General features: G+C 59.3%; 44 protein-coding genes (1 of these 44 only partly in view). 23 read left to right on the plus strand and 21 right to left on the minus strand.

Features of this window, described 5'->3' with window-relative positions; translation table 11 throughout:
- Positions 1–168 precede the first annotated feature (168 nt).
- From smc to ligA, 3 genes are all read left to right on the plus strand, one after another.
- Positions 169–3657 carry a chromosome segregation protein SMC gene (smc, locus tag ACSSNI_RS05680; protein ID WP_200636956.1) on the plus strand — a complete coding sequence of 1163 codons (3489 nt, stop codon included), beginning with the start codon at positions 169–171 and terminating at the stop codon, positions 3655–3657.
- A 180-nt stretch (positions 3658–3837) separates the two neighbouring features.
- Entirely contained in the window at positions 3838–4659 is an 822-nt protein-coding gene (gene zipA, locus ACSSNI_RS05685; protein WP_102835390.1) for a cell division protein ZipA, read from the plus strand.
- A 342-nt stretch (positions 4660–5001) separates the two neighbouring features.
- Positions 5002–7368, plus strand: a complete 2367-nt coding sequence (gene ligA, locus ACSSNI_RS05690; protein WP_200636953.1) for an NAD-dependent DNA ligase LigA — start codon at positions 5002–5004, stop codon at positions 7366–7368.
- A 154-nt stretch (positions 7369–7522) separates the two neighbouring features.
- On the opposite strand, the gene queD is transcribed toward ligA, so the two are convergent.
- Complete coding sequence (gene queD / locus ACSSNI_RS05695; RefSeq protein WP_148924079.1) at positions 7523–7879, minus strand: 6-carboxytetrahydropterin synthase QueD; 357 nt, start codon at positions 7877–7879, stop codon at positions 7523–7525.
- A gap of 179 nt (positions 7880–8058) precedes the next feature.
- Between queD and ACSSNI_RS05700 the strand changes: the two genes are divergently transcribed.
- On the plus strand, positions 8059–9375 hold the full coding sequence (locus ACSSNI_RS05700) for a Na+/H+ antiporter family protein (protein WP_102835387.1): 1317 nt from the start codon (positions 8059–8061) through the stop codon (positions 9373–9375).
- A 135-nt stretch (positions 9376–9510) separates the two neighbouring features.
- Positions 9511–10569 (plus strand): AI-2E family transporter, encoded by a 1059-nt coding sequence (locus ACSSNI_RS05705; RefSeq protein ID WP_200636951.1) that lies wholly within the window; start codon positions 9511–9513, stop codon positions 10567–10569.
- A 30-nt stretch (positions 10570–10599) separates the two neighbouring features.
- Here the strand turns inward: ACSSNI_RS05705 and ACSSNI_RS05710 are convergent, their stop codons facing one another.
- Positions 10600–12588, minus strand: coding sequence for a PhoX family protein (locus ACSSNI_RS05710; RefSeq protein ID WP_200636949.1), 1989 nt, complete (start codon positions 12586–12588; stop codon positions 10600–10602).
- A 156-nt stretch (positions 12589–12744) separates the two neighbouring features.
- On the opposite strand from ACSSNI_RS05710, the gene zapE reads away from it, so the two are divergent.
- Positions 12745–13872, plus strand: coding sequence for a cell division protein ZapE (zapE, locus tag ACSSNI_RS05715; protein WP_200636947.1), 1128 nt, complete (start codon positions 12745–12747; stop codon positions 13870–13872).
- 4 nt (positions 13873–13876) lie between these two features.
- On the opposite strand, the gene ACSSNI_RS05720 is transcribed toward zapE, so the two are convergent.
- Positions 13877–14155, minus strand: coding sequence for a peptidylprolyl isomerase (locus ACSSNI_RS05720; protein WP_014852742.1), 279 nt, complete (start codon positions 14153–14155; stop codon positions 13877–13879).
- A gap of 242 nt (positions 14156–14397) precedes the next feature.
- Here ACSSNI_RS05720 and ACSSNI_RS05725 point away from each other — a divergent pair, with 242 nt between their 5' ends.
- From ACSSNI_RS05725 to gntR, 4 genes are all read left to right on the plus strand, one after another.
- On the plus strand, positions 14398–15537 hold the full coding sequence (locus ACSSNI_RS05725; protein ID WP_200637155.1) for a gluconokinase, GntK/IdnK-type: 1140 nt from the start codon (positions 14398–14400) through the stop codon (positions 15535–15537).
- A gap of 43 nt (positions 15538–15580) precedes the next feature.
- Positions 15581–16858 (plus strand): TRAP transporter large permease, encoded by a 1278-nt coding sequence (locus ACSSNI_RS05730; protein ID WP_102835383.1) that lies wholly within the window; start codon positions 15581–15583, stop codon positions 16856–16858.
- A gap of 51 nt (positions 16859–16909) precedes the next feature.
- Entirely contained in the window at positions 16910–17926 is a 1017-nt protein-coding gene (locus tag ACSSNI_RS05735) for a TRAP transporter substrate-binding protein (protein WP_200636945.1), read from the plus strand.
- Between the two features lie 114 nt (positions 17927–18040).
- Positions 18041–19060 (plus strand): HTH-type transcriptional regulator GntR, encoded by a 1020-nt coding sequence (gntR, locus tag ACSSNI_RS05740; RefSeq protein WP_102835381.1) that lies wholly within the window; start codon positions 18041–18043, stop codon positions 19058–19060.
- Positions 19061–19114: 54 nt separating this feature from the next.
- Here the strand turns inward: gntR and ACSSNI_RS05745 are convergent, their stop codons facing one another.
- Positions 19115–20029: a LysR family transcriptional regulator gene (locus ACSSNI_RS05745; RefSeq protein WP_019339258.1), complete on the minus strand. Its 915-nt coding sequence runs from the start codon at positions 20027–20029 to the stop codon at positions 19115–19117.
- Positions 20030–20175: 146 nt separating this feature from the next.
- Between ACSSNI_RS05745 and ACSSNI_RS05750 the strand changes: the two genes are divergently transcribed.
- Positions 20176–21402 carry an acyl-CoA dehydrogenase gene (locus tag ACSSNI_RS05750; protein WP_148924086.1) on the plus strand — a complete coding sequence of 409 codons (1227 nt, stop codon included), beginning with the start codon at positions 20176–20178 and terminating at the stop codon, positions 21400–21402.
- A 198-nt stretch (positions 21403–21600) separates the two neighbouring features.
- Here the strand turns inward: ACSSNI_RS05750 and xylB are convergent, their stop codons facing one another.
- From xylB to xthA, 10 genes are all read right to left on the minus strand, one after another.
- Positions 21601–23124: a xylulokinase gene (gene xylB, locus ACSSNI_RS05755; protein WP_200636943.1), complete on the minus strand. Its 1524-nt coding sequence runs from the start codon at positions 23122–23124 to the stop codon at positions 21601–21603.
- A 10-nt stretch (positions 23125–23134) separates the two neighbouring features.
- The gene (locus tag ACSSNI_RS05760) at positions 23135–24613 is read right to left on the minus strand and encodes a mannitol dehydrogenase family protein (RefSeq protein WP_200636941.1); all 1479 of its coding nucleotides are present in this window, start codon (positions 24611–24613) and stop codon (positions 23135–23137) included.
- A 104-nt stretch (positions 24614–24717) separates the two neighbouring features.
- Positions 24718–25821: an ABC transporter ATP-binding protein gene (locus ACSSNI_RS05765; RefSeq protein WP_102835378.1), complete on the minus strand. Its 1104-nt coding sequence runs from the start codon at positions 25819–25821 to the stop codon at positions 24718–24720.
- Between the two features lie 37 nt (positions 25822–25858).
- The gene (locus tag ACSSNI_RS05770) at positions 25859–26692 is read right to left on the minus strand and encodes a carbohydrate ABC transporter permease (protein WP_200636939.1); all 834 of its coding nucleotides are present in this window, start codon (positions 26690–26692) and stop codon (positions 25859–25861) included.
- 10 nt (positions 26693–26702) lie between these two features.
- Positions 26703–27647, minus strand: coding sequence for a carbohydrate ABC transporter permease (locus tag ACSSNI_RS05775; protein WP_234484337.1), 945 nt, complete (start codon positions 27645–27647; stop codon positions 26703–26705).
- A gap of 72 nt (positions 27648–27719) precedes the next feature.
- Positions 27720–29027 carry an ABC transporter substrate-binding protein gene (locus ACSSNI_RS05780; RefSeq protein ID WP_200636937.1) on the minus strand — a complete coding sequence of 436 codons (1308 nt, stop codon included), beginning with the start codon at positions 29025–29027 and terminating at the stop codon, positions 27720–27722.
- A 294-nt stretch (positions 29028–29321) separates the two neighbouring features.
- Positions 29322–30227 (minus strand): AraC family transcriptional regulator, encoded by a 906-nt coding sequence (locus ACSSNI_RS05785; RefSeq protein ID WP_200636935.1) that lies wholly within the window; start codon positions 30225–30227, stop codon positions 29322–29324.
- 69 nt (positions 30228–30296) lie between these two features.
- On the minus strand, positions 30297–31232 hold the full coding sequence (locus ACSSNI_RS05790) for a carbohydrate kinase family protein (protein ID WP_200636932.1): 936 nt from the start codon (positions 31230–31232) through the stop codon (positions 30297–30299).
- A 107-nt stretch (positions 31233–31339) separates the two neighbouring features.
- Complete coding sequence (locus ACSSNI_RS05795) at positions 31340–32710, minus strand: substrate-binding domain-containing protein (protein WP_200636930.1); 1371 nt, start codon at positions 32708–32710, stop codon at positions 31340–31342.
- Positions 32711–32857: 147 nt separating this feature from the next.
- Complete coding sequence (gene xthA / locus ACSSNI_RS05800; RefSeq protein WP_200636928.1) at positions 32858–33673, minus strand: exodeoxyribonuclease III; 816 nt, start codon at positions 33671–33673, stop codon at positions 32858–32860.
- Between the two features lie 147 nt (positions 33674–33820).
- On the opposite strand from xthA, the gene ACSSNI_RS05805 reads away from it, so the two are divergent.
- From ACSSNI_RS05805 to ACSSNI_RS05830, 6 genes are all read left to right on the plus strand, one after another.
- Positions 33821–34459, plus strand: coding sequence for a GNAT family N-acetyltransferase (locus ACSSNI_RS05805; protein ID WP_102835370.1), 639 nt, complete (start codon positions 33821–33823; stop codon positions 34457–34459).
- Between the two features lie 143 nt (positions 34460–34602).
- Positions 34603–36330, plus strand: coding sequence for an autotransporter assembly complex protein TamA (locus ACSSNI_RS05810; RefSeq protein ID WP_200636926.1), 1728 nt, complete (start codon positions 34603–34605; stop codon positions 36328–36330).
- Complete coding sequence (locus ACSSNI_RS05815; protein ID WP_234484336.1) at positions 36327–40019, plus strand: translocation/assembly module TamB domain-containing protein; 3693 nt, start codon at positions 36327–36329, stop codon at positions 40017–40019. Before ACSSNI_RS05810 ends, ACSSNI_RS05815 begins: the two co-directional genes overlap by 4 nt.
- A gap of 399 nt (positions 40020–40418) precedes the next feature.
- On the plus strand, positions 40419–41771 hold the full coding sequence (locus tag ACSSNI_RS05820) for an alanine/glycine:cation symporter family protein (RefSeq protein ID WP_200636924.1): 1353 nt from the start codon (positions 40419–40421) through the stop codon (positions 41769–41771).
- Positions 41772–41821: 50 nt separating this feature from the next.
- Entirely contained in the window at positions 41822–42322 is a 501-nt protein-coding gene (gene tpx, locus ACSSNI_RS05825; RefSeq protein WP_200636922.1) for a thiol peroxidase, read from the plus strand.
- Positions 42323–42624: 302 nt separating this feature from the next.
- Positions 42625–43797, plus strand: a complete 1173-nt coding sequence (locus ACSSNI_RS05830) for an NAD(P)-dependent oxidoreductase (RefSeq protein ID WP_200637150.1) — start codon at positions 42625–42627, stop codon at positions 43795–43797.
- A 148-nt stretch (positions 43798–43945) separates the two neighbouring features.
- Here the strand turns inward: ACSSNI_RS05830 and ACSSNI_RS05835 are convergent, their stop codons facing one another.
- The 5 genes from ACSSNI_RS05835 to ACSSNI_RS05855 form a co-directional block, all read right to left on the minus strand.
- Positions 43946–45241, minus strand: a complete 1296-nt coding sequence (locus ACSSNI_RS05835; protein WP_200636921.1) for a TRAP transporter large permease — start codon at positions 45239–45241, stop codon at positions 43946–43948.
- A complete protein-coding gene (locus ACSSNI_RS05840) occupies positions 45231–45707 on the minus strand; it encodes a TRAP transporter small permease (protein WP_200636920.1) in 477 nt (158 codons plus the stop codon). The genes ACSSNI_RS05835 and ACSSNI_RS05840 overlap by 11 nt, the downstream gene beginning before the upstream one ends.
- Before the next feature lie 49 nt (positions 45708–45756).
- The gene (locus ACSSNI_RS05845; RefSeq protein WP_200636919.1) at positions 45757–46752 is read right to left on the minus strand and encodes a DctP family TRAP transporter solute-binding subunit; all 996 of its coding nucleotides are present in this window, start codon (positions 46750–46752) and stop codon (positions 45757–45759) included.
- Positions 46753–47037: 285 nt separating this feature from the next.
- On the minus strand, positions 47038–47442 hold the full coding sequence (locus ACSSNI_RS05850) for a hypothetical protein (protein ID WP_200636918.1): 405 nt from the start codon (positions 47440–47442) through the stop codon (positions 47038–47040).
- A 174-nt stretch (positions 47443–47616) separates the two neighbouring features.
- Positions 47617–48015, minus strand: coding sequence for a DoxX family protein (locus tag ACSSNI_RS05855; RefSeq protein ID WP_200636917.1), 399 nt, complete (start codon positions 48013–48015; stop codon positions 47617–47619).
- Between the two features lie 345 nt (positions 48016–48360).
- Between ACSSNI_RS05855 and tig the strand changes: the two genes are divergently transcribed.
- The 6 genes from tig (at position 48361) to ACSSNI_RS05885 (ending at position 56789) form a co-directional block, all read left to right on the plus strand.
- Positions 48361–49671: a trigger factor gene (gene tig, locus ACSSNI_RS05860; RefSeq protein ID WP_200636916.1), complete on the plus strand. Its 1311-nt coding sequence runs from the start codon at positions 48361–48363 to the stop codon at positions 49669–49671.
- Between the two features lie 87 nt (positions 49672–49758).
- Positions 49759–50397 (plus strand): ATP-dependent Clp endopeptidase proteolytic subunit ClpP, encoded by a 639-nt coding sequence (clpP, locus tag ACSSNI_RS05865; protein WP_073300029.1) that lies wholly within the window; start codon positions 49759–49761, stop codon positions 50395–50397.
- Positions 50398–50515: 118 nt separating this feature from the next.
- Positions 50516–51796, plus strand: coding sequence for an ATP-dependent Clp protease ATP-binding subunit ClpX (gene clpX / locus ACSSNI_RS05870; RefSeq protein WP_102835360.1), 1281 nt, complete (start codon positions 50516–50518; stop codon positions 51794–51796).
- A gap of 132 nt (positions 51797–51928) precedes the next feature.
- Entirely contained in the window at positions 51929–54325 is a 2397-nt protein-coding gene (gene lon / locus ACSSNI_RS05875) for an endopeptidase La (protein ID WP_148924105.1), read from the plus strand.
- 135 nt (positions 54326–54460) lie between these two features.
- Entirely contained in the window at positions 54461–54733 is a 273-nt protein-coding gene (hupB, locus tag ACSSNI_RS05880; protein ID WP_019339231.1) for a nucleoid-associated protein HU-beta, read from the plus strand.
- A 202-nt stretch (positions 54734–54935) separates the two neighbouring features.
- Complete coding sequence (locus ACSSNI_RS05885) at positions 54936–56789, plus strand: SurA N-terminal domain-containing protein (RefSeq protein WP_200636914.1); 1854 nt, start codon at positions 54936–54938, stop codon at positions 56787–56789.
- A gap of 59 nt (positions 56790–56848) precedes the next feature.
- Here ACSSNI_RS05885 and fabI read toward each other — a convergent pair whose 3' ends face one another.
- Together fabI and ACSSNI_RS05895 are read right to left on the minus strand one after the other, a co-directional pair.
- Positions 56849–57643, minus strand: a complete 795-nt coding sequence (fabI, locus tag ACSSNI_RS05890) for an enoyl-ACP reductase FabI (RefSeq protein ID WP_200636912.1) — start codon at positions 57641–57643, stop codon at positions 56849–56851.
- Positions 57624–57671, minus strand: the 3' portion of a protein-coding gene (locus ACSSNI_RS05895; protein WP_200636910.1) for an ABC transporter ATP-binding protein. The gene runs 1602 nt beyond the window's last position; the window shows 48 of its 1650 coding nt (coding positions 1603–1650); its start codon lies beyond the right edge, outside the window — the gene reads right to left on this strand; the stop codon is at positions 57624–57626. The genes fabI and ACSSNI_RS05895 overlap by 20 nt, the downstream gene beginning before the upstream one ends.

Raw genomic sequence — 57671 nt, forward strand, 5'->3', positions numbered from 1 at the left:
CACACACGTTTTCGCTTTGTGCTACGGGCCCTGAGAGGCCCGCTTGTCGTCGTGATAAACTGCGCGGCCGACCGCCCAGACGACTCCAGCAATGCCCCGGGAAACCCATCAAGCCCACGGTGAATACGACGCTCCGGCTCACGTACCGATTGCCACGGATAGGCCTCAATGCGTCTGAAAAGCATCAAGCTCGCCGGTTTCAAATCTTTCGTCGATCCCACCACGGTAAGTTTCCCCAGCAACATGGCGGCAGTGGTCGGCCCGAACGGTTGTGGCAAGTCCAACATCATCGATGCCGTGCGCTGGGTCATGGGCGAAAGTTCGGCTAAAAACCTGCGTGGCGAGTCGATGACAGACGTCATCTTCAATGGCTCGAACACACGCAAGCCAGTGACGCAGGCCAGCATCGAGCTGATCTTCGATAATTCGGACGGCACGCTGCTCGGCGAATACGCGGCGTTTGCGGAGATCTCGATCCGCCGTCGGGTTACCCGCGACGCCCAGAACACCTACTTCCTCAATGGCGTGAAATGTCGTCGCCGCGACATCACCGATATCTTTCTGGGCACCGGGCTGGGGCCACGCAGCTACTCGATCATCGAGCAAGGCATGATCTCCAAGCTGATCGAGGCCAAGCCGGAAGACCTGCGCAACTTCATCGAAGAGGCGGCCGGTATATCCAAGTACAAGGAGCGCCGCCGCGAAACTGAAAATCGTATTCGCCGAACCCATGAAAACCTGGCTCGCCTGACTGATCTGCGGGAAGAACTCGAACGTCAACTGGAACGCCTGCATCGCCAGGCGCAGTCGGCGGAGAAGTATCAGGAGTACAAAGCCGAGGAGCGCCAGCTGAAGGCCCAGCTGACGGCACTGCGCTGGCAAACGCTGAACGCTCAGGTGGGGCAGCGTGAACAGGTGATCGGCGACCAGGAGGTCAGTTTCGAGGCGCTGATTGCTGAGCAACGCAATGCCGACGCCAGCATCGAGCGTCTGCGCGACGGCCACCACGAACTGTCGGAGCGCTTCAACCTCGTTCAGGGGCGCTTCTATTCCGTCGGCGGTGATATCGCACGCGTCGAGCAGAGCATTCAGCATGGCCAACAGCGTTTGCGTCAGCTGCAGGACGATCTGCGCGAGGCCGAGCGGGCCCGACTGGAAACCGAATCTCATCTGGGGCACGACCGGACCGTGCTCGCCACCCTTGGTGAAGAGCTGGCCATGCTCGAGCCGGAGCAAGAGATCGCAGGCGCGGCCGCTGAAGAGACTGCCGCCCAGCTCGAAGAATCCGAGACAACGATGCAGCACTGGCAAGACCAGTGGGAGCGGTTCAACCAGCAGAGCGCCGAACCGCGCCGAACGGCGGAGGTCGAGCAGTCGCGTATCCAGCAGCTTGAACAGAGCCTGGAGCGGCTGGCCGAGCGTCGGCGACGTCTTGAGGATGAACTCAGCTTGCTCGCCGGCGATCCGGAAGATGCCATGGTTACCGAGATGAGCGAACAGTTGGCCATCGGCGAGATGAATCTCGAGGAGCTGTCTGCGGCACAGGAGCTGACCGATCAGCAGCTCGAGGGCCTCCGTGAACAGCTGCAACAGGCGAGCCGCGTCGAGCAGGAGGCGCTGGGCCAGTTGCAGCGTATGGATGGCCGTATTGCTTCGCTGGAAGCCCTGCAGCAGGCCGCCATGGATCCTGGGAAAGGTGTTTCCGATTGGCTGCATGAGCGAGGGCTCGACCAGCGACCGCGCCTGGCCGAAGGGCTACGCGTCGAGCCGGGCTGGGAGCTGGCCGTCGAAACCGTGCTGGGCGCGGATCTGCAGGCGGTGCTGCTGGACGACTTCGACAGCCTGGACATGAGTGGCTTCGAACAGGGCGACTTGCGTCTGGTCAGTGCCGCACAGGGACGCGGCCCGATCGACGGAAGTCTGCTGGACAAGGTCGACTCTGCGACCGATCTGTCGCCATGGCTGGGGCGGGTGCGCCCGGTGGACGACCTCGAGCAGGCCTTGGCAGCACGTGGCTCACTGGGTGATGGCGAGAGCTTGATCAGCCGTGACGGCTACTGGGTTGGCCGGCATTTTCTCAGGGTCAAGCGAGCCGGGGAGGCCGAGTCCGGGCTGTTGGCGCGCAGCCAGGAGCTGGCGCTGTTGCAGGCTGAACGTGATGACTGTGAGGCCAGCCTCTCGCAGTTGGCCGAAAAGCTCGGCCAACTGCGAGAGGCGCAACGCGAGCAAGAGGAACGCCGTGAGCAACAACGACGCCAGCACCAGGAGCTGTCCCGTCAGCAAGGCGAATTGAATGCTCGCCTGTCGGCCAGCCAGGCCAAGCTGGAGCAGCTGAGCCTGCGTCGGCGCCGGCTGGATGAGGAGCTCCTGGAGCTCTCCGAGCAGCGCGCCCTGGAAACCGAGCAGCTGGGCGAGTCGCGGCTGCAGTTGCAGGATGCGCTCGACGCGATGGCCGTCGATACCGAGCAGCGCGAGTCATTGCTGGCAAACCGAGACTCGATTCGGGAAAAACTCGACCGGGTTCGCCAGGACGCCCGCCAGCACAAGGATCATGCGCACCAGCTGGCCGTGCGGATTGGTTCGCTGAGGGCCCAGCATGACTCGATCCGCCAGGCGCTCGAACGCCTCGAGCAGCAGTTCGAACGCGCCGTGGAGCGCCGCGAGCAGCTGAATCTGAATCTGGAGGAGGGCGAGGCGCCGCTCGAAGAGCAGCGCATGAAGCTCGAAGAACTGCTGGAGCGGCGCATGGGCGTCGAAGAAGAGCTCAAGCTGGCGCGTCTGGCGCTCGAAGACGCCGATCGCGAACTGCGTGATGCTGAGAAGCGCCGGACGCAGGCCGAGCAGCAGGCACAATTGCTGCGTGGCCAACTGGAGCAGCAGCGGATGGACTGGCAGGCCCTTAGCGTCCGACGCAAGACGCTACAGGACCAGTTGCATGAGGATGGTTTCGACCTGCATGGTGTTCTGACGACGCTGCCTGCCGAGGCCGGCGAGGCGGCGTGGGAGGACGAACTCGAGCGTCTGGCTGCACGCATCCAGCGCCTTGGCCCGATCAACCTTGCGGCGATCGACGAATACCAGCAGCAATCGGAGCGCAAACGCTATCTCGATGCGCAGAACGACGACCTGGCCGAAGCACTTGATACGCTGGAAAACGTCATTCGCAAGATCGACAAGGAAACGCGCAATCGCTTCAAGGAAACCTTCGACCAGATCAATTCCGGTTTGCAGGCGCTTTTTCCGAAGGTTTTCGGTGGTGGCAACGCTTATCTGGAACTTACCGGGGAAGATTTACTCGATACCGGGGTGGCGATCATGGCGCGTCCGCCGGGTAAGAAGAACAGCACTATCCATCTGCTGTCAGGCGGTGAGAAGGCACTGACCGCGCTGGCGTTGGTGTTTGCGATCTTTCAACTCAATCCGGCACCGTTCTGCATGCTGGACGAAGTGGATGCGCCGTTGGATGACGCCAACGTTGGGCGCTATGCGCGACTGGTCAAGGAGATGTCAGAGAAGGTGCAGTTCATTTACATCACGCACAACAAGATCGCGATGGAAATGGCCGACCAGCTGATGGGCGTGACCATGCACGAACCGGGATGTTCAAGGCTGGTCGCGGTCGACGTGGAGCAGGCGGTAGCGCTCGTAGAAGCTTGAATGGCGCTGTTTCAAGCGCAGTGGAAGGTGTTGGAAGACCAATAAAAGAGCGGCGTCGGGCGGTGCAAAACTACCGTTCGTCGTGCTAGTTTAGAGCGCAATTTTTACGATGCGCAGATGAGCCTGTTCAGCGGCTGTGAATCTGCGTCTTTATCATCGATTTCAGGGGTTCAAGCATTAATGGATATCGGTCTGCGCGAGTGGCTGATCGTCATCGGCATCATTGTCATCGCCGGCATTCTTTTTGATGGCTGGCGGCGGATGCGCGGTAGCAAGGGCAAGTTGAAGTTCAAGCTGGACCGCAACATCGCGAGCAATCTTCCCGATGAAGATGAGTCGAACGAGCTGTTGGGCCCGCCGCGTGTCGTGAGTCGAAACAACGAGCCCTCACTGGACGAAACCGATCTTCCCTCGATGAGCGCGCGCGAAACCGGTAAGCGTCGTACCGCCGAGCCGCGGCAGGGCGATCTGCATTTCTCGAGCGACGATGCTCCTGTTCCGACGCTGCTGGATCCTGTGGCCGACGAAGAGGCGGAATCGAATGAGCATTTCGATCAGGATCTTCCTCCCGTCGAGGAAGTGCTGGTCATCAATGTGATCTCACGTGATCCGCACGGATTCCGTGGTCCTGCACTGTTGCAGAATATTCTGGAAAGCGGTCTGCGCTTCGGTGAGATGGACATCTTCCATCGTCACGAAAGCATGGCGGGCAACGGCGAAGTGCTGTTTTCCATGGCCAACGCGGTGAAACCTGGCACTTTCGATCTGGATGATATCGACCACTTCACTACCCCTGCGGTGAGCTTCTTTCTGGGTCTGCCAGGCCCGCGCCATCCGAAGCAAGCTTTCGATGTCATGGTTGCCGCTGCTCGGAAGTTGTCACAGGAGCTCAACGGCGAGCTCAAGGACGATCAGCGCAGCGTGCTGACGGCTCAGACCATCGAGCATTATCGCCAGCGCATTGTCGATTATGAGCGTCGGCAGATGACCACCAAGCGTTGATCCAGAAAACCGCTCCCAAGAGCGGTTTTTTGTTTCTGGGACAGTTATCCGTCTGGTCTGCCGAGCCCGTCCGGAGGGTGGGCTTCAGCCCAACGAAGCCTCTTCACTAGCTGGGATGGTGACCGAAGCTATCTCGGCCAACGGTGTCTCTGGTTATCGCTCCGGCGTAGTCTTCGAAGGCAAAACTGACCTACAGATAGCGGTGAAGCCTCTGTCACCTTCCCGCCCGGCGCTCCATACGGCGACGCAAACAGGCTAAAATCCTGCGCAGAACATCCACTTAAGGTCGGCCGGTGCGCTGCTTCTGCGCTCGGTCCAGCCTGCAGCTATGGCCCCAACACCATGACGTCCGCCCAGACCGCCGCAGAACGCATCGCCGAGCTGCGCAGCGAAATCGACGCCCACAATTATCGTTATTACGTGCTCGACGAGCCCAGCGTTCCTGACGCCGAATACGACCGTCTGTTCAATGCGCTCAAAACGCTAGAGGCCGAGCATCCCGAGCTGGTGAGCCCGGATTCACCCACTCAGCGTGTCGGCGGCGCGGCGCTGGCAGCCTTCGGCCAGGTCCGCCATGAAGTGCCGATGCTGAGCCTGGGTAATGCCTTCGAAGAGCAAGACCTGATTGACTTCGACCGTCGCGCTCGCGAAGGCTTGGACCTGCCGGCAGGCGATCTTTTCGGCGACGGCGTCGAGCTGGAGTACAGCTGCGAGCCGAAGCTCGACGGCCTGGCGGTAAGTCTGCTCTACGAAAACGGCCAATTGGTGCGCGGCGCCACGCGTGGTGACGGCAGCACTGGAGAAGACATCAGTACCAACGTCCGTACCGTGCGCAATATTCCGCTCAAGCTTCACGGCGACGGCTGGCCCGAGGTACTAGAAGTACGCGGTGAGATCTACATGCCCAAGGCGGGCTTCGAGGCCCTGAATGCGCGTCAACTGGAGGCGGGCAGCAAGCCGTTCGCCAATCCGAGAAACGCCGCCGCGGGCAGCCTGCGCCAGCTGGATTCGAAGATAACCGCGAGCCGCCCGCTGGAACTCTGCGCCTATGGGGTCGGCCGTAGCGCCGGCGACCTGCCCGGTACCCACATCGGCATACTCGAGGCACTCAAGGGCTGGGGCTTGCCGATCAGTCGCGAGCTCAAACTGGCTAAAGGCGTTAAGGAGTGCCGCGATTACTTTCATGCCATCGGCGAGAAACGCGACGCGCTGCCTTATGAGATTGACGGCGTGGTGTTCAAAGTCAACTCGACTGCGCAACAGCGCGAGCTAGGCTTTCGCGCACGCGAACCGCGTTGGGCGATCGCTCATAAATTCCCGGCGCGCGAAGAAGTGACCGAACTGCTCGACGTGGAATTCCAGGTTGGCCGCACCGGAGCTATCACACCGGTTGCCCGTCTGCAGCCGGTTCAGGTTGCTGGCGTGACGGTGTCCAACGCAACGCTGCACAACATGGACGAGGTCGCTCGGCTCGGGGTCATGATCGGGGATACGGTCATCGTCCGTCGCGCCGGTGACGTGATTCCGCAAATCCTCGGAGTCATTCCGGAGCGCCGGCCCGAGAATGCCCGTGCCGTTCATGTGCCGGAGCAGTGTCCGGTTTGCGGCTCGGCCGTCGAGCGTACCCAGCTGATCAAACGCAGCAAAGGGCGCGAGTCGGTGACGGAAGGTTCGATCTATCGCTGCGTTGGTCGTCTGGCCTGTCAGGCGCAGCTCAAGCAGGCGATCATCCATTTCGTTTCGCGCCGGGCGATGGACATCGATGGCCTGGGTGACAAGATCGTCGAGCAGCTGGTCGATGCCGGGTTGGTACGGTCCCCGGCAGATCTCTATTGCCTGAACTTCGAACAGGTGCTGGCACTTGAAGGCTTCGCCGAAGTGTCGAGTCGCAACCTGCTCAATGCCATCGACGCCAGCCGCAAGCCTTCCCTGGCGCGCTTCGTTTTTGCTCTGGGCATCCCTGATGTTGGCGAGGGCACGGCGAAACTGCTGGCGCGTGCCCTGGGTTCGCTGGACCGCATCAGTCGTGCTCTGCCCGACGTGTTGGTTTACCTGCCGGATATCGGCCTGGAAGTCGCCCACGAAATCCATAGCTTCTTTGACGATGAACATAACCAGTCCGTCATCGAGCAGTTGCGCTCGCGTGGTGTTGAGCTTCAGGAGGAGGGCGATGTGCATCCTGACTTTGCTGCCTGTGCGACGCTGGCAGGCTTGCTCGACAGGCTGAACATCCCGTTTATCGCCGCCACCGGTGCTCAGCGTCTTGCTGATCGTTTCGGCAGCCTGACCGGCATAATCGAAGCCGACTGGCTAGACCTGCGTCAGGTTGAACGTCTCAACGAAAAAGCGGCCCGAGCACTGCGCGACTATTTTGATGATCCGGCGAATGCCGCGCGAGCGCGCGCCATCGAGGACCAGCTGAAAGAATTCGGCATGCATTGGGAGAGTGAGCGCAAGACTGTGGAGGGTTTGCCGCTGGCCGGCCAGACCTGGGTTTTGACGGGCACGCTGGAAAGCATGAGCCGCGACGATGCAAAGGCAAGACTGGAAGCGCTGGGCGCTAAGGTATCAGGCTCAGTCTCGGCCAAGACCAGTGTCGTAGTGGCCGGGCCAGGTGCCGGCTCCAAACTGGCAAAGGCCAACGAACTGGGACTGGAAGTGGATGACGAGGAGGCGTTTCTGAAACGCCTCGCCAGCTTGGACGGTTAACCGTGATAGGGGGCCAGCTGCATAAGGAATGACCGACCAGGCGGCCATCGCAACGATGGCCGCCTGGTTTTCAAGCGGGGAGGCGTTCACTAAGCTCAGAAGCGTGGTGCACGCTGGCTACCTGAACAGACGGACTACCGCTTTGGCTCCGACTTCAGCGGCCGCGGTATTCGCAGCCACTGGTGCAGGTTTCATGGATACGTATCCGCGAAAGCTCTGGCAACAACGGCTTCAGCTCATCCCAGATCCATACGGCAAGGTTTTCGCTGGTTGGATTCTCGAGGCCGGGTAAATCGTTCAGATAGTTATGATCCAGTCGTTCATAGACAGGCTTGAAGATCTGCTTGATCTCGCTGAAGTCCCGGATCCAGCCGGTATGGGGATTCACCTCGCCCTCAAGGTAAATCGCAACCCGGAACGAGTGCCCGTGTAGACGGCCGCACTTATGCCCTTCGGGTACATGGGGCAAGCGGTGGGCTGACTCGAAAGTAAACTCTTTGAATATTTCCACTGGTCGATCCGGTAAGGCGAAAGGCCGCATTCTACCGGTTTGGGTTCGGCTGTCGCCGTTGTGCAGCGAGCTACCAGACGTAACCGCTGCACTGCACATGCAGCGCTTTTGACACTCCCGCGGGCTTGCGGCACAGTGCCCGGCTTTTTATCGGCGTTCGCCGCTTTCGGGGAGTTGAAATGAATGCAGTGGTAGCGGCAGTCGGCATCATGCTGATTCTTAGCCTGTGCAGGGTTCACGTGGTAGTGGCACTGATTGCCGGCGCGCTTGCCGGCGGCGTTCTGGGCGGATTGGGACTGGACGGCAGCCTTGCAGCTTTTAACAAAGGGCTGGGCGGTGGCGCGACGGTAGCGCTTTCCTACGCCTTGCTGGGAGCATTCGCTGTTGCGATCGGCAAGAGTGGATTGGCCCACGCGCTGGCTGATCGTGCTTTGGCCATGGTGGGCCGGCACGAGTCGGACTCCGCGGGGGCTGTGAAGTGGTTGATGATCGGTCTACTGCTGGCGGTCGCCGTGTCGTCGCAGAATATCCTGCCGATCCATATCGCCTTCATCCCTTTGCTGGTTCCGCCGTTGCTCTACGTGCTGAGCAAGTTGCGGATCGACAGGCGCTTGATTGCCTGCGTACTCGCATTCGGCCTGGTCACGCCCTACATGTTCCTGCCGGTGGGCTTCGGTAGCATCTTTCTGCATGAGATTCTGCTGGCAAACGTGGCCAAGAGTGGTGCGGACATCGCCGGAATCAATGTCAGTCAGGCCATGCTGATTCCAGCGGTCGGCATGCTGACCGGCCTGCTGATTGCCATGTTCAGCTATCGCAAGCCGCGCACCTACGACCTCGCCAAGGTCGATCAGTCGAAAGCCATCAGTGTCAGCTACAGCCCGCTGACCTTGTTGGTGGCTGCGTTGGCCGTCGCTGCTGCGTTCGTCGTCCAACTGTGGCTGGACTCGATGATCATCGGCGCGCTGGTTGGTTTCGTGATCTTCTCCGTATCCGGCGTGGTGCGCTGGAAAGAGGCTGATGATCTGTTTACCGAGGGCATGAAGATGATGGCCATGATCGGCTTCATCATGATTGCTGCAGCGGGATTTGCCGAAGTGATGCGCGAAACCGGCGAGGTGAAAACGCTGGTCGATACGTCTGCCGCCTGGATTGGAAATAGCAAGGCCATCGGCGCACTGATGATGCTGCTGGTGGGGTTGCTGGTCACCATCGGCATCGGCTCCTCCTTCTCCACGGTACCGATCATCGCTGCGATCTTCGTACCGCTCGGGTTGGAGCTTGGCTTCAGTCCGCTGGCAATCGTCAGCTTGGTGGGCACGGCGGGTGCGCTGGGTGATGCGGGGTCGCCCGCTTCGGACTCGACGCTCGGGCCGACCGCTGGGTTGAATGCCGACGGCCAGCACAACCATATCTGGGATACCGTGGTTCCGACCTTCCTGCACTACAACCTGCCGCTTCTTGCGTTCGGCTGGATTGCCGCGATGACGCTGTAACTCTCGTCGATACGGTTCGCGCTGGCACGACGTATCGTCGCCAGCGCGTCCGCTGTTTCGCTGGATCGTGGCCCGTCAGCACTCCTGACGCCAATCGCTGACTAACGGATACAACCGCAGCGATAGGAAGTATTCGTGAACACCACTCTTGAGCAGAAAGTCTTTCTCGCTCTATTGCTCATCGTGAGCATCGCCTTCGGCTGGATACTGCTTCCCTTTTACGGGGCCGTGTTCTGGGCCGTTATTCTCGCGATCATCTTTGCGCCACTGCAACGCCGCCTGCTACGTCGCATGGGGCACAGGCGAAACCTGACGGCGATCATCACCTTGACGGTGTGCCTGGTCGTTGCGGTACTGCCGGTGATCCTGATTGCGGGTCTGCTGGTTCAGGAGGGCTCGTCGCTGTATCAACAGATGGAAAGCGGAGAGCTCGACGTCGGCGAATTCGTTGGCGGCGCCAAGGAGATGCTGCCTGAGTCGGCGCAACGACAGTTGCAACGCTTTGGGCTTGGCAATCTCGACCAGATGCGTGAACGGCTTGCCAGTGGCGCCTTGCAGGGCAGCCAGTTCCTGGCTACCAAAGCGTTCAGTTTCGGCCAGGGCACCTTCCAATTTCTGGTCAGCTTTTTCGTGATGACCTATCTGCTGTTTTTCTTCATCCGAGACGGGCGCGAGCTGGTTGCCAAGATTCGTCGCGCGCTGCCACTGACCGATAACCAGAAGCGGCGGCTGTTCAGTAAGTTCACACGCGTGGTCAGGGCCACGGTCAAAGGCAACATTGTCGTGGCGGCTACCCAGGGATTCCTCGGTGGGGTGATCTTCGCTGTCCTGGGAATCCCAGGCTCGTTGCTCTGGGGCGTGATGATGGCGTTTCTGTCCTTGCTGCCCGCGATTGGCGCCGGGCTGATCTGGGCACCTGTGGCGATCTATTTCCTGCTGCAGGGCATGGTTTTACAGAGCGTGATCCTCACGCTCTATGGCATTCTGGTGATTGGCCTGGTGGACAATTTCCTGCGGCCGATTCTGGTGGGTAAGGACACCAAAATGCCTGACTATCTGGTGCTGATTTCGACGTTGGGCGGGCTCGCCCTGTTTGGCTTGAACGGCTTCGTCATCGGGCCGCTGATTGCTGCTTTGTTCATGTCGTCATGGGCCTTGTTTATCACTCCTGACGCCAAACCTTCACCCCGGTAGGCGTCCGGGCGAGCCGGACGCCGCTTCGGGCTAGAGAATACGCCCGCCATCATCACGGGTGATGATGACCGTTGCCGAGCGAGGCCTGCGGCCCGGGCCATCTGGCCAGGCGCTGGTGTACTCGGTTGACGTCGAGCCTTCCCCCGGATGCTGGATATTCACGAACAGCGTACGGAAGTCCGGGGTGGCGGTAATACCGGTTACTTCGGCGCCCAGGGGGCCGACCATGAAGCGCTTGGTTTCGCCGCTCTTCGGGTCTGACACCAACATCTGATTGTTGCCGAAGGGACCGCTGCGCAGCTGGCTTCCGCTCATGTCGGTCTGGATCCAGAGGCGACCTTCATCGTCGAACCAGAGTCCGTCGGGGCTCGCCATGATGTTTTCGTCAGTCAGTGGCCGACCGCGCGGATCACGGCTGTCACTCTGCGGCCCGGCGAGCAGATAGAGGTCCCACTGGAACCGTGTGCCCACCTGATGCTTACCTTCCTCACGCCAGCGGATGATGTGGCCGGTGGGGTTCGGCGCGCGGGGGTTGGCTGCGTCGGCTTCCTGCCTCGAGCTGTTGTTGGTAAGGGTGAAATACACTTCGCCTGTATCGGGATGCACGGCGCCCCATTCAGGGCGATCCATTTTGGTAGCTCCGACGATATCCGCCGCTAGGCGAGTGTTGATCAATACCTCGCCCTGATCGGCAAAACTGACGTTCGCTGCAGCACAGGCCTGCTGGAAGGCAGCGTCTTCGATATCCAGCGCTAACCAGTCGCCGCTGCCGTCCGGGTTGAAGCGTGCAACGTACAGGGTGCCATCGTCGAGCAGCCGGCCGTCGCTGCGCTGCGGGCGGTACTTGTCGCGGCTGATGTACTTGTAGATGTACTCGTTTTGCGAGTCGTCGCCGGAGTAACAAACCAGCGGCCAGCCTGCTTTGGTTGGCGCGAACACAATGCCTTCATGACCAAAGCGACCCAGCGCCGTGTGCTTGACCGGTGTGGCATCGGGGTCGAAGGGATCGATTTCCACGATCCAGCCGAAAGTATTCGGCTCGTTACGATAGTCGGCTCGCGGGTCTGCCGCTGTTGTGGTTGCGTCAAAACGCTCGAATTCGTCGCCGCGAATGGTTTCCCAGCCGTAGCGCCCGGTTGAACGGAGGCCGTAGCGCTCCAGATGGCGGGGCAATTCATCGTCGCGAGTGGCGAAATAGCCCGCCCAGTTTTCCTCACACGTCAGGTAGGTGCCCCAGGGGGTGTAGCCATTCGAGCAGTTGTTCAGCGTTCCGCGGGTGGAGGTGCCGCTCGGGCTGTAGCGGGTCTTCATCAGGTCATGACCACGGGCAGGACCTTCGATGCGCATCGGTGTGGCACCGGTTATGCGGCGATTGCGTGCCGAAGGCAGTACTGACCAGTCTCCCTGCGGGCCACGGCGCACTTCGACAACGGAAACACCGTGCGCATTGATCTCCTTGCGCACCTCATCGGCGTCCACGCGTTTGCCATTAACAACTGTCGGGCCGTTGGGATGCAGCAGAGGTGCATCAATGTACTCATGGTTCAGCACCAGCAGACCGTGATCACTCTTTCGGCCTTTGTAGCGCGCATCCATCGGAAAGAAATGCATGCCGTCGTGGTGCATGCCAGTCTGCTGGGCCTGATCTTCCGCACTGTTGCTAGCGTCTTCGAGGAATGCTGGATAGCTTCCACAGATCGGCGTGCCCCAAGGGATAAAGGCTTTCGCGGAGAAGCCAGCGGGAACCGTAATGGCATCGGCTCGGGTCACTGCAACCGCCCCGAAGGGGAGACGGTTACGCCGTTGAAAGGGCGACCCGCTGCCGACCCCAGCCGGCTCGGCTGCAGTGGCCATCGAAGGCAGCCCGCCGAGAAAGGCCAGCGCGCCGAACGCCGCGCCGCCGGCCACAACCTTGCGGCGCCCCGCATCGATGACATCCTGGATGTGAGGGTTGGCTGAGCGGTTGCTAGGCAACTCATCGCCATTGCCGAACAGTATGTTTTGATTATCGTCAGTCACGACGCAGCTCCATTGGTAATCGACGGGACTGTGACGTTATGTTCGGCTTACGACAGCTTAATGACACTCGCACCACGGTCGACGAGCGGTTCGCTCGTTCTGTTCGTCAGGGCTGTCTGCGTTACCATCGTCGCCCTTGTTCACAATGGCCTTGTTATGGAATCCAGCGCTCCGCTTGCCCTGTATCAGCAGGCTATCGCACGTCAGGGTTACGTCAGTGACGACGCCCAGCTGCGCGCGGTCGAGCGGCTGCAGCGCTGCCATGAGGCGCTGCATGGCGATGCGACTGGCGAATCGCTTCGCGGCGTTTACCTGTGGGGCCCAGTCGGGCGCGGCAAGACCTGGTTGATGGACATGTTCCATCGCAGCCTAGAGGTGCCAGCAAGACGGCAGCATTTCCACCATTTCATGCGCTGGGTACACATTCGTCTGTTCCAGCTCAACGGCACGCCTGACCCCTTGCAGGCATTGGCAAAAGAGCTGAGCGAAGAGGTGCGGGTGCTGTGTTTTGACGAGCTGTTCGTTGCCGACATCGGTGATGCGATCATTCTGGGGCGCTTGTTCCAGGTGATGTTCGAGCAGGGCGTGGTGATCGTCGCGACCTCTAACCAGCCACCTGATCAGCTCTATGCTGACGGATTCAACCGTGAGCGCTTTCTGCCCGCCATTGATGCAATCGAGCGGCACATGCAAGTCGTCAATGTCGACGGTGGGGCTGATCATCGTCTGCGTCCAGGCGTAGCCGAACAACGCTACTGGGTCAGCGAACCACACCAAGACGGGGCGCTGCGTTCGGTGTTCGACACTCTGAGCAGAGGGCAAGCCGCTGATACCCAGCCGGTCCACGTCGGGCGTCGATCATTGCAGGTCATATGCAGCAGCGACTCCGTGCTGTGGTGTGGCTTTGCCGCGCTGTGCGAGCAGCCGTTCTCAGCGCTGGATTTCATCGAGCTGTGTGATCGCTATTCGGCGATCCTGATTGGTGCGGTGCCGAAGCTGGGCAGCCAGCAGCGTGAGGGGCGCATCGCGCGCGGCACTGAAGACGGCGCAGCGCAGGTGGAGGCGGGCGACCGCGAGCTACCGAAACTGGCTGCAAACGATGACAGCGTCAGACGCTTCATTGCGCTGGTAGACGAATGCTACGACCGAGGCGTGCCGCTCTATCTGGAGGCTTGGGTTGCCATGGATGAACTCTATACCGAGGGCTATCTGTCCTTTGCTTTTCGCCGAACGCTGAGCCGGTTGCGGGAAATGCAGCTGCAGCGTTTCGGTAACACCGACTAGCTCTTCAGTCGCGGTAGAACACCTGCACCAGGTGATAGCCGAACTGGCTTTTGACAGGGCCGTGCACCTCGCGCAGCGGCTTCTTGAAGATCACCTGGTCGATGCTGCGCACCATCTGCCCCGGACGGACCTCTCCCAGGTCGCCACCTTTCTTGCCGGAGGGGCAGGTCGAGTATTTCTTTGCCAAAACGTCGAAGGCTTCGCCGTTGGCGATGCGCTTTTTCAGCTGCGCGGCTTCGGCTTCAGTCTTGACCAGGATGTGGCGGGCCATGGCTTTGGGCATTGCGGATCTCCTCGGATGCGGCGGCGATTGTAGTCAGACAGCCCGGCAAACCGAAGCGGGAAAGCAGCGATTTTGACCGTTCGGCTGCAACTAAAACCGACGAACGGTAGTTATGGTTGTTCGTATGTTAGCGCTACCATCCGGTCCACAAACATAATGTGGCACAACGATGCCGCCGGAGACCGACAGTGGATTACCAAACCCACAGCGAATTTCCCGCTAACCGCCGCGCACTGGTGGTCATGGGCGTGAGTGGTTCGGGCAAGACCGAAACCAGCCATGCCGCCGCCGATGCGCTGGGCTTCCGACATATCGAAGCCGATCATTTCCACCCCGAAGAAAACGTTGCGCGCATGCGTGCCGGCACACCGTTGTCGGATGCTGACCGGGTCGAGTGGCTGCAGAGGCTTGTCATCGAAATGCAGCGCGCCATCGATGATGACGTCGGTTTCGTGCTTGCCTGTTCGGCTCTGAAGCGCCGCTACCGTGACCTCCTGCGCGACGCGGTGCCGGGTTTGTGCTTTGCGCACTTGTCCATTGATTACGACACGGCGGTCCAGCGAGTCGGCGGGCGCGCCGGACATTTCATGCCTATTTCACTGGTGGACAGTCAATTCGCCACGCTTGAGTCCCCGGCTGGCGAGCCCCATGTGCTTGTGGTCGATGCCAGCCAGCCCCGCGAGCAAGTGCTGGACGAAATCACGGCCTGGATGAATCAGGACGGCGGCTTGGCGATCAATGCCAAAGAGGATCTTTCCGCGGCTCCGCTTGATAGCGCTAACAAGCGCGGCGGCCAGCGCGGCGGCCATGCTGCGAGCGCGCCCAATGTCGACGACGTCGAGCCGACGGGCGCCGAACTGACCACCCGGCCGATCTATGGCGGTAAGTTCGCCCAAGGCTTCGACCGGATTACCGATTGGCTGATGGCGGCTCTGCTGGCCTTCATGGTGATTGTGGTGTTCAGCAGCGTGGTCCTGCGCTATGCCTTCGGCACGGGCTGGACGGGTGCTGAAGAGCTTTCGAGGCTGGCCTTTGTCTGGCTGGTATTCGTCGGCGTGGCCTCGAGCATGCGCCGTGGCGAGCTGATGGCTTTCAGCATGATCCGCGACCGATTCCCGCATCTGTTCCGCCGGGTGGTGGATTCGATCAGTTGGATCATGGTCGCGGTAGCCAGCGCACTGGCTGCGCTGGGCGGATGGAATCAGATGCAGTTCGGCTGGACCATCAATAGCCCGGTTGTGGGTTATCCGCTGGCCGTGGCGATGGTTCCGGTCGCCGCCAGCATGGTCGCGCTTGCGGTCCTGGCGTTGATCCAGCTGGTCAATGTCTGGCGTCGACAGCCGCCGTTACCCATCGCCGAAGCCAACGTTACGGCCGATTGATTCCTGATAACAAAAAGGGCATACGCCCACCCGAGGTCCGTACATGACTGTCGTCGTCTTCCTTTCGTCATTGTTTGGCTTCATGGCCTTCGGCATGCCGATTGCCTTCGCGCTGATTCTCACCGGCGCGGTGCTGATGTGGTACCTGGATTTCTGGGATGTACAGCTGCTGGCGCAGAACCTTCAGGCTGGTGCTGACAGCTTTCCGTTGTTGGCCGTGCCTTTCTTCATTCTCGCCGGCGAACTGATGAATGCCGGCGGCATCTCGCGCCGGATCATCAACATGGCGCAGGCCTACTTTGGCCATAAGCGCGGCGGTCTCGGCTACGTGGCAATTGCGGCTTCGGTCCTGTTGGCGAGTATGTCCGGCTCGGCGCTGGCTGACACTGCAGCGCTGGCAACCTTGCTGCTGCCAATGATGCGCGAGCGCGGCTATCCGCTGAGTTCTTCCTCGGGTCTGGTGGCGGCGGGCGGCATCATCGCGCCGATCATCCCGCCGTCGATGCCGTTCGTGATCTACGGCGTTGTCACCAACACCTCGATCAGCCAGCTGTTTCTTGCCGGTATGGTTCCCGGCCTGATCATGGGCGCCGGGCTGGTCGTGGCCTGGACGCTGATCGCTCGCAAGATCGAAGAGCCGCCACAAGCGAAGGCCAGCGGAGCCGAACGTCGCAAGGCCCTTGTCGATGGTGCGGCTGCTTTGATGCTGCCGGTGATCATCGTGGGTGGCTTGCGCTTTGGCCTGTTCACGCCGACCGAGGCGGCAGTGGTAGCGGCAGTCTACGCGTTGCTGGTATCGACCCTGCTGTACCGAGAGCTGAGCTGGAGCGGTGTGGTCGAGGTGTTGACCCGTGCCAGTCGGACCACTGCTTCGGTGATGTTCCTTTGCGCCGCGGCGATCGTCTCCGCCTACATGATCACGCTGGCCCAGCTGCCAGACGAAATCGCTTCGATGCTCGGCCCGCTGGCTGAAGACCCGAAGCTGCTGATGGTTGCCATCATGGTGCTGATGATCGCCATCGGCATGGTGCTCGACTTGACTCCGACCATTCTGATCCTTGGGCCGGTACTGGCGCCGATTGCGGTGAAGGCCGGCATCAATCCGGTGTACTTCGGCGTGATGTTCGTGCTGATCGGCTCGATCGGGCTGATCACGCCGCCCGTCGGTACCGTACTCAACGTCGTCGGCGGAATAGGGCGGCTGCGCATGGAAACGCTGGTGCGTGGTGTTATCCCGTTCTTCCTCATCTATCTGGCCATCGTCGTCCTGTTGATTGCAGTGCCGTCGATCATCACCGTGCCGTTGGAATGGCTACGGTGACCGAGGCATGAGCTTCAACCCTCCATCCACAACAACAAAAGGTAAGTGAACATGAAACGATTTCTCATCGCGGCCCTGGCCGCCACTACGCTTAGCAGCGCCATCACTGCAGTGACCGCTCAGGCAGCCGATGATATCCGGCCACGGATGATTCGCTTCGGTTACGGACTCAACGAAGACAGCAACCAGGGCCGTGCCGCGAAGCTGCTTGCCGAGGAGATCGCCAAGGCGTCCGATGGCAAACTCAAGGTTCGTACGTTCGGCTCTGCCAGTCTGGGCTCCGATGATCAGATGCAGAACGCACTGATGGGCGGCGCTCAGGAAATGATGGTCGGCTCGACGGCGACCCTCGTCGGTGTGGCTGAGGAAATGGCGGTGTGGGACACGCCGTTCCTTTTCGAGAGCGAAAAACAGGCCGACTACGTGCTGGATGGCCCGGTCGGTCAAAAGGTCATGGATGCGCTTGAAGAGAAAGGGCTCGTGGGCCTGGCCTACTGGGAGAACGGCTTCCGTAACCTGACCAACAACGTGCGTCCGGTCGAGAAGATGGAAGACTTCGACGGCATCAAACTGCGCGTTATGCCGAACCCAGTGTTTATCGACACCTTCAAGCAGATGGGCGCAAACGCCGTCCCACTGCCGTTCTCCGAGCTGTTCACGGCACTGGAAACCAAGGCCGTCGACGGTCAGGAAAACCCCTATAACACCATCCTCTCGTCCAAGTTCTACGAGGTGCAGAAGTACCTGAGCGTGACCAATCACGTGTACAGCCCCTGGATCGTGACGGCATCCAAGCGCTGGTGGGATGGCCTGTCGAAAACCGAGCAGGACATCATCATGGAGGCGGCAAAGACCGCTCGTGATTCGGAGCGTGAAGACACTCGCGCCGAAGCCCGCGAAGCCTTGGCCAAGATCAAAGAGCAAGGCATGGAAGTGAACAAGGTCAGCCCAGAGGAAATCCAGCGCATGCGCGAGAAGGCCAAGCCGGCGATCCAGACCGTGATCGATACCGTTGGCGAGCCGCTGTTCAACGAAGTACAGGCAGCGATCGAAAAAGCGCCGAAGTAACCAGTTGCACCCCATCCAGGCCGTGTGAATGCTGGCGTCTGTCAGTGCTCACCTGGCCTGCTTCGGGGCGCCTTCCCGTATAGAATCTCCGCCTCCTCGTAGCTGGATTTCACCATGAGTTCTCGCCGTCGCCGCTCGCTGGAGCGGGCCACCTTGTCCGACGTGGCTCGCAGTGCCGGTTGTTCGCTGATGTCCGCCTCGCGTGCGCTGTCGCAACCCGAACGGGTGTCGGACGCCCTGCGCGAGCGAGTGATGGCAGCGGTAAAGGCCTTGGGCTACGTCCCGCATACAGCGGCGCGCAACCTGGCAAGCGCACGCTCGAATCTTGTCGCAGTGATCATTCCGTCACTGTCGAACGCCGTATTCGTCGACACCGTCGAAGCCATTCAGCGCGTGCTAATGCCGGCAGGTTACGAGCTGATGATCGGCGTCAGTCATTACCATCCCGAAGAAGACGAGCGCCTGTTGCGTGCCTACCTTGCCCATCAGCCGGCAGGGTTGCTGGTCACCGGCTTCGAGCGCAGCGATGCCGCACGCGAAGTGCTCGGCAGCTACACCAGCCCGATCGTGACCTTGATGGAACTGAGCGACGGTGAGGAAGAATACTGCGTCGGTTTCTCCCAATTGGAAGCCGGTGCGGCCATGACCCGCAAGTTGCTCGACCGCGGCTATCGCAACATTGCGTTCGCAGCCGCGCAACTCGACCCCCGAACCCTGCAACGTGCCGAGGGTTATCGGCAGGTCATGCGCGGGGCCTCGCTTTACGATGCCGCACTTGAGGTGCTCACGCCGCAGGTGTCATCCATCGGGCTTGGTGCCGAGTTGCTTGATCGGTTACTGGCGCAGCATCCCGAGATCGATGCGATCTTCTTCAATAATGACGATCTGGCGTTGGGCGCGCTCTTTCGCGCTCGCCAGCTGAGTTTGGCCGTGCCGGAGCGGCTGGCGATTGCCGGTTTCAACGATCTGCCGGCCGCCGCCTGGATGCATCCGGCGCTGACCACGGTACGCACCATCCGCGGCGAGATCGGCAAGCTGGCCGGGCAAATGCTGCTGAGCCTGATGCGCGGCGAGTCGCCACCGCAACGGCGTATTGATGTGGGTTTTGAAGTGGTGATGCGCGAAAGCGCATGAGGAAAACCGGCACGCCTTGCACGTGCCGGTCAATTTAGCGTCTACGCTGGCAAATCAGTCGGCCTGCTGCGCCGCAGTGACCTGCTGAGCGATCTCGATCATCTGTTCGCGCATCCAGCGGTTGGCCGGGTCCTGATCGGTGCTCTCGTGCCAGTAAATGTGTGTCTCCAACGGTGGGATGTCCACTGGCAAGGGCACCTGGTACAGATCATGACGCCGGGCGAAACGCTCCGGAACCGTCACCGCCATGTCGGTCTGTTGAATCACTTGGGTGGCCATCATGTAATGCTGGGAGCGCAAAGCGATTTTGCGCTGTTGCCCCATCTTGCCGAGCGCCAGGTCGACCATGCCCAGCCCGCTGCGCCGGCTGGAAATATGAATGTGTGACAGCGACAGATATTCCTCGACGCTGAGCTTGTCCTTCGCCAGCGGGTGCCCGCGGCGCATGGCACAGACATAGCGGTCTTCCAGCAGCTTGACGTGGCGCACCTGGGGATCGGTGTTGAGAGGGGCGTCCATGGCGAAGTCCAGACGGCCGGCCGCCAACTCTTTGGTGGTTTCGCGGCGCTTGGCGAGCATGCTTTCGATCTTCACGTTTGGCGCCAGCCGACGCAGTCTTTGGAACAGCGGCGGCAGCACTACGGCCTCGGTAAGGTCGGTCATGCTGATGCGAAAGGTCTTGTTCGCCTGCAGCGGATTGAAGGTGCGGCTTTCCTGCACCGAGACTCGCAGCAACTGCAGTGCGTTGCGCACCGGTCCGATGATGTTCTGCGCCATCGGAGTCGGCACCATGCCCTGTGCGGTTCGCACGAACAGCGGATCGTTGAAGGTTTCCCGCAGGCGTGCCAGGGCGTTGGAAACGGCTGGCTGGGTAATGCCGACGATCTGCCCGGCGCGGGTCAGGTTGGCCTCGGTGTAGATGGCGTCGAAGACAATGAATAGATTCAGATCGACCTTGTTCAGGTTCATTGTTGTGCTCTCTGGCGTGTATCGGAATTCGCCGATCATATATCGGTGATGAATGTTTATACACGAGGAAAATAGCTTAGATAAATCAACAAGCCTCCTCTAGCATTCAAAATTACAAAACATTACCTGCCAGAAGGTTATCGCCCATGGATTTCGCCTACTCCCCGAAGGTTCAAGAGCTGAGAGAGCGCGTGCAAGCGTTCATGGATGCTCACGTCTATCCCGCCGAAAAGGTCTTCTATCAGCAGGTCGCAGAGGGTGATCGCTGGCAGCCGACCGCCATCGTCGAGGAGCTCAAGGCCAAGGCAAAAGCCGAAGGGCTGTGGAACCTGTTTCTGCCAGATTCCGAGCTGGGCGCCGGCCTGACCAACACCGAATACGCGCCGCTGGCTGAAATCATGGGCAGCTCGGGCCTTGGCCCAGAAGCATTCAACTGCTCAGCGCCGGACACCGGCAACATGGAAGTGCTGGTTCGCTACGGCAGCGAAGCGCACAAAAAGCAGTGGCTGGAGCCATTGCTGCGCGGCGAGATCCGTTCCGCCTTCGGCATGACCGAACCAGGCGTGGCTTCGTCCGACGCGACCAATATGGAAGCCCGTGCGGTCCGCGAGGGTGACGAGTGGGTGATCAATGGCCGCAAGTGGTGGACATCTGGTGCCTGCGACCCTCGCTGCAAAGTGATGATCTTCATGGGCCTCACCAACCCCGACGCCCCTCGCCACCAACAGCATTCGATGATCCTCGTACCGATGGATGCGCCGGGTCTGAAAGTGCTGCGTCCGCTCCCGGTGTTTGGCTATGACGACGCGCCCCACGGGCACGCCGAAGTCCTGCTGGAAAACGTTCGTGTGCCGTACGAGAACGTGCTGCTGGGCGAGGGCCGCGGTTTCGAGATCGCTCAGGGCCGCCTTGGTCCAGGCCGTATTCACCATTGCATGCGCTCCGTCGGTTGTGCCGAGCGTGCATTGAAACTGATGTGCGAGCGCTCCGTGAACCGGACCGCGTTCGGCAAACCACTGGCACGGCTGGGCGCCAACCTCGATCACATCGCCGAGTGCCGGATCGAGATCAACATGGCGCGCTTGCTGACGCTCAATGCCGCATACATGATGGACACTGTCGGCAACAAGATCGCCGCGAGCGAAATAGCGCAGATCAAGGTCGTGGCGCCAAACGTCGCGCTCAAGGTGATCGACCGCGCCATTCAGATTCACGGCGGTGCCGGAGTGTCCGAGGACTTCCCGCTGGCACATTGGTGGGCCATGCAACGCACCCTGCGCCTGGCTGACGGCCCGGACGAAGTCCACCGTGCATCGATCGCCAAGCATGAGCTGGGCAAGTATTTCCCGCGGGAAATGCTCCGCAGCCGCTAAGCGGTCGGTCGCACCAAGCAAAAGATAGGAGCAAAGCCACGCGAGTGGCTTTGCTTTTTTATGGACCCTCACTTTTGGTGATAACGAGGCAGCACTAGCAGCGGCATGCTGCTGTTATAAACAGCCCCGGTAGGAGCGAGCTTGCCAGCGAACAAGACCTGGGATTATCCCCCCGTACTGCCTCCACTTCAGCCGCTCTCAAGGCGCCACAGTGCTCAGGCCCGGGGGAGTTTGCTGTCTATAGGTGTCGGTGATCAGGCGCCGATAACGCCGGTAGGTCTGTTCATAAGCCTCGACAGCATTGGCGGACGGCACGACAGCAGTCGCCTCATCAACACTGACGCAACGCTCGCATAGCGCTGTGAGGCTGGCTTGCGGATCGATCTGTCTCGCATGGCACCAGGCGGCCTGGATCGCACCACCCAATGCGGCGGCTTCGCTGTGGGTGGTACAGACCACCGGAGTCGCCATCATGTCGGCAACCATCTGCCGCCACAGCGTACTCTTCGCGCCGCCGCCGATAAGCTGGATGCGTTCGCTGCGAATCCCGCTGTCGCGTAGCAGATCCAACCCATAGCGCAGGCCGAACGTCACGCCTTCGATCACCGCTCGACAGAGATTGCTGCGGGTGAAGTTATCCGCTGTCAGGCCATGCAGGGTGGCTGTGGCCTGGGGAAGGGCGGGGACACGTTCGCCGTTGAGAAACGGCAGCATGGTCACGCCTTCGGCGCCTATTGGAGCTTCAGCGGCCAGCGCGTTGAACTGCTCAAGATCAAGCTGCAACAAATCCCGAATGGCCCCGTTTGCGTTGGTCAGGTTCATCGTGCAGATCAACGGCAACCAGCCGCCGCTGGATGAACAGAAGGTCGCGACTGACGGCTGTGGGCTGATACGCGGCTGGTCGGTAAAGGCGTACAACGTGCCCGAAGTGCCGAGGCTCATGGTGATAGCGCCTGAACTGATATTCCCCGTGCCGATCGCACCCATCATGTTGTCGCCACCACCGCTCGACACGATGGCTTGTGGGTTCAAGCCCAGGCGTTTTGCCAGTTCTGCACGCAGTAGGCCGATTGGCCTGTCTGACTCGATCAACTCTGGCAGCGCCGCTTCGATGCGGCCGCCCGGATCGATATGCCGCAAGATCTTGAAGTCCCATTTCCGGGTACGTACGTTGAAATAGCCGGTACCTGAGGCGTCGCCGTACTCGCTACTGCACCGTCCGGTGAGCCAGTAATTGAGAAAATCGTGGGGCAACAGCACGTGCGCGATCCGTTCGAACAGCGCTGGATGCTGTTCTTTCATCCAGAGCAGCTTGGAGACGGTATAGCCCGGCGCTATGACCACGCCGAGGCGCTCAAGCGAACCCTGTTCGCCGCCCAGCCAGTCGAGCAGGCGTTGATTTTCGTTCGCTGATTCGGTATCGCACCAGAGTTTGGCGGGGCGTAGCACCTTGCCGTCGGCATCAAGCGTGACCAAGCCATGTTGTTGTCCCGAGACCCCAATACCAAGTATTCGACTACCGTCCACGCCAGCTTCAGCCAGAGCGGCTGCGGTGGCCTTCTCGAACGCTGAAATCCATTGCTCGGTATCCTGTTCGCGACGCCCATTCGGCCCGCTGATCAGCTCGTGGCTCGCAGAGCCTTGGCCTAGGACGCGTCCGCTGGTGGCATCGAGCAGCAATGCTTTGGTGCCCTGGGTTCCGCAGTCGATACCGAGATACATGGAGTCGACCTCAGCGCGTTAGCAACAGATCGAGCGTTCCGCTGACACCCAGCGTCCTCAGCCTCAGAAGGTTGCGCTCGAACGCATCGTGAAACGCCGGAGAGCGGGGGATCTGGGCGCCAAAGATTTCTTCACGACTCAGCAACCGCTCGGCGACCCCTTCATCCTCCTCGACCAACGTTTGGCAGAACTCGGCGCGTGGATCGGGAATGCTGTACCGGGTGCCGTTCTCGTCGACGCCTTTGAGGTACATCGCCCAGGCAGCGACGACCAGTGCCGCGCGGTCCAATTCTGCATTGTCAGCGATCAGCCGGTTGATGGTCGGCACGGTAAACTTGGGAAACTTTGATGAACCGTCCGAGCAGACCCGCTCAAGCTGATCGGCGATCGCGCAGTTCGAGAACCGTTCGATCAGGGTCTGCTTGTACTCGGTCAGGTCGATACCGGGCACATGGGCAAGCTGCGGCGTGACGTCTTCGTCCATGTAGCGGCGGATGTACTCGACGAACAGCGGGTCGGCCATGGTTTCATGAACGAACCGATAGCCGCGCAGAAACCCCAGGTAGGTTAGCGCCAGATGGCTGCCATTGAGCAGCTTGATTTTCATCTCCTCGTAGGGCGCTACGTCGTCGGTGAACTGCACGCCAACCTTGTCCCAGGCAGGCCGGCCGGCGACGAAGTTGTCCTCCAGCACCCACTGGACGAAAGGTTCGCAGACCACTGGCCAGGCGTCGTCGATGCTGTGCTGCTGCTTCAGATTCTTGCGGTGCGTTGCGCTGGTCATCGGCGTAATGCGGTCGACCATGGCATTGGGAAAGCTGACGTTGCTTTCAATCCAGTCAGCCAGCTCTGGATCGATCAGATTAGCGAAGGCCAGGGTTGCCTTGCGGGTAACGTCACCATTGTGGGGCAGGTTATCGCAGGACATTACCGTAAACGGTCCCGTGCCTTCGCCACGACGTCTGGCGAGCGCCGCGCAGAGCAGGCCGAACACGCTGATTGGCGTTCGCGGATTCTCCAGATCATGCTGGATGTGCGGCAGCGAGGCGTTGAACTGACCGGTGCTGTCATCCAGACAGTACCCGCCCTCGGTAATGGTCAACGAGACGATGCGGATGGCCGGATCGGCAAGGCGTGCAACCACCGCTTCAGAGCCATCGCGAGGAACCAGCAGCATGTCGCGGAGGCTGCCAATGACTCGAACTTCAGTGTCCGGCCGGTCATCAAGCTCCACCAGCGTATAGAGATGGTTCTGCGAGGCGAGCGCGTCACGCATGGGCAGCTCATCGACACGAGTGCCAATGCCGCAGATGCCCCAATCGAGACCTTCGCCTGTGTTCATCAGCGCATCGGTATAGGCCGCCTGATGGGCACGATGAAAACCACCTACTCCGATGTGTGCGATACCGGCCGTAACCGATTCAAGCGTGTAGGAGGGGCGGGCGATATGTACCGGCAGCTGCGGCAGGTTCTGTTCATTCAGCTTCATGTCAGGCCTCGCTGGGCGTGGAAGGGGGATAGCCGGCGGTGTGATCGCTGCCGTGATAGCAGCGATTGGTCTGCGAGATGGCTGTGGCTAGATCGGGTTGGTTATCAGGCGACCTGTTGCAGCGGCTGGCCGACAGCCAAGCCATTGCTATCGAACAAGTGGCAATGGCTGGCATCCAGCACCAGGGTCAACGGCTCGCCATAACGCGGCGTGAAATCGCCACGGATACGCATCGTCAGCGGCTCGCGTGTCTCGGTAATTACATGGCAATAGGTATCGCTGCCCAGTCGCTCGCTGACATCGGCCTTTACCGTCAGCTGGCAACTACCTTCGCTACCGCGGTTGAGGTGCTCCGGACGAATGCCCAACGTAACCGGGTCGCCTACCGCCAATGCAGCGCCGCCCAGCGGGAGAAACAGGCGGCAACCGGCTTCCAGGTCGACTTCCACACCGGTGGCTTCGGCCCGGCTAATACGGCCTTTGAGGAAACCCATTTTCGGTGTGCCGAGAAAGCCTGCGACGAACAGGTTCGCCGGATGGTGGTAGAGCTCCATGGGCGAGCCGACCTGCTCGATGCGCCCGCCGTTGAGCACCACGACCTTGTCGGCGAGGGTCATGGCTTCGACCTGATCGTGGGTCACGTAGATCATCGTGGCCTGCAGCTCTTGATGCAGGCGCGACAGCTCGAGGCGCATCTGCACACGCAGTGCCGCGTCGAGGTTCGACAGCGGTTCGTCGAACAGAAACACCTTTGGATTACGCACGATGGCGCGGCCAATCGCGACACGTTGGCGCTGACCACCGGAAAGCTGGCGCGGTTTGCGCTCCAGCAACGGTTCCAATTCAAGGGTGCGCGCTGCCGCTTCGATCTTGCTGGCGACTTCTTTTTTGTCCGCCCCCGCCAGGTCGAGCGCGAAGGACATGTTCTTGCGCACCGTCATGTGCGGATACAGCGCGTAGGTCTGGAAGACCATGGCCAAGTCACGCTTGGCCGGGCTGAGATCGGTGATGTCACGGCCATCGAGTTCGATTTTCCCGCTGCTGACTTCCTCCAATCCCGCAATCAGGCGCAGCAGCGTGGACTTGCCGCAGCCGGACGGGCCGACGAAAACGACGAACTCCCGGTCGCGGATATCCAGATCGATGCCCTTGATGATGTCGTTGCCGTCGAAGCTTTTCTTCAGGTTGTGGACTTTCAGATCTGCCATGTTCGAATCCTCTGTTGTTCTTTTTGGCTCGTCGGCGTCACTTGACCGCGCCGAACGACAGGCCACGGACCAGCTGTTTCTGACTGATCCAGCCGAATATCAGGATGGGTGCGCAGGCGAGGGTGGATACGGCCGAAAGCTTGGCCCAGAACAGCCCTTCGGGACTGGAATAGGAGGCGATCAGGGCAGTCAGCGGGGCGGCATTGGACGATGTGAGGTTCAGCGACCAGAAGGCCTCGTTCCAGCTCAGGATCAGCGACAGCAACATGGTGGAAGCGAGGCCGCCTTTGCTGATCGGCAGGAGCACGCGAACCATTTCCTGCATTAGCGTGGCGCCGTCCATTCGGGCCGCTTCGAGAATGTCGCGAGGGATGTCCTTGAAGTAGGTGTAAATCATCCACACCAGAATCGGCAGGTTGATGAGCGTGTAGATCACAATCAGCACCGTGCGGCTGTCGAGCAGGCCGAACTGTTTGGCCAGCAGATAGATCGGCACCAGCACGCCCACTGGTGGCAGCATCTTGGTCGACAGCATCCACAAGAGTGTGCCCTTGGTCCGCTTGGTCTCGTAGAAGGCCATGGAATAGGCCGCGGGAATGGCGATCAGCATGCCCAGCGCAGTTGCACCGAAGGAAATGGTTACCGAGTTCCAGGCGTACCTGAAGTAGCCGCTGCGGTCCTGGATTTCCAGGTAGTTCTCAAGCGTTGGCGTGAAGATGAACTGTGGCGGCGTCGCGAAGGCGTCAATCTCGGTCTTCAGGCTGGTCAGCAGCATCCAGAAGATCGGGAAGAACAGCAGCAACGCGATAGCCCAGGCGAACATCCCTACCACCAGGGTATTGATGCGGCGACTTTGTTTGAGCGTCAGCATCGGTCTGTCCTCAGTATTTTTCGGTGAGATTCTTGCCGAGCATCCGCACCAGGATGATCGCCGCGATATTTGCAATTACCACTGCGATCAGGCCGCCGGCTGATGCCATGCCAACGTCGAACTGCAGCAGCGCCTGGGTGTAGATCAGGTAGGCGAGGTTCGTGGAGGCGTAGCCGGGACCACCGCTGGTGGTGGTGAAGATCTCGGCGAAAACGGAAAGCAGGAATATGGTCTCGATCATCACCACTACGGCGATGGGGCGCGCCAGGTGCGGCAATGTCAGGTGCCAGAAGATGGCGACCGGGCCGGCCCCATCGAGGCGAGCGGCTTCCTTCTGCTCCTGATCCAGAGACTGCATGGCGGTCATCAGAATGAGGATCGCGAAGGGCAGCCACTGCCAGGACACGATGATGATGATCGAGAGCAGCGGATGTTGGGCCAACCAGTCGATCGGCTGCGCCCCGAAGAACTTCCAGACTGCGGCGAGGATGCCGGATACCGGATGGTAGATCAGGTTTTTCCAAACCAGGGCGCTGACGGTCGGCATGATGAAGAACGGCGAAATCAGCAGTACGCGAACGATGCCGCGGCCGGCGAAATCAGCCGCCTCCAGCAATGCGGAGATCAGCACGCCGAGCACGACGCTGATCAGCAGCACACTGCCGACCAGCAGCAAGGTGTTGATCATGCCGGGCATGAAGCCCGCATCCGTCAGGAAGTAATGGAAGTTCTCCAGCCCGACGAAATCATTCTCGCCGGGATAGAGCAGGTTGTAGCGAATCACAGAGAAATAGACCGTCATCGACAGCGGTACCAGCATCCACAGCAGTAACAGCGCAACGGACGGGCTGACGAGGAACCAGCTGGGTGCGAACCGGCGCAGCTTGCGCTCGTTCGACTCGCTTGCCGTATCGGTAACAGGGGCCTTGGGCAAGGCTGTGGTCGTGGTAGCCATGGGCGTGCTCCGGCTGAAAGAAGGCCATGAGGGCTCAGCTGAGCCCTGTCCGGTGGGATGCCTACTGTCGGTCTACTTCGGGTAGCCGGCGCGCTTCATTTCACGCGTGGTCGTTTGCTGCACAGCCGTCAGCATCTGTTCGACTGGCATTTGCCCGGTAAGCGCGGCGGAGAACATCTTGCCGACCTGTGTGCCAATGGCTTGGAACTCGGGGATGGTCACCAATTGAATGCCGACATAAGGCACCGGTTTTGCGGATGGTGAGGCCGGATCAGCTTGCTTCAGTGATTCAAGGGTGATCTTGGCAAAGGGGGCGGCCGCCATGTATTCCTCGCTGTAGGTGGACTCCCGGGTGCCCGGCGGCACGTTGGTGACGCCGTCGGTCTTGGCCACCAGGTCAGCGTAAGACTGGGAAGTGGCCCAGGCGGCGAAAGTTTTGGCGGCGTCTTTTTTCTGCGAGCTGGTTGGAATGGCCAACGCCCAGGAGTAGAGCCAGGCTGAGCCTTTGTCGGTCGTCTGCTGTGGCGCGAACGTGAAGCCGACTTTCTCAGCAACCTTGCTCTGTGAAGCATCGGTAACGAACGAGCCGGCGACGGTGGCATCCACCCACATGGCGCACTTGCCACTATTGAACAGCGCCAGGTTTTCGTTAAAGCCGTTGCTGGATGCGCCTGGTGGGCCATATTTGCTTAGCAGGTCGACGTAGAAATTGGCGGCTTTGGTCCATTCCGGCCCGTTGAATTCGGGCTGCCATTTTTCATCGAACCATCGCGCGCCAAACGAATTGGCCACGGTGGTGACCAGTGCCATGTTCTCGCCCCAACCAGCCTTGCCGCGCAGGCAGATGCCGTATTGCTCTTCGCCTGGCTTATGCAGCTTCTCGGCGAATTCAGCCATCTGCGTCCAGGTCGGGTGCTCCGGCATGTCCAGTCCGGCCTTTTCGAACAGATCGGTGCGGTAGTAGGTCATCGAGCTTTCGGCATAAAACGGCAGGGCATAGAGGGTGCCATCGACCGAAAGGCCCTCGCGCACAGAGGGGAAGATATCGTCGAGGTTGTAGTTATCAGGAAGGTCGGTCATGGGCGCCAACCAGCCTTTGTCGCCCCAGAGCGAGGCCTCGTACATGCCGATGGTGAGGACGTCGAACTGACCGCCCTGGGTGGCAATGTCTGTGGTCAGGCGCTGGCGCAGGACGTTTTCTTCCAATACGACCCAATTGAGGTCAATGTCGGGATACTGTTCTTCGAAGGTCTTGGACAGGCGCTGCATACGGATCATGTCAGCGTTGTTGACGGTGGCGACGGTCAAGGTCTCGGCGGCTTGCGTCGCGCTAATGACTGCGATGCAGGTGGTTCCGATCAGCAATTTTGCGAGTTTCATCTAGGGCTCCTCTTCCGCAGCCGGAGGGCGGAAGCACTTATTGTTTTTGTTGTTGCTCGCTTACTGCCGTACGAGCGGCTCACGAGCATTACAACGCCAGGGATGTCAGGTCACAAAGCCCTGACTGCACGTCATCTGGTACTTTCTTGCACTCCTTTATCAGTGATTAAAGGCAAGTGACGAGCACATCCAAGCACCGCGAAGCGACGCAGCTGTGCCAAGCCTGCGGTCGGCATAACCAAAAAGGGCGAAGCGTAACGTCATCTTTGTTGCGGCAGGGAGCGAGGATGCGTATCAGCTGGCGAGGTTCTGCTCGGTCAGTCGCTGCTCCACTAGGCGGCGATAACAGGACGGCGTCATGCCCTTTAGTTGCTGGAAGCGGCGGTTGAAGTTGGACAGGTTGTTGAAGCCTGACTCGAAGCAGACATCAGTGACCGGTTTGTCGTTATCGAGCAGCAACTCGCAGGATTTGCTGATGCGCAGACTGTTGACGAACTCGACGTAGCAACGGCCAGTGGCACGTTTAAAAAAACGCGAAAAGTAGGTGGGTTTCATACCCAGATGACCGGCGACTTCCTCGAGAGGCAGCTCACGCATGTAGTTGTCGAAGATGTAATTGACCGCCATGTTGGTTCGATCGGCATGGTGTTCGTCGCCGAGCTGTGCCGAGGTAGCGCCGGAGAGCAGCTGGTAGTCTTCGCAGCTGGCGAGCAGCTCCAGCATGATCAGGAAATAGCCGAGGCGGGTGGCACCCCGGCTGTCAGCAACCCGGTGCATCAGTTTGCTGGCCTCGGCAATGGTGTGAGGGCAGCGATACTCGATCCCGTAGCGCGAACGTTCGAGCATTGGTGTCAGGCTGCGCAATTCGGAAAAGACGTTATGGCCTGCTTCGAATAATTCATCGGTGAAGTTAACCAGCATGTCCCGCTTGGCGACGACCTCACCTTCGTCGACCTGGCTGATCCAGTTATGTGGCAGATTTGGCCCGGTGAGAAACAGGCTGTCGGGACCAAAATTGCCGACGTAGTCTCCGACGAACACCTTCCCTGAGCTGGCTACGATCAGGTGCAGTTCGTATTCCTTGTGGTTGTGCCAGCGCACAAGCGGACAGGGAAAGCCATGCTCTCGGTAGATCAGTGAGTTGCCATGGTGATCATCCATCAGTTCGTAGGATGGGTCGGAGATCTTCAACGCTTTCATGTCTGGTTCCGTCGCCCTTATTCTTGTCCCCTTGGGGTTATAGACGTTCGTGCTGTTGCGGCCAACCTGTCAGACAATTTCGTATCGGTAGGGTAGATCCGGGCCGCGACGGGAGCAGGTGATCGCCGCAGCCTGGACAGCAAACGCCAGCAAGGCCTGTAGTTGATCGCGCTGAATCTGCGCCAACGCTTGGGCGGTATCCAGCTGCTGGTCATGCAGAAAGCTCAGCAGGGCGGCCTGAAAGGTATCGCCCGCGCCAACCGTATCGCGCACGGTGACAGCTACTGCGGTTACATAAAACTCGCCATGGCGACGGCTGAACAACTGAGCGCCTTCTCGGCCTCTGGTCAGCGCCACCAGTTCACAGCTTCCTTGCAACCAGCGCTTGGCAATGGACTCGGGGGCTTCGCCGGGATAGAGCAAAGCCAGATCCTCATCGCTGACTTTGATGAGATGCGCCAGCGCGGCTATCGCCTCGACGCGCTCGCGCCAGCGGGCCAAGTCCGGTTCGACGTTCAGGCGGATGTTTGGGTCGAGCGAAATGAGCCGGCGCTTGTTTTCGCGGCGCACCAGCGACAGTAGGGTGTCGGCGATCGGGGCGGTCACGATCGAGTAGGAACCGAGGTGGATGCCGCGGATCTCCTCGCTGAGCGGGGCGAGATGCTCCTCGCGCGGCAGGCGATCAGCGCAACCTTCGCCGCGAAAACTGTAGACGGGAGAACCGTTGGCGCCCAGTGCGACCATCGCCAGTGTGGTGGGTGCATCGAAGTCGATCAGGTAGTGCCTATCGACCCCTTCGTCTTCGAGAACTTGTCGAAGTTGCTGGCCCAAGTGGTCTTGAGACATGCCAGCGAACAGAGCCGACGGCGTCCCCAAACGCGAGAGGCCGACTGCTACGTTAAAGGGGGAGCCGCCAGCCACCGCGTCGAGACTCAGGCGATTGCGGGGGGCGCCTCCCGGGGCTACAAAAACGTCGAACAGGGCTTCGCCACAAACCAGATACATGATCGTTTCCGCTGCTGGAAATCGTCCGAGCTTAATCGTGCTGGCGTCGACGTAACAGTACGCCGCTGGCTATCGACCGATACGATCTTGCACCGGCACCAGATCGCTCAATACACCCATACTTCGACGCGGCGGTTCTTGATGCGGCCGCTCGGCGTATTCGAGGCTACTGGAAGATAATCTCCTAAGCCGTTGATTTCTTTCACAAGTACCCCGCCTCTAGCAAGCTCTCTACGTACGGCCATGGCGCGAAGTTTGGAGAGCAAAGCGGTACGCGCCGGCTCGCCGCGAGCGTCACCGAATCCAACCAGCACCGCTGCGCTCATCGTTTTGTTGGTGCTCTGCAGATAGTTAATTAGGCGCTCCACGTCACGTTGCGCCTTGTTGTCCAGCCGTGCGCTGCCTTCATCGAAGCGGAAATTCACCGTTAACCGCTGCGCCTGGCTGGCGAGGGTCTGATACGGCTGCGGCATGTCAGGAGAGGGCGAGAGGCTGATCGCGTCGATGGCCTGTCCAATGTAGCCAGATTTAGCAACGATGGCCTGGCCAGCGGCGCTGTGCACGAAGCTCAGAAAGGTCCGGGTCCATTGCGACTGCTGCACCGGATTGGCGTAAAAAAACAGCCGCCGCGACAACGGATAATCTTCAGTCGCCACTAACGCTTTGCTGGGCAGCATAGGCTGAGAATCGCCGTCGGCTATCGCCAGCGCGCGGGCTTTGCCTACCGATGCCAGGCCAACGAAACCGATCGCACCGGGACGGCTGCTGACGATCTGCGAAAGCTGATCATTGGATTCATAGCGGGCGGCGTCCGCGGCCAGTGTCTTGCCTTGGACGCTCAGTACCAGCTCCTTGAAAGTGTCGTAGGTGCCCGACTGATCATCCCGTGCATGCAGCTCGACCGGAACGTCCTTCCCGCCGAGCGCTTTCCAACTACGAATCTCGCCGGCAAACAGGCTAGCGACTTGCTCAACGCTGAGGGAGGAGACCGGGTTGTCCGGGCTGACGATGATCGCCAACCCGTCAATGGCAATCACCTGTTCGGCGTCTGCGCTGCGTAGATCGCCCAAGCTGGCGAGACTTGCATGCTCGCTGTCCTTGATCGGGCGCGAAGCGGCGGCGAGATCGGAGGAACCGTCCTTGAGCCCGGCGAACCCGGTGCCGGTGCCGTGTGCTGCAACCAGTGCTTGATAAGTTCGGCCGGAGCTGTCGACGGCACTGATACGCTGTTCGTTCTCCTTGCCGGCTGGGCTGACCCGTACCGAATTCAGGCCCTGCGCTTCGAAAAAACCGGCTAGAAGCATCGGCGCGAGCTTCGCACCGACCGTATTCGATCCCTGTATGCGCAGCACTGGACTGTTGGCAGCAGGCGCAGCCAATGGCTCACCTAGCGCGAGCGGGCTGGCGCAAAGCAGGCCGAAGACCCACAGGCACAGCGCCCGTTTCCTTATGGCGCTGGCGGACGCTGAAGCTGTCATGCGACGACTCTCCCTTTCAAAGAAGCGGGGGAGATTAAGACGCTTTGCTTACCGTTATGTGACAGCTGGCTGCGATGGATCGAAGATGTCGATCAGCTCGCAAATATGCGTTTTGGGCTCGGCGCGCGTGCGGCATCGCACGCGCAGTTATTGGCCCAGCTCGATCCAGACGGGGCAATGGTCCGACGGCTTTTCCATGCTGCGGATGTCATAGTCGACTCCGCAATCCGTGACGCGCTTGTGCAGGCCCGCGGTGGTCAGGATCAGGTCAATGCGCAGCCCCCGGCGTGGGTCGTCTTCGAAGCCTCGGCTGCGGTAGTCAAACCAGCTGAAGCGATCAACCACTTCAGGATTCAGCGTGCGAAAGCTGTCCTGCAGACCCCAGTTCTTCAAGCGTGTCAGCCACTCGCGTTCCTCCGGCAGGAAGCTGCACTTGCCCGTGCGCAGCCAGCGTTTGGCGTTTACCTCACCAATGCCGATGTCGCAGTCTTCGGGTGAGATGTTGAAGTCGCCCATCACGGCTACGGATTGCTCAGGGGTAAAACGTTCTTCCAGCAGCGCCTGGAGGTCGGCATAGAACTTGGTCTTGGCCGGAAATTTGGTGGGGTGGATGCGGCTCTCGCCCTGAGGGAAATAACCGTTCATGACCGTAACCGGCTCGCCATTGCTGTCTGCGAACCGACCCCAGATGAAGCGCTTCTGCGATTCCTCGCCATCGCCGGGAAAGCCCTTGTGGATTTCCAGCGGGGCCTGTCGTGACAACAGCGCGACACCGTAATGACCTTTCTGGCCATGAAAATGGACGTGATAACCAAGCGCTTCTATCTCGGCCTGTGGGAACTGTTCGTCAGACACCTTGGTTTCCTGCAAGCCAATCACGTCAGGCTGATGCTTCTCGATGATTGCGGAAAGCTGATGAGGTCTGGCTCTTAAACCATTGATATTGAAAGAAACAAGCATCATCGACTGTGGCTCCGGCAAAACCGCGATTCTACTGGCTATGGCGGCGCTGCGGCGAGCCGTAATCATCAAACCAGGTTCTCCCCCGGCAAGACTCCGATGCGGCTGCTAACGTGAAATCAGCCCCAGTGACATAACAAGAGAACCGCCATGCCGATGACTGCAGAAGTACGAATGCTCGACAGTGGTTACGCCAGGGAAATCCGCTCGCTTCTGTATAACGCCTATCGACACGAACCGACCTTCGCTTATTTGTTCGAGGCTGATCGCCCCGGCTACGAGCAGCGTGTTCGCGCAACCGTGCGCGAGCTGGTCAATCAGCACTTGCTGCAGGACCAACCGGCGTTGGGGTTGTTGCTCGATGACCGGCTGATTGCTGCCGCGCTGATCGCGCCACCACAGCGTCGACTGGACATCACCGAAAGCTGGGCGTGGCGAATGCGCATGCTGCTTACTGCAGGCTTCCGCTGTACACGGCGCTATCTTGATTACCACGCTGCGGTGCTGGGTTGTCTGCCACCAGGGAATTTCCATGTGTTGCCGCTGATGGCGGTCCATCCCAAGTGCCAGGGACAACACTATGGAGAACAGCTGCTCGAAGCGTTGCACAACTGGTGTGCCGCGGACGCCGCATCGGAGGGCCTGGTGATCGACACCGGCAACTCACGCTACCTCAACTTCTACGCACGTCAGGGTTATGAAGACATCGGCCAGGTAGCCATCGGTCCGGTGGTCGAACATGTGTTCTTCCATCCGGCGCCGCGACAGGTCGAGGCATCCAGCGGTTAGAACGAATTTTGCGCAGGGGCGACAGTCGTACTGATGTTGTCCAAAGAAGTGCTCCCATGCTTTTGCCTAACGCTGCATATGCCGTGCTACACGTATCGCCACCTGGCCAACGCCTAGTGCGCAGCGTGCTAGCATCCCTGGCCATGCCTATTCGTATCCTTCGCCGAACCTTTCCGGCGGGCCTCTTCTTGTGCTGTGCATCTACGGTGTACGCCGCTGAACTTGACGTCCAAGTCACGCCATCCAACAGTGCGCTGCGTGAAAACGTCGAGAACTACATCGGCGAACTGGGCGATCGCAACGAAGAAGAGTTGCTGCGTTACAGCCGCATTGCTCAGGAGCAGGCGAACAAAGCGCTGCAGGCGTTGGGCTATTACCACGCCGTTATCGAAACCAGGGTCGCTGATGGGGAAGTTCCCCGATTGACGCTGCGAATCAAGCCCGGCGAGCCAGTTCGCCTGCGTGATATCACGTTGCAGGTCAACGGGCCGGCCGCCGAGCTGCAAGCGTTTCGAGTGCCGCGCAACACCTTGAAGCCAGGCGCCGTGCTCAATCATGGGCAGTACGAAGCGGTCAAGCAACGGATCCTCAACCAGGCCTCACGCTATGGGTTTTTCGACGGACGCTTCGAGCGCCAACGGCTGGCGATCAACCCTGATACGAACGCCGCCGACGTAGAACTGGTGTTCAACAGCGGGCCACGCTACGTGCTCGGGGATGTGGGTTTTGAAGGAGACTCGCCTTTTGATCCGGACTTGCTGGAGCGCATGGTGCCGTTCGATCCCGGCACGCCGTATGACTCGGAACTGATCGCCGAACTCAACCAGGCGATGCAGTCCAGCGGCTACTTCGAAGGCGTCCGGGTCGATGCCAACCCGGCTAACGCCGACCAGCAACGCATTCCCGTTGCGGTGCAGCTAACGACGCGAGAGCCGCGCACGCTCGGACTTGGTTTGGGCTACTCAACCGATGTCGGCCCGCGAATACGTTTCGACTTTACCCGCCATTGGGTCAACCCCCAGGGCCACAGCTATGGCATCGAGTCCGAACTGTCCGCGCCGCGGCAGAACATCGGTCTGTTCTATGACGTACCGCTGGACCCACCGTTGACCGACAAACTGCGCTATGCGGCCGGCTATCAATACGAAGAGCTGAGTGATAAGGACAGTCTTAGTCGTCTATTGACGGTTGGGCCAGAGTGGCACCGCCGACTGCCCAGCGGTTGGCAGCGCGTCTGGGCGTTGAAGTGGCGCCATGAGCAGTACGAGCTGGGCGATGATTCGGGTGTCAGCACCTTGTTGATGCCAGGTGTGTCTTACAGCTTTCTGCGCAGCGACAACCGCCTCGATCCCAGCCATGGCTATCGCTTGAGGTTCGAACTGGGGGCGGCGAAGGAGGGCGTGTTCTCGGACGCTGATCTGGTTCATGCCAACGCGACGGTCAAGGGGCTGACCACGCTGGGTGCCCGGCATCGTTTTTTAGGTCGGGTGGAAGTGGGCGGGAACTGGACTGACGAATACACCAACGTGCCGCCATCGCTGCGCTATTTTGCCGGTGGTGACCAAAGCGTGCGGGGTTACGACTACCAGAGCCTGTCGCCGACCAACTCGGATGGCGACCGAATCGGCGGACGTTATCAGCTCGCGGTCAGCGCTGAATATCAGTATTCACTGACCGAGAAATGGCGCCTGGCGACCTTTGTCGATCAGGGTAATTCGTTCAACTCGATGGAGTTGCCAAGTCTCAAAAGCAGCGTGGGCGTCGGTGTTCGATGGGTTTCGCCAGTCGGGCCGATTCGCGTTGACCTCGCTCATCCGCTGGACGGCGAGGGCGGAGTTCGCCTGCACTTTTCCATGGGGCCAGAGCTTTGAGGCGTAGTGCGAAAATCGTCAGTGGGTTGTTGTTGGCCATACTGGCGCTGCTGCTGGTGGTCGTTTTGACGGTCTTGCTGGTGCTCGGAACGAACACGGGCAGCCGTTGGACGTTGAGCAAAGTGCCTGGGCTGCAGCTTGAGGCATTCACGGGTCGCCTCGGTGGTCACTGGCAGGCGGATCGTCTGGTCTGGGAACAGGCGGGTCGCCGGGTCGAAGTGGCGTCGCCGCGCATGAACTGGTCGCCCAGTTGTTTGCTGAGCAAGGCCCTTTGTATTGATGAGCTGGTCACCGGCGATATCGATCTCACTTTTCCTCCTGCTCCGAAGGACGAAGCAGCCAGCGAACCCTTCAATCTTCCAGATCTCGATTTACCACTCGAGCTGCGTCTTGACCGCGTCGATATCGGCGCGATCAATCTCAACGGCGTTCAACAGATGCAGGGCGCGGAGTTGCAGGCGGACTGGGACGAAGAGGGCCTGGTCGTTCGAATGCTGGAGGTTCGCCGTCAAGATGTGGCAATTGAACTTTCGGGCCGGTTGCAGACCAGAGCCGACTGGCCACTGGCGCTAAGTGGCACCGCGGCGATTCGCTCGCCAAACGAGCAGCCCTGGGCAGTGAAGTTCGAGGCCGACGGCGAGTTGCGTGAGCATCTCATGGTCGACGTGCAAAGCCAGGGCTATCTGCAGGCCAAGCTCAGCGGATGGGTGAGGCCTCTGGAACCGGAGTTACCAGCGAACCTGCTGCTGGCGGTGGAGCGTTTCAAGGCCGCCCCTGCGCTGCCCGATGCCTTGCGCCTGGAGGCGCTTGAGCTGACCGTTAAAGGAGACATGGAACAGGGCTATCGCCTGGTGGGCGATGGAAGCCTGCAGGGCGAGGGCGGTCCGGTGGCTCTTGCACTCAAGGCATTGGTCGATTTGGCCCATGCCGATATCGAAACCCTCACATTGACTGCCGGCGAGCAGCAACACGTTGATCTGAACGGCCGGATCGATTGGCACGAGGGGCTGGATGCTGAGGCGCAGCTGGCCTGGCGTAACTTCCCCTGGCGCCGGCTCTATCCCGACATCGAAGAGCCTCCCGTGACACTGCGAACCCTCGACGCGCAGATCCAGTACGACGATGGCAGTTACCTGGGCAATTTCAACGCGGCGCTGACCGGTCCCTCCGGCGACTTCACGTTGCAAAGCCCAGTCAGTGGTGACCTTGAAATCGTTCATCTGCCGCAGCTGCAACTGCAGGCTGGACAGGGCAAGGCCGAAGGAAATCTCAGCGTCGGGTTCGCTGATGGAGTCGATTGGACGACCCGTCTCGAGCTGAGCGAACTCGATCCGTCTTACTGGGTCGCAGAGCTGCCGGGAACCATCGGCGGCACGCTCAGTAGTAGCGGCGCCTTGCGAGAGGACAATCTGCAAGCCGACGCCGCCCTCGATTTGAATGGCACGTTGCGCGAGCAGACGCTCAGGTTTCAACTGCAGGCGAGCGGTGAGAATACGACTTGGAGTCTGCCGGCGATCGATTTGCGTCTGGGCGACAACCGCATTCAGGGGAATGGCCTCTGGGCCGAGACGCTTGAGGCGAACCTGGCCATTGATCTGTCACGTCTCGGCCAGCTCTGGCCTGATTTGAACGGCAGAATGACCGGAAACCTTGACCTGTCGGGCACGCCGGACGCACCGCAGGGAAAGCTTGTGCTGAGTAGCACCGGTGTCGCGTTTCAGGACAATCGAGTCGATCAACTGCAAATGACCGCGAGCCTGTCCCAGGGCGAGCGTGGCCAGCTTAGCCTCGACGCGAAAGGCTTACAGTCTGGAGCAACTGATATCGGCGAGTTGCAGCTGAGCGCCGAAGGCACGCCAGCAGCACATCAGGCCAGACTGCAGCTGCAGGGCCCCTTACTCGACCTGTCGCTGGCGTTGGCCGGCGGGCTTGAAGGAGGCGATTGGCGGGGTCGGTTGATGGAAGCCGAGCTGGATGCCCAGGGACAGCAATGGGCACTGCGCGATCCCGCGTCGCTGCAGCGATTGGCGAGCGGCAAGATCACCTTCGGCGCGCATTGCTGGGCCTCGGGTCAGGCCACGCTGTGTGCCGATGACCAGCAACTGCAACCTGACCCGCAGTTGCGCTATCGCCTGCGCGACTTTCCGCTTGAGTCGCTGGCCGAATACCTGCCGGACAATCTGATCTGGCAGGGCGAAGTCAATGCTGATCTAGCGCTGGATCTGCCGAGCGCGGGTCCAAGCGGGTCTATCCGTGTCGACGCCGGTCCTGGCATGTTGCGCATGCGCGATGGCGAGCAGTGGCTCGATTTTCCCTATCAGACCTTGTCACTGAACAGCCAGCTGACGCCGAAACAGGTCGACAGCAGGTTGAACTTCGAGGGCGGGGATCTCGGCGATCTGGATGTTCGACTGCAGGTGGACCCTAGCGGCGAGGTCAAGCCGATCTCTGGCAATTTCGTGTTAAGCGATTTCGATCTTTCCGTTATCCGGCCTTTCGTTGCGCAGGTCGAGCGGCTTGACGGCCAACTGAATGGCAATGGTCAGATTTCGGGCACGCTGCGGAAGCCGCAGATCAACGGAGAGCTGAGGCTCACTGATGGCGAGATTGCCGGCGCCGAGCTGCCGGTCAGCTTCGAGCAACTGCAGGTCACCGCAGTCATCGACGGCGAGCGGGTCCGTGTCGATGGTGACTGGCGCAGCGGCGAGCAGGGCCAGGGACAGATTGCGGGAACGATTGATTGGGCGCAGGCGCTGGACCTCGATCTGCGTATCAACGGCAGTCAATTGCCTGTGATCGTCGAACCCTATGCTGAGCTCGAAATTGCGCCCGATCTGCGCATTCAGTTGGCTGGTGAGCAGTTGGCCGTAAGCGGGAAGCTTCGGGTGCCCCGCGGCGAAATTACTGTCCGCGAGCTACCACCCTCAACGGTGAAGGTGTCAGAGGATGCGGTTATCGTTGGCGCCGAAGCGCAAGAGACAAAGCCCCCCTTGGCGATTCGCATGGATGTGGACGTCGAAGTCGGGCAGGACAGGCTGCGCTTTTCCGGCTTCGGCCTTACGGCGGATCTTGCCGGCTACCTTCACATAGGTGACGACTTCGATGCGCGCGGGGAGCTCAGCTTCAACAAGGGCCGTTACCGCGCCTACGGCCAGCGTCTGACGATCCGTCGCGCCCGGTTGTTGTTCACCGGTGTGCTGTCGCAACCCTACTTGGATATCGAAGCCATTCGGCGTATCGAAGACGAGAATGTCATTGCTGGGCTGCGTATTACCGGCAGTGCAGAGCAGCCACGCGTCGATGTATTTGCCGAGCCTGCGATGAGTCAGGAGCAGGCATTGTCGTATCTGGTACTTGGCCGGCCCTTGGGCGCCGAGACGGGTGACAGCAACCTGCTGGCCCAAGCGGCCCTTGGACTCGGCTTGGCCGGCAGTGCGTCGATTACCGGCAACGTCGCGCAACGCCTGGGTATCGAAGACTTTCAGCTGGACACTGAGGGTAGCGGCACAGACACCAGCGTGGTGGCGAGCGGGAAGCTGTCCGATCGGTTGACGTTACGTTACGGCGTTGGGGTATTCGAGCCTGCTAATACGGTCGCTTTGCGCTATCAGTTGACCAAGCGGATTTTCCTTGAGGCGGCCAGCGGACTCGCCAGTTCGCTGGACGTGTTCTATAGACGCGATTTCTGACTATTAGCTAACCAAAAACCATCGCTTATCGGCTGGCTTTGACGCTGTTGTGGGCTACGCTGGAAGGCTTCCGTATGCGGCTATCTGGGGTGCGATCACAAGCTGACCCGTCGGTCGTTCGTGTGCGCTCAGCATCCGCTGTGGATCATGCATAAGGGTGTGGCGCCAAGTACAGAATGTGGTGGTAGGATCGCTCGGTCGCTCCTTGCATGGCGGCTGATGCAAGGCTCTAGCACGAGTCTTGCAGGTTGTCGGTAACGCTCCGGACATTGAAGTCGGGGTATTACCGGGTCGTTCGGGCTGCAGTTGAACATGCGTACTCAACCCGCCGTTCAGTGCTCGTACCGATTCGGCCCGCTCGGGCAAGGATGTCTAACATAATCAATAAGGGTGCCTTGAATGGAATTCCTGCAAAACCTGGTTAATAGCGTCAACGGTCTCGTCTGGGGACCGCCCATGCTGGTACTGATCCTCGGTACTGGTTTCTTTCTTATGGTCATGCTCAAGTTCATGCCATTGGCGCGTATCGGCACGGGCTTTGCGCTGATCTGGCGCGGACGTGCCAAAGGCGATGAGGAAACAGGTGAGATCAGCCCTTTTCAGGCGTTGATGACCTGCCTGGCCGCTACCGTGGGTACCGGTAACATTGCGGGCGTCGCGACGGCGATCTTTCTCGGCGGTCCGGGTGCGCTGTTCTGGATGTGGTGCACGGCACTTGTAGGGATGGCGACCAAGTATTGCGAGGTGGTGCTGGCAGTGCATTACCGCGAGAAGGATGATCGTGGTGAGCACGTCGGTGGACCGATGTATGCCATCAAGAATGGCTTGCACAAGCGCTGGCTTTGGCTGGGTGGCGCCTTTGCCATCTTTGGCGGTCTGGCTGGGTTCGGCATCGGCAACATGGTCCAGGTAAACAGCATGGCGCTGGCGCTGGAGTCGACCTTCTCGGTACCGCTGTGGCTGACCGGTCTGGTCACAATGCTGTTCGTGGGGCTGGTCATTCTAGGGGGCATCAAGCGTATTGGTGCAGTGGCTGCTGCCCTGGTGCCGTTCATGTGCGTTGCGTATGTCATCGCCGGCATCGTCGTGCTGGTGGTGCATGCCGCTGAGATTCCCGCCGCGTTCGAGCTGATCTTCACCCATGCCTTCTCGCCGATCGCTGCCACTGGCGGCTTTGCCGGCGCGGCAGTGATGGCCGCAATTCGCTTCGGTGTGGCGCGGGGCATCTTTTCCAACGAGGCGGGGCTGGGCACGGCCGGTATCGCACAGGCTGCCGGTACGACCAAGAGCTCGGTACGCTCGGGGCTTATCGGCATGATGGGTACCTTTATCGACACCATCATCATCTGCTCGATCACCGGTCTAGCGATCATCTGCTCAGGTGTCTGGACCGGTGGCGAAAGCGGGGCGGCACTGTCCGCTGCAGCCTTCGAATCGGCCATGCCCGGTGTTGGTGCCGCGCTGCTGACGATCGCGCTGGTTGTGTTCGCTTTCACCACCATCCTTGGCTGGAGTTATTTCGGCGAGAAATGCTGGGAATTTTTGGTCGGCACCAAGGCGATCTGGCCGTTCCGCATCATCTGGGTCTTGGCTGTGCCGTTCGGTGCAATCGCCCAGCTCGATTTCGCCTGGTTGTTGGCAGACACCCTGAATGGTCTGATGGCAATTCCCAACCTTGTTGCACTGTTGCTGCTGAGCCCTGTGGTAGTCAAGTTGACCAAGGAATACTTCGCCCGAAACCAGGCAGCCTGATAACCCGGGCCGTTGCGATGCGCGCGGCCCATGACTGAGAGGAATTAGACATGACTGAAGTAACCCTGAAAGGCAATCCGATTCAGGTTGCCGGTAACTTTCCGCAGGTCGGCCAGAAGGCCGCGCCGTTCAGCCTGGTAGGTGGCGATCTATCCGATGTGACGCTTGCCAGCTTTGCGGGCAAGCGCAAGATCCTGAACATCTTCCCGAGTATCGATACGCCGACTTGTGCGACCTCGGTGCGCAAGTTCAATGCGCAGGCCAACGAACTGGCTAATACCGTGGTCCTATGCATCTCTGCTGACTTGCCCTTCGCGCAGAAGCGATTCTGCGGCGCTGAAGGGCTAGAGAATGTCATCAATCTCTCGACCATGCGCGGACGCGAGTTTCTTGAGCAGTACGGCGTTTTGGTTGCAAACGGCCCACTAGCCGGTGTCTCGGCTCGTGCTGTTGTGGTACTGGACGAGCAGGATCAGGTGCTTCACAGCGAGCTGGTCGCCGAGATCGGTAGCGAGCCGAACTACGACGCAGCGATTGCGGCGCTTAACTAAGCTCTGCCGATAGGAAGCGGTGCAACGCCGCTTCCTTTGCTTCTGGATATTGGCGACAAAAAAAAGCCGATTCACCCCTTGTTTTTGCCATTAATCAATTGGCTCAATCGCTCTGCTGACGCTTAGCTTTCAGGTAGCTGGTTTTTGCTAACGCAACCGTGTTTTGCCTCACCGACAGGCCAGATTTAAAGCGCCGTTAAATCTTTTTCTGTCGTTGCGGTCAGAGCATCGTTGCCCATTGAATGGATTCGCTTATGTCTACCTCGCAGATTAAGAAAAAGATCGGTGTATCCGGCACAGGGATGATTGCCCACTGCTTTATTCGGCTAATCAAGCAGCATTATCAGGATCTTGAAATCTCGCGAGTCCTGACCCGTCGCCCGTTAAACTCCTTTACTGATTTCCCGCTTCCTGAGCGACTCACCAATTCTATTGACCATCTGATTGATGGTGCAGACCTGATCGTGGAATGCAGCGGCGATGTATTTCATGGCACCGAGGTCATTGAACGTGCTTTCGAAGCGGGTCTGCCGGTGGTGACAATCAACGCTGAGCTGCAGGTCACCACGGGGTCGTACCTGGCTGCAAAAGGCTTCATCACCGAGGCCGAGGGGGACCAGCCGGGTTCATTGGCTGCCCTTCATGAAGAGGCCTTGATGATGGGCTTCAAACCGTTGGTCTACGGCAATATGAAGGGCTATCTAAACCACAACCCTTCGGTCGAGGACATGAGGTACTGGGCAAAGCGCCAAGGCATAAGCGTAGACCAGACCACTTCTTTCACGGACGGCACCAAGGTACAGATCGAGCAGGTCATTGTCGGCAACGGCCTCGGCGCGACCATTACAAAGCAGGGCTTGGAAGGCCTGGCTTCGACCAATCTGACTGAATCCGGCAATCTGCTCGGTATGATGGCCGAACGGTTAGGGCAACCCTTCGTCGATTACGTGATCCCCTCCGGATATTCCGCTGGCGGAGTGTTTATGGTCTGTCGCCATGATGACGACCAGCGTGCCGCTATCGAGTATTTCAAGCTTGGCCCTGGTCCTTATTACACGCTGGTGCGCCCGTTCCATCTCTGTTCGCTCGAAGTCGGCAAAACCGTGCGTCGAGTGCTCGGTGGTGGCGGTGTACTGTTGAACAACTCCATCGCACCAACCCTCGGCGTGGGGGCAATTGCCAAGCGAGCCATGCGCCCAGGTGAGTTGATCGAGCGGGGTATCGGTGGATTCCAGTTTCGCGGCGAAGCATTGAAGCTCGACCAGCATCCGGATCACGTCCCGATTGGCTTGCTGCGCAAGACGGCCCTGCGGCGCGCGGTCGAACCCGGTCAGCTCATTACCTTCGATGACATCGATATCCTGCCCAGCCGTGCGCTGGACATCATCATGCAGCAACGTGCTCCGACTGCAAAGATTCAGCAGAAGCCCTCGGTGGACCATCAGCGGCCAGAATTGGCCGCGATAGGTGGCTGACCCGTGAAGGGCTGTACCGGTGAAGTGTTCGAATTAAGCGTGCGGAGCTAAACCATGCTTGAAAACAGACGATCTCGATGACCGCGATTGCCTGTTTTCACGGGTCTACTCGAACTCTCCATGTGCCTGATTGGGCAGGCCGGCTGACCTAGACCGCATAACCCAGTATTCGAGGCAGCCACAGCGCGATTTCAGGAAAGACTGCCACCAGGATGAGCGCGCTGCCCATCACCAGAACGAACAGCATGGCCCAGCCGACCGTTTGCTCCAAGCGGATTTTGGCAACCTCGGCGGTGACCAGCAGGTTTATCGCTACGGGAGGGGTGAACTGCCCGATGGCAATGTTCATTGCCAGTAATATGCCGAACCACACCGGATTCCAGCCGAAGTGTTGCATCACGGGAATCAGGATCGGCATCAGGATTAGATAGATGGAAATCGCATCCAGCAGCATCCCGGCCAGCAGCACTGCGATCATCACCAGGATCAACAGCACCGCACTGTTGTCAGATAGCGATATGAGCCATTCGGCCAGATGGCGGAAAGTACCCAGCATGGTGCCGGCCCAGGCGAATATCCCGGCCAGCGCGATGATCAGCATCACTACACCTGAAACCACTGCGGCCTCGCCGCAGAGCCGCCACAGGTTCCGCCAGTCCAGCTCGCGTGTAACGAACAAGCCGATGACCACGCCATAGGTCACGCCGGCCACTGCGGCTTCGGTGGGGGTAAACAGGCCGCTGCGCAAACCGCCTAGAATCAAAACGGGGGCGAAGAGTGCCGGTAAGGCTTGACGAAAGCTTTCACCAAGCGGCGGGCGTTCAGCCCCTTCCGGGTTCTCCCAGCCGTAACGGCGCGCCAATAGCCAGGCCGGTAGCAGCAACACGAGGCCTGCAATAATTCCCGGGAAAAGGCCGGCTGCAAACAGCGCTCGTAGGTCGACGCCAGGAACCACGATGGAATAGAGAATCAGCGCAATGGACGGTGGGATCAGAATCGCTGTCGAGGCGGACGCGGCTATCAGCGTTGCCGAGAATGGCTTGGGATAGCCAGCGCGAGTCATGCTCGGCAGCATCACCATGGCAACCGCCGCCGCATCGGCCGGGCCGGAGCCGCTCATACCGCCCATGATCAGGCAGACCAGGATTGCGACCATCGCCAGACCGCCATGGCGTGGACCGATCAAGGCCTGAGCGAAGCGCACCAGACGCAGCGCGACGCCAGATTTTTCGAATACCAGGCCGGTAAGGATGAACAGCGGAATCGCTATCAGGGGGTATTTGGCGACGCCGTTGTAGGTGTTGGTACCAAGCGTCGCAAGCATGTCCGGTGAAAGGCCTGCAACGATGCCAATGGCGCCGGAGAGCGCCAGGGAAAATGCAACCGGTACGCCAACCATCAACAGCAGCAGGAAGCTGGCAAGCATCCAGAGGTCAGGGCTCATCGGTGAGCCTCCCGCGCAACCGGTCGATCGTCATTTGGGTCAAACGCACAACCATCAGCAGTGCGAGCAGTGGCAGCCAGACCACGTACCACCAGTTCGGCAGCCCGAGTCCGGGTGATTCGGATTCCCACTGGTATTCCTCCAGTGCGAATTGTCCGCCGTACCAGAGCACCATGCCGAGCACCGATACGCAGGCCAGCCACTGCAACAAGATCAGCGGAGTACGCAGGCGCGGAAAGATTCGCTCAGCAAAACCGATGCGGATGTGGCGGTTGCCGCGTATGGCCACCGACGCACCGGCAAAGGTGAGAATCACAAGGAGAAAAACGGAGATTTCTTCGGTAAAGGCGAAGGAGGCATCGGTGAAGTAGCGCACTACCACATTGCCCAGACTGATCAGGCTGATGACCACCAGCGCCAGGGTAGCCAGCACGCGCTCAAGGCGCACGTCCTGTCGATTATTCATGAATTTCCTCGACGCCCGGCTGCATCATGCGGCCGGGCTGAACGGTTTTTTACTTTGCCACGGCGGTGCGGGCTGCTTCGACTAGGTCGGCACCGATCTTCGATGTCCACTTATCCTGCACGCTGCGAGTCGCGTCAGCGAACGCCTTTTGCTCGGCCTCGCTCAGCTCGGTGACCTCGACGCCGCGCGCGCGAATGTCTTCCAGGCGCTTGGCCTCGCTGTTGCGCGACAGCTCGATTTCCCACTTGCCGGCGTCTATCGCGGCCTGACGCAGCAATTCGCGGTCGGCTTCGGGCAGTTCCTTCCAGACGCGCTGGTTGACAGCGAAGATCAACGGGTCGGCCATGTAATGCCAGAGCGTCAGATATTTCTGTCCGACCTGATCGACCCGGGCCACATCGAATACGGATAGCGGGTTTTCCTGGCCATCAACCGCGCCGGTGGTCAATGCGGGTTTGGCGTCTGCCCAGCTCATCTGGGTCGGATTGGCGCCCAGTGCGGTGAAGGTGTCTTGAAAGAGAGGGGAACCTACTACACGGATCTTCAGGCCTTTCAAATCGGCGGGCGTCTTTACGTGCTTGACCGAGTTGGATATCTCCCGGAAACCATTCTCACCCCAGGCCAGAGGAACGATGCCGCGCTTCTCAATGGCGGCGAATGCTTGCTCGCCGGCATTCCCCTGCGTGATGGCGTCAAGGTCGGCGCTATCTGCCATTAGGAAGGGCAGGGAGAAGAGGTTGAGCTCCGGAACTTGTGGAGACCAGTTGATGGTCGATCCGACAGCCATGTCGATCAATCCGGAACGCATCGCGGAGAATTCCTTGGTCTGGTCGCCCGCGACCAGTTGTGCGTTGGGGTATACACGCAGGGTGATTTCGCCGTTTGAGCGCTCCTCAACCAGGTCAGCCCACTTCTGGGCGGCCTGGCCCCACGGGAAGGCGTCGGAAAGCACAGTGGAAACGGAGTATTCACGAGCCGAAGCGGCGAAGGTGGCAGAGAGCGCAACGGCGGCAGTCAGCGCAGTTAAGCAACGAGTCAATTTCATGAGGCGTCCTTGTTCGGATCGGTCTTTTGGTTGTTATTGACGAACGGTCGAGCACCGACAACAGCGATCGGCTTAGTGATGGCAGGTGAGCCATCGAAACGCGCGGGTGGCGCGAAGGACGCGGCAGGCTGCCGACGGTAGGAAGCAGCAAAACTCGCAAGGCGTCACAAGAGTGCCAGCCTTGTGGGCCGGCGGCAGGCCAGCCGAATAAGCTGGTCGTACAACTATCGCAGATGGCGGCAACGAGTTCCATCGCCGGGGCCTTCGGTCGTTGCGCAGGTATTGTCACGCATCGCGCAACAGGTCGTGCGCGTTAAGCAAGCTGAAGGCGATTTCCGGGCGCTTTTCCAGGCCGCGACGGATCGCCGCCGGGATCGACTGCCGGGTCTTGCGGCACAAGCCTGGTAACTCCTCAATGTCAATGTGGATGCCGCGCATGCTGCGCACTTCGTTGAAGCCCGGTGCGATATGAAGGCGAACCCCGAGCTGTTCGTAGATTCGTCGCTGCATGCGCTCAAGATCAGCTAGGTCTTCCAGATTTTCCAAGCGGGAAAGCAAGCGGTTCTCCTCCTGGCGGGTCAGCCGGAGGATGCGCAGGTCACTGCTGCTGGACGCTTCGAGCAACTGATCGCGCCCGCAGATGCAGGTGGCAGGCGGGCAGGGCTGACGTATTGGCACGGGAGCGTTCATGGGCTGGTCATAGACATGATCGTTGAGGTGATAAATATCTCGCAGCCGAAGCGGCCCAACACTTAGCGATTTATTCTGGCTCAGACAATGCTCTTCAATACCCGACCTTGTCTGGAAGAGGTAACAGGCGTAACAGCTGTCTGCAGACGGGGCCGGAACCCGCAAGCGCTCTCTTCAGTTATATCGCCCACCGGTCCCGCCAATACTGAACCTGCCCGCACCGATCAGAGCGACGGCGATTGACCCAAACAGAAACATGCCTTGAAGCTCAAGGGCCCAGCCACCCATTTGGCCGAGCGAGAACAGCTCCTGTAGATGGGCGAGTCCAAATGCGACGAGCATATTGCCTGCTATGAGCAACGCACCAATTCGTGTGAATACGCCGAGAATCACCAACGCCGGCGCAATTACCTCACCTATATATACGCCATAAGCGAAAAAAGCGGGCAGCCCATGACTGGCTAGCATGCCTGCGATCCCATCGATACCGTTCTGCAGCTTGAAAAGGCCATGCAGGAGAATAAGCACACCCAGCGAAACCCTTAACACCAGCTTTCCCAAATCATCGGCCATGGTTCATTCACCCTTCATGTTCAGGATCGGTAGCCGCGCAAATAGAAGATAGACCACTCACGCTGGCGCTGCACTGGCAACCCTCTGTAGAAGGCGCGGTAGGCGGGCTGCTTTGCCCATCCGCGCTGGGTGAGTGTGTTGGTTGCAATCCCGTTTTTTGAATCGCGTCAGCGGCGCCGTGTACAGCTGGTAGCGTTTGGCGTTTCGACAGCTATAAACGAACCCCGCGCGACTCTGTTTTCTTGTGCCTGATCAGCGGGGTGACTTCTCCGATACGAGCCACTAGAATGCTTGCCCATTCTGGGGCCGGAATGCCGGCTTATGTCTGTGCAACGAGGAAAATCCATGCAAGTTTCTGTTGAAAGCACCTCCGCTCTTGAGCGCCGCATGACCATTGGCGTGCCGGTCGAGCGCATCGAGACCGAAGTCAACAAGCGTCTGCAACAGACCGCCAGCCGTGCAAAGATCCCAGGCTTCCGTCCCGGCAAGGTGCCGATGAGCGTTATCCGCCAGCGTTACGAGGCGGCTGCACGTCAGGAAGCATTGGGTGACCTTATTCAGGCTACCTTCTACGAGGCTGTCGTTGCCGAGAAGCTGAACCCGGCTGGCGCTCCGGCGGTCGAGCCTAAGGTGTTCGAAAAGGGCAAGGATCTGGAGTACGTCGCAACATTCGAAGTGTTCCCCGAATTCAAAGTAGCCGGTCTGGACGCTATCGAAGTCGAGCGTCTGCAGGCTGAAGTGGCTGATGCTGACGTAGACAACATGCTTGAAATCCTGCGCAAGCAGAACACCCGCTTTGAAACGGTTGATCGTGCTGCCGAAGATGGTGATCAGCTGAACATCGATTTCGTTGGAAAGATCGACGGTGAAGCTTTCGCTGGCGGTTCGGCGCAGGGTACGCAGCTTGTTCTGGGCTCCGGTCGTATGATTCCTGGCTTCGAGTCCGCACTGGTTGGCGCCAAGGCAGGCGAAGAGAAGGTCATCAATCCGACCTTCCCCGAGGACTATCAGAATCTAGATCTGGCAGGAAAAACGGCTGAATTCACTGTTACTGTCAACAGCGTAGAGGCTCCGCAACTGCCGGAGCTGAATGACGAGTTCTTCGCTCAGTTCGGCGTGCAGGAAGGCGGTCTTGAAGGCTTCCGTGCTGAAGTCAAGAAGAACATGGAGCGCGAGCTGCGCCAGGCTATCAAGACCAAGGTCAAGAACCAGGTCATGGAAGGTCTGGTTAGCGCCAACCCGGTCGAAGTGCCAAAGGCCCTGATCGACAACGAAGTGAACCGTCTACGTGTTCAGGCCGTTCAACAGTTCGGCGGCAATATCAAACCTGATCAGCTGCCTGCTGAGTTGTTCGAAGAGCAGGCCAAGCGCCGTGTCGTGCTGGGCCTGATCGTTGCCGAGGTGGTCAAGCAATACGAGCTGAAGCCAGACGATGCACGCGTCCGCGAGTTGATCGAGGAAATGGCGTCCGCTTATCAGGAGCCGGAGCAGGTCGTGTCCTGGTACTACAAGAACGATGAGCAGTTGAACGAAGTTCGGTCTGTTGTGCTCGAAGAGCAAGTTGTAGATACTGTTCTGCAGCAGGCTAAAGTGACCGACAAATCGGTCTCCTACGAAGAAGCAGTGAAGCCTGCGGAAGCCCCGCAAGCTGCCTGAGATCCTTCAATCGTTTAATGCACATTCATAAGCCAGCCTCGAGCTGGCTTATGTCTTTGCGGCGTAATTTAGGGAGTATCGTTGGACATGTCCGGCAATCCGTTTATGCAAGCACCAGACATTCAGGCCGCCGGCGGCCTCGTGCCGATGGTTATCGAGCAGTCCGCTCGTGGCGAGCGCGCGTACGACATCTATTCCCGCCTCCTCAAAGAGCGGGTGATCTTCATGGTCGGCCAGGTCGAAGACTACATGGCCAACTTGATCGTCGCGCAGATGCTGTTCCTCGAGGCCGAAAACCCAGAGAAGGATATTCACCTGTATATCAATTCGCCTGGTGGGTCGGTGACTGCCGGCATGGCTATCTACGACACCATGCAGTTCATCAAAGCAGATGTTTCTACAACCTGTATCGGTCAGGCGTGCAGCATGGGAGCATTCCTCCTGGCTGGCGGGGCCAAAGGCAAGAGATTCTGCCTTCCGAATGCAAGGGTAATGATTCATCAGCCACTTGGTGGGTTCCAAGGGCAGGCGTCGGATATCGATATCCATGCCCGTGAGATCCTTTTCATTCGCGAGCGTCTGAATCAGTTGCTGGCCCACCATACGGGTCAGGACCTGGAAACGATTGAGCGCGACACCAATCGCGACTACTTCATGAGTGCCACACGGGCACTGGAATACGGGGTTGTCGATGCGGTTCATGAGAAGCGGCAGTTGCCGGTCTAACGCTGGTCTAGGAGGTCGTAGTTAGCGGGCATCCGTCATGTGCGCTATGCGCGCCCTTGAAAATGCCTGCATTTGCCTTCATCTTGTATTACAAGCCTTCCCCGATTGGATCGATCGAATGACTGACACCCGCAACGGCGAGGATTCCGGCAAGCTGCTCTATTGCTCTTTCTGCGGCAAAAGCCAGCATGAAGTACGCAAGTTGATTGCCGGCCCCTCGGTTTTTATCTGTGACGAGTGCGTCGACCTTTGCAATGACATCATCCGTGAGGAGGTGCAAGAAGCACAGGCCGAGAGCACATCGCAAAAGCTGCCTGCTCCCAAGGAAATCAGCGGCATCCTCGACCAGTACGTGATTGGTCAGGAGCGCGCGAAGAAGATCCTGGCTGTGGCTGTGTACAACCATTACAAACGACTCAACCAGCGCGATAAGAAGGAAGAAGTCGAGCTGGGCAAGAGCAACATACTGCTCATTGGGCCGACCGGCTCAGGCAAGACGTTACTTGCGGAGACGCTGGCCCGGTTGTTGAATGTTCCCTTCACCATCGCCGACGCTACCACGCTGACTGAAGCCGGGTACGTGGGCGAAGACGTTGAGAATATCATCCAGAAGCTGCTGCAGAAGTGCGATTACGATGTAGAAAAAGCCCAGATGGGTATCGTCTATATCGATGAGATCGATAAGATTTCGCGCAAGTCTGATAACCCGTCAATTACCCGTGATGTATCGGGCGAAGGCGTGCAACAGGCGCTGCTGAAGCTGATCGAAGGCACGGTCGCCTCTGTTCCGCCGCAGGGTGGTCGTAAGCATCCGCAGCAGGAGTTCCTGCAGGTGGATACACGAAACATTCTGTTCATCTGCGGCGGTGCCTTTGCCGGCCTCGAGAAGGTTATTCAAGGCCGTTCGACCAAGGGCGGGATCGGTTTCAATGCAGAAGTACGCAGCATGGACCCGGGCAAGAAGATCGGTGAGTCGCTGCGCTCGGTTGAGCCGGACGATCTCGTCAAGTTTGGTCTGATCCCTGAGTTCGTAGGTCGTCTGCCTGTAATCGCAACCCTTGATGAACTCGACGAGGCGGCGCTGATTCAGATCCTCACCGAGCCGAAGAACGCGCTGACCAAGCAATACAGCAAGCTTTTCGAGCTGGAAGGTGTTGATCTCGAGTTCCGTAACGATGCCCTGAAAGCAGTGGCAACTCGGGCGCTAGAGCGCAAGACGGGTGCCCGAGGTCTGCGTTCGATTCTCGAGGGTGTGTTGCTGGATACCATGTATGAGATTCCTTCCCAGAAGGACGTCAGCAAGGTTGTCATCGACGAGAGCGTCATCGAAGGTACATCTCAGCCGCTGCTGATCTACGAGAACAGCGAGCCGCCTGCCAAGGCCGCGCCTGACGCGTGACAGAACAAGGGGCCTCCGGGCCCCTTTGCTTTTCTACAGACTCCTTGTTTTTTGCGTTGCGCGCCCTCATCTTGATCGCCAAGGGTATAAATTTCCCGTTTACCGCCGTATGGCCGTCGTAGAGCTGAATTTATGAAGACAACCATCGAATTGCCCCTTTTGCCGCTGCGCGACGTAGTGGTCTACCCGCACATGGTGATTCCGCTGTTCGTTGGGCGGGAAAAATCCATCGAGGCCCTTGAAGCCGCCATGGCTGGCGACAAGCAGATATTGCTCTTGGCCCAGAAGAACCCTGCCGACGACGACCCAAGCGAAGACGGGCTCTATCGTGTGGGTACAGTCGCGACGGTGCTGCAACTACTGAAGCTGCCGGATGGCACTGTTAAAGTGCTTGTTGAAGGCGAGCAACGTGGCGTCATCGACCGCTTTTTCGACGTCGAGGACCATTGTCGAGCCGAGGTTGCACTGATCGACGAGTCGGAGATCGAAGAGCGCGAAGCGGAAGTTTTTACTCGCAGTCTTCTGAGCCAGTTCGAGCAGTATGTTCAATTGGGTAAAAAGGTCCCCTCAGAGGTGCTTTCCTCTCTTGCAAGCATCGATGAGCCGGCGCGTCTGGTTGACACCATGGCCGCGCACATGGCGCTCAAGATCGAGCAGAAGCAGGCGATTCTCGAAATCACCGATCTGCCAGCTCGTGTCGAACATGTGCTGGCCTTGCTTGATGCTGAGATAGACCTCCTGCAGGTTGAGAAGCGCATCCGTGGCCGCGTCAAGAAGCAGATGGAGCGCAGTCAGCGTGAGTACTATTTGAATGAGCAAATGAAAGCCATTCAAAAAGAGCTGGGCGACATCGATGAAGGCCACAACGAAGTTGATGATCTCAAGAAGCGCATCGAGAATGCCGGGCTGAGCAAAGACGCCTATGCCAAGGCGACAACAGAGCTGAACAAGCTTAAGCAGATGTCGCCTATGTCGGCAGAAGCGACCGTAGTGCGGACTTACATCGATTGGTTGGTCAACGTGCCGTGGAAAGCGGCTAGCAAGGTTCGCCTCGATCTCGCCAAGGCTGAGGAGGTGCTGGATACCGATCACTATGGCCTGGAAGAGGTCAAGGACCGAATTCTCGAATACCTCGCGGTGCAGAAGCGTGTAAAGAAGCTGAAAGGTCCGGTTTTGTGTCTGGTGGGTCCGCCAGGCGTGGGTAAGACTTCGCTCGCCGAATCCATTGCCCGTTCGACCAATCGTAAATTTGTGCGTATGGCACTGGGCGGGGTACGAGACGAGGCCGAGATTCGCGGACATCGTCGCACCTATATCGGCTCTATGCCCGGTCGGTTGATTCAGAAGATGAGCAAAGTCGGGGTTCGTAACCCCCTGTTCTTGCTCGACGAGATCGACAAGATGGGCAATGACATGCGTGGAGATCCTGCATCTGCTCTGCTTGAAGTCCTTGATCCTGAACAGAATCACAACTTCAACGATCACTATCTGGAAGTCGACTACGACCTGTCCGACGTGATGTTCCTGTGCACCGCGAACTCCATGAACATCCCAGCCCCGCTGCTTGATCGCATGGAAATCATTCGGCTGCCCGGCTATACGGAAGACGAGAAGATCAACATCGCCATTCGCTACCTGGTCCCCAAGCAGGTCCAGGCCAATGGGCTGAAGAAAACCGAACTGCTGTTCGATGATGAGGCTATCCGCGACATCATTCGCTATTACACTCGCGAGGCCGGGGTTCGCGGGCTGGAGCGGCAGATAGCGAAAGTATGCCGCAAGGTAGTGAAGGAGCATGCGGCCGAGAAGAGCTTTGAAGTCAAGGTGACTGCAGAGTCGCTGGAGCACTTCCTGGGCGTTCGCAAATTCCGCTATGGGCTTGCCGAGCAGCAAGACCAGGTCGGTCAGGTTACCGGCTTGGCATGGACTCAGGTGGGCGGCGAACTACTTACCATCGAAGCTGCGGTTGTGCCTGGAAAGGGTCGGCTGACAAAAACCGGGTCATTGGGCGATGTGATGGGGGAGTCGATTACGGCTGCCCTCACGGTGGTGCGTAGTCGCGCTAAAAGTCTTGGTATCTCCGTCGATTTTCACGAGAAACAGGATATCCATATCCATGTCCCGGAAGGTGCCACGCCCAAAGATGGTCCTAGCGCAGGGATCGGTATGTGTACCGCACTGGTCTCGGCATTGACCCAAATTCCGGTTCGGGCCGAGGTCGCTATGACCGGAGAAATTACCCTGCGTGGACAGGTCCTCGCTATCGGTGGCTTGAAAGAGAAACTGCTCGCGGCACACCGTGGCGGTATCAAGACGGTGATCATTCCGGAAGAAAATCAGCGTGATCTGAAAGAGATTCCTGACAATATTAAGCAGGACCTGCAGATTAAACCGGTCAAGTGGATTGACGAAGTCCTCCAAATTGCGCTGCAATACGCGCCGGAGCCCTTGCCCGATGCGGCTCCTGATATTGTTGCAAAGGATGACAAGCGCGAGTCTGATTCCAAGGAGCGAATCAGCACGCATTAGTCCGAAAGGCTTTGTTGACACATATTCGGCGGCCTCTGTTTAAGCCGGCCTTATTGTGTAGTTGCTATTTCGGCACCGCTTCGCTTACACCTAAAAAATTAAAGATACGACTCAACAGAAATAAGGGGACTTAGAGTGAACAAGTCGGAACTGATCGATGCTATCGCCGCATCTGCTGATATCCCGAAAGCTGTTGCTGGCCGAGCGCTGGATGCAGTAATTGAATCCGTCACAGGCGCTCTGAAGGCTGGTGATTCCGTGGTGCTGGTTGGTTTCGGTACTTTTGCTGTCAAGGAGCGCGCTGCGCGCACTGGCCGCAACCCTCAGACTGGCAAGCCGATCGACATCGCTGCAGCCAAGATCCCTGGCTTCAAGGCAGGCAAGGCTCTGAAAGACGCCGTTAACTAAGCGTTTTCGATCCGGCTAGTTGCCAGTTAGCGCTGGACCTGGCTTGGAGCGGTCTTTCGAACAGGCACTGCTTGTATCGGGCTTGGGGGAATAGGCCCAACTGCTCCAAAAGCTCCGAGAAGGCGCATCCCTGGATGCGCCTTTCTTTTTATCCGGATTCCGCGCTGCACTGAAAACCGCGCAGCTGACTCCTGGGGGACGCATGCTTCAGAACATCAGGGACAATTCACAAGGCTGGATTGCCAAAACCATCATTGGCATCATCGTGATGCTGTTGGCGTTGACCGGCTTTGATGCAATCTTCAACGCGGCCAGCAATAGCCGTAATGCCGCTGAGGTCAACGGTGAGGAAATCTCACTGGACGAGCTCAACCAGGCCATGAACATGCAGCGTCGCCAACTGGCTCAGCAGCTCGGAGGTAACTTCGATCCCTCAATGCTGGACGATAAGCTGGTACGCGAATCATCGCTGCGTGCGCTTATTGACCGAGCGTTGTTGCTGCAGGGCGCCCGCGATGCAGATTTCGCGTTTTCGGAAGCAGCGCTTGATCAGCTGATCCTGCAGACGCCTGAGTTTGCCGTCGACGGCGTGTTCAATGCCGCACGGTTCGATCAGGTCATTCAACAGATGGGCTATACCCGGCTGCAGTTTCGTGAGCTGTTGAAGCAGGAAATGTTGATTGGCCAGCTTCGCGCTGGCATATCCGGTTCCGGTTTCGTAACAGATGAGCAGATCGAAGCGTTTGCTCGGCTGGAACAGCAGACACGTGATTTCGCAACTATTACCGTGCCGGCTGAAACCGCCGCGGTTGACGTGAGCAATGACGAGGCGCGGGAGTACTACGAGAAGAATGCCGACAGTTTTCGCTCGCCTGAGCAGGTTGTCCTCGAGTATCTCGAGCTGAACAAAGAGTCATTCTTTGATCAAGTCGAGGTTTCTGAGGAGGATATCAAGGACCTGTATCAGCAGCGCATTGCTAACCTGGCAGAGCAACGCCGTGCGGCGCATATCCTGATCGAAACCGAAGGCAGCGACGATGCGACTGCCAAGGAAAAGATCGACGAGGTAGCTAAGCGTTTGGCCTCTGGCGAGGACTTCTCGGCGTTGGCTAAAGAGCTTTCACAAGATCCAGGTTCCGCGAACGAAGGGGGCGATCTCGGCTTTGCCGGTCCGGGCGTTTATGACCCGGCATTCGAGGAGGCGCTCTACGGACTGGAGGAAGGTCAGGTTTCTGCGCCGGTTCGTTCCGACTTCGGCTGGCACCTGATCAAGCTGCTTGGCGTTCAGTCACCAGAGATCCCCACACTGGAAAGCTTGAAGCCGGAGCTGGTGCGCGAACTCAAGGCCCAGCAGGTCGAACAACGTTTTGTTGAAGCTAGCAAGCAGCTCGAGGACACCGCGTTTGAGTCATCTGATCTTCTCCAGCCGGCCCAGGAACTGGGACTTTCAGTGCAAACGACCGAGGCGTTCGGGCGCGAGGGCGGGGCTGGCGTCGCTGCGAATAGGCAGGTTATCCAGGCTGCGTTCAGTGATGAGGTTTTGGTCGACGGCGCTAATAGTGGTGTGATCGAACTGGATCCGGATACCGTCGTTGCGGTGCGTGTAAAAGAGCACCTGCAACCCGAAGTGTTGCCTTTCGACGCAGTGAAGGACGACATCATTGCTCAGCTCAAGAGTAGCAAGGCTGCAGAGCAAGCGCTGGCGAAAGGCGAGCAGCTGATCGCTACGCTGCGTGATGGCGGGCAGGTCGAGCAGCAGTGGCAACCGGTCGAGGCTGCTTCGCGTAGCCAGGAAGGGGTTGAGCCGGCGGTGCTTCAGCAAGTCTTTCGGATGCCAAAACCGGAGGCAAGTGACAAGCCGAGTTACGGCAGTGTGCGTCTGTCTGACGGGGATTTCGTCGTGGTTCGTCTAAGCGGTGTAAGCGAGCCAAAAGCCGAACTCTCGGAGGAAGACAAGCAGAACTATCGTCGCTTCCTGGCTTCACGCAGTGGTCAACAGGATTTCGCTGCCTACCGCCAAATGCTGCATGAAAACGCAGAGATCGAGACGTTCTGACTGAACGCTAGCGCAAAAAAAACCCGCATCATATGCGGGTTTTTTTTTGGGGCGCTGGATCAGTCTTCCATCGCACCCATCGCGGTGGTGTTGAAGCCGCCGTCGACATAGAGAATTTCACCGCTGATCCCCGATGCCAGATCTGAGCAGAGGAAGGCGCCAGCATTGCCAACCTCGTCAATAGTTACGTTGCGGCGCAGGGGGGTTTGCTTTTCGTTGGCTGCCAGCATCTTGCGGAAGCTCTTGATCCCTGAGGCAGCCAGCGTACGAATGGGGCCCGCAGACACAGCGTTGACGCGGGTGCCTTCAGCGCCCAGGCTGCCGGCGAGGTAGCGAACACCGGCTTCGAGGCTGGCCTTGGCCATGCCCATGACGTTGTAATTGGGCATGGTGCGCTCGGCACCGAGGTAGGAAAGCGTCAGGATGCTGCCATTGCGTCCCTTCATCATTGGGCGTCCGGCCTTGGCTAGCGCAACGAGGCTGTAGGCGCTGATGTCGTGGGCGATGCGGAAACCTTCACGAGTAGTAACCTCGGTGAAATCGCCATCGAGCTGATCACCTGGGGCGAAACCTACCGAGTGGACGATGCCGTCCAGACCGTCCCACTTCTTGCCGAGCTCATCGAAGACCTTGTTGATCTCCTCGTCACTGGCAACATCGCATGGGAAGCACAACTCTGGGCCCGAGCCCCAGCCAGCGGCGAACTCTTCGACGCGGCCCTTGAGCTTCTCGTTCTGATAGGTGAACGCCAGCTCGGCACCTTCACGGTGCATGGCCGCGGCGATCCCGGAGGCAATCGACAATTTGCTGGCAACGCCAACGATCAATACGCGCTTACCGGTAAGAAAACCCATGTGCTTTTCCCTCTTCTGGTTGTTCATC

The organism is Stutzerimonas tianxiuensis (genome assembly GCF_053470365.1).

What these genes read in the sequence shown, in the direction of transcription:
- smc (WP_200636956.1), top strand. Translation starts at nt 169, where the DNA reads ATGCGTCTGAAAAGCATCAAGCTCGCCGGTTTCAAATCTTTCGTCGAT.
- zipA (WP_102835390.1), top strand. Translation starts at nt 3,838, where the DNA reads ATGGATATCGGTCTGCGCGAGTGGCTGATCGTCATCGGCATCATTGTC.
- ligA (WP_200636953.1), top strand. Translation starts at nt 5,002, where the DNA reads ATGACGTCCGCCCAGACCGCCGCAGAACGCATCGCCGAGCTGCGCAGC.
- ACSSNI_RS05700 (WP_102835387.1), top strand. Translation starts at nt 8,059, where the DNA reads ATGAATGCAGTGGTAGCGGCAGTCGGCATCATGCTGATTCTTAGCCTG.
- zapE (WP_200636947.1), top strand. Translation starts at nt 12,745, where the DNA reads ATGGAATCCAGCGCTCCGCTTGCCCTGTATCAGCAGGCTATCGCACGT.
- ACSSNI_RS05720 (WP_014852742.1), bottom strand. Translation starts at nt 14,155, where the DNA reads ATGCCCAAAGCCATGGCCCGCCACATCCTGGTCAAGACTGAAGCCGAA.
- ACSSNI_RS05725 (WP_200637155.1), top strand. Translation starts at nt 14,398, where the DNA reads ATGGGCGTGAGTGGTTCGGGCAAGACCGAAACCAGCCATGCCGCCGCC.
- ACSSNI_RS05730 (WP_102835383.1), top strand. Translation starts at nt 15,581, where the DNA reads ATGACTGTCGTCGTCTTCCTTTCGTCATTGTTTGGCTTCATGGCCTTC.
- ACSSNI_RS05735 (WP_200636945.1), top strand. Translation starts at nt 16,910, where the DNA reads ATGAAACGATTTCTCATCGCGGCCCTGGCCGCCACTACGCTTAGCAGC.
- gntR (WP_102835381.1), top strand. Translation starts at nt 18,041, where the DNA reads ATGAGTTCTCGCCGTCGCCGCTCGCTGGAGCGGGCCACCTTGTCCGAC.
- ACSSNI_RS05745 (WP_019339258.1), bottom strand. Translation starts at nt 20,029, where the DNA reads ATGAACCTGAACAAGGTCGATCTGAATCTATTCATTGTCTTCGACGCC.
- ACSSNI_RS05750 (WP_148924086.1), top strand. Translation starts at nt 20,176, where the DNA reads ATGGATTTCGCCTACTCCCCGAAGGTTCAAGAGCTGAGAGAGCGCGTG.
- xylB (WP_200636943.1), bottom strand. Translation starts at nt 23,124, where the DNA reads ATGTATCTCGGTATCGACTGCGGAACCCAGGGCACCAAAGCATTGCTG.
- ACSSNI_RS05760 (WP_200636941.1), bottom strand. Translation starts at nt 24,613, where the DNA reads ATGAAGCTGAATGAACAGAACCTGCCGCAGCTGCCGGTACATATCGCC.
- ACSSNI_RS05765 (WP_102835378.1), bottom strand. Translation starts at nt 25,821, where the DNA reads ATGGCAGATCTGAAAGTCCACAACCTGAAGAAAAGCTTCGACGGCAAC.
- ACSSNI_RS05770 (WP_200636939.1), bottom strand. Translation starts at nt 26,692, where the DNA reads ATGCTGACGCTCAAACAAAGTCGCCGCATCAATACCCTGGTGGTAGGG.
- ACSSNI_RS05775 (WP_234484337.1), bottom strand. Translation starts at nt 27,647, where the DNA reads ATGGCTACCACGACCACAGCCTTGCCCAAGGCCCCTGTTACCGATACG.
- ACSSNI_RS05780 (WP_200636937.1), bottom strand. Translation starts at nt 29,027, where the DNA reads ATGAAACTCGCAAAATTGCTGATCGGAACCACCTGCATCGCAGTCATT.
- ACSSNI_RS05785 (WP_200636935.1), bottom strand. Translation starts at nt 30,227, where the DNA reads ATGAAAGCGTTGAAGATCTCCGACCCATCCTACGAACTGATGGATGAT.
- ACSSNI_RS05790 (WP_200636932.1), bottom strand. Translation starts at nt 31,232, where the DNA reads ATGTATCTGGTTTGTGGCGAAGCCCTGTTCGACGTTTTTGTAGCCCCG.
- ACSSNI_RS05795 (WP_200636930.1), bottom strand. Translation starts at nt 32,710, where the DNA reads ATGACAGCTTCAGCGTCCGCCAGCGCCATAAGGAAACGGGCGCTGTGC.
- xthA (WP_200636928.1), bottom strand. Translation starts at nt 33,673, where the DNA reads ATGATGCTTGTTTCTTTCAATATCAATGGTTTAAGAGCCAGACCTCAT.
- ACSSNI_RS05805 (WP_102835370.1), top strand. Translation starts at nt 33,821, where the DNA reads ATGCCGATGACTGCAGAAGTACGAATGCTCGACAGTGGTTACGCCAGG.
- ACSSNI_RS05810 (WP_200636926.1), top strand. Translation starts at nt 34,603, where the DNA reads ATGCCTATTCGTATCCTTCGCCGAACCTTTCCGGCGGGCCTCTTCTTG.
- ACSSNI_RS05820 (WP_200636924.1), top strand. Translation starts at nt 40,419, where the DNA reads ATGGAATTCCTGCAAAACCTGGTTAATAGCGTCAACGGTCTCGTCTGG.
- tpx (WP_200636922.1), top strand. Translation starts at nt 41,822, where the DNA reads ATGACTGAAGTAACCCTGAAAGGCAATCCGATTCAGGTTGCCGGTAAC.
- ACSSNI_RS05830 (WP_200637150.1), top strand. Translation starts at nt 42,625, where the DNA reads ATGATTGCCCACTGCTTTATTCGGCTAATCAAGCAGCATTATCAGGAT.
- ACSSNI_RS05835 (WP_200636921.1), bottom strand. Translation starts at nt 45,241, where the DNA reads ATGAGCCCTGACCTCTGGATGCTTGCCAGCTTCCTGCTGCTGTTGATG.
- ACSSNI_RS05840 (WP_200636920.1), bottom strand. Translation starts at nt 45,707, where the DNA reads ATGAATAATCGACAGGACGTGCGCCTTGAGCGCGTGCTGGCTACCCTG.
- ACSSNI_RS05845 (WP_200636919.1), bottom strand. Translation starts at nt 46,752, where the DNA reads ATGAAATTGACTCGTTGCTTAACTGCGCTGACTGCCGCCGTTGCGCTC.
- ACSSNI_RS05850 (WP_200636918.1), bottom strand. Translation starts at nt 47,442, where the DNA reads ATGAACGCTCCCGTGCCAATACGTCAGCCCTGCCCGCCTGCCACCTGC.
- ACSSNI_RS05855 (WP_200636917.1), bottom strand. Translation starts at nt 48,015, where the DNA reads ATGGCCGATGATTTGGGAAAGCTGGTGTTAAGGGTTTCGCTGGGTGTG.
- tig (WP_200636916.1), top strand. Translation starts at nt 48,361, where the DNA reads ATGCAAGTTTCTGTTGAAAGCACCTCCGCTCTTGAGCGCCGCATGACC.
- clpP (WP_073300029.1), top strand. Translation starts at nt 49,759, where the DNA reads ATGTCCGGCAATCCGTTTATGCAAGCACCAGACATTCAGGCCGCCGGC.
- clpX (WP_102835360.1), top strand. Translation starts at nt 50,516, where the DNA reads ATGACTGACACCCGCAACGGCGAGGATTCCGGCAAGCTGCTCTATTGC.
- lon (WP_148924105.1), top strand. Translation starts at nt 51,929, where the DNA reads ATGAAGACAACCATCGAATTGCCCCTTTTGCCGCTGCGCGACGTAGTG.
- ACSSNI_RS05885 (WP_200636914.1), top strand. Translation starts at nt 54,936, where the DNA reads ATGCTTCAGAACATCAGGGACAATTCACAAGGCTGGATTGCCAAAACC.
- fabI (WP_200636912.1), bottom strand. Translation starts at nt 57,643, where the DNA reads ATGGGTTTTCTTACCGGTAAGCGCGTATTGATCGTTGGCGTTGCCAGC.